The 56,057-nt window shown below is 71.1% G+C and carries 53 protein-coding genes and 2 pseudogenes (1 of these 55 running past the window's edge); 33 read left to right on the top strand and 22 right to left on the bottom strand.

Features of this window, described 5'->3' with window-relative positions; all coding sequences use genetic code 11:
* Positions 1-160 precede the first annotated feature (160 nt).
* From ADK65_RS06835 to ADK65_RS06845, 3 genes are all read left to right on the top strand, one after another.
* Complete coding sequence (locus tag ADK65_RS06835) at positions 161-682, top strand: roadblock/LC7 domain-containing protein (protein ID WP_053668897.1); 522 nt, start codon at positions 161-163, stop codon at positions 680-682.
* Positions 683-740: 58 nt separating this feature from the next.
* Positions 741-1,115 carry a hypothetical protein gene (locus tag ADK65_RS06840; protein ID WP_031136637.1) on the top strand — a complete coding sequence of 125 codons (375 nt, stop codon included), beginning with the start codon at positions 741-743 and terminating at the stop codon, positions 1,113-1,115.
* Positions 1,116-1,223: 108 nt separating this feature from the next.
* Complete coding sequence (locus ADK65_RS06845; RefSeq protein WP_053668898.1) at positions 1,224-2,738, top strand: FAD-dependent monooxygenase; 1,515 nt, start codon at positions 1,224-1,226, stop codon at positions 2,736-2,738.
* Positions 2,739-2,772: 34 nt separating this feature from the next.
* Here the strand turns inward: ADK65_RS06845 and ADK65_RS06850 are convergent, their stop codons facing one another.
* The 5 genes from ADK65_RS06850 to ADK65_RS06870 form a co-directional block, all read right to left on the bottom strand.
* On the bottom strand, positions 2,773-3,267 hold the full coding sequence (locus tag ADK65_RS06850; protein ID WP_053668899.1) for a lamin tail domain-containing protein: 495 nt from the start codon (positions 3,265-3,267) through the stop codon (positions 2,773-2,775).
* Positions 3,268-3,409: 142 nt separating this feature from the next.
* The gene (locus ADK65_RS06855; protein ID WP_053668900.1) at positions 3,410-4,774 is read right to left on the bottom strand and encodes an FAD-dependent oxidoreductase; all 1,365 of its coding nucleotides are present in this window, start codon (positions 4,772-4,774) and stop codon (positions 3,410-3,412) included.
* A 128-nt stretch (positions 4,775-4,902) separates the two neighbouring features.
* Positions 4,903-7,638 carry a SpoIIE family protein phosphatase/ATP-binding protein gene (locus tag ADK65_RS06860; RefSeq protein WP_199825577.1) on the bottom strand — a complete coding sequence of 912 codons (2,736 nt, stop codon included), beginning with the start codon at positions 7,636-7,638 and terminating at the stop codon, positions 4,903-4,905.
* 130 nt (positions 7,639-7,768) lie between these two features.
* Positions 7,769-8,314, bottom strand: a complete 546-nt coding sequence (locus tag ADK65_RS06865; protein ID WP_053668902.1) for a hypothetical protein — start codon at positions 8,312-8,314, stop codon at positions 7,769-7,771.
* Between the two features lie 28 nt (positions 8,315-8,342).
* Positions 8,343-8,945 (bottom strand): ATP-binding protein, encoded by a 603-nt coding sequence (locus tag ADK65_RS06870; protein WP_107092226.1) that lies wholly within the window; start codon positions 8,943-8,945, stop codon positions 8,343-8,345.
* Between the two features lie 231 nt (positions 8,946-9,176).
* On the opposite strand from ADK65_RS06870, the gene ADK65_RS06875 reads away from it, so the two are divergent.
* Complete coding sequence (locus tag ADK65_RS06875) at positions 9,177-9,407, top strand: DUF397 domain-containing protein (RefSeq protein WP_053668903.1); 231 nt, start codon at positions 9,177-9,179, stop codon at positions 9,405-9,407.
* A 151-nt stretch (positions 9,408-9,558) separates the two neighbouring features.
* Positions 9,559-10,473 (top strand): helix-turn-helix domain-containing protein, encoded by a 915-nt coding sequence (locus ADK65_RS06880; protein ID WP_053668904.1) that lies wholly within the window; start codon positions 9,559-9,561, stop codon positions 10,471-10,473.
* 51 nt (positions 10,474-10,524) lie between these two features.
* Here the strand turns inward: ADK65_RS06880 and ADK65_RS06885 are convergent, their stop codons facing one another.
* On the bottom strand, positions 10,525-11,352 hold the full coding sequence (locus tag ADK65_RS06885) for an SAM-dependent methyltransferase (RefSeq protein ID WP_053668905.1): 828 nt from the start codon (positions 11,350-11,352) through the stop codon (positions 10,525-10,527).
* Between the two features lie 246 nt (positions 11,353-11,598).
* Between ADK65_RS06885 and ADK65_RS06890 the strand changes: the two are divergent.
* Positions 11,599-12,093: pseudogene (locus ADK65_RS06890) on the top strand (molybdopterin-dependent oxidoreductase); the annotation flags it as partial.
* Between the two features lie 38 nt (positions 12,094-12,131).
* Here ADK65_RS06890 and ADK65_RS06895 read toward each other — a convergent pair.
* Positions 12,132-13,511: a GH1 family beta-glucosidase gene (locus ADK65_RS06895; protein ID WP_053669030.1), complete on the bottom strand. Its 1,380-nt coding sequence runs from the start codon at positions 13,509-13,511 to the stop codon at positions 12,132-12,134.
* Between the two features lie 140 nt (positions 13,512-13,651).
* On the opposite strand from ADK65_RS06895, the gene ADK65_RS06900 reads away from it, so the two are divergent.
* The 3 genes from ADK65_RS06900 to ADK65_RS06905 all read left to right on the top strand — a co-directional run bounded on the left by ADK65_RS06900 (position 13,652) and on the right by ADK65_RS06905 (position 19,034).
* Entirely contained in the window at positions 13,652-15,334 is a 1,683-nt protein-coding gene (locus ADK65_RS06900) for a hypothetical protein (RefSeq protein ID WP_053668907.1), read from the top strand.
* 110 nt (positions 15,335-15,444) lie between these two features.
* The gene (locus ADK65_RS36820) at positions 15,445-15,618 is read left to right on the top strand and encodes a CsbD family protein (protein WP_078955843.1); all 174 of its coding nucleotides are present in this window, start codon (positions 15,445-15,447) and stop codon (positions 15,616-15,618) included.
* A 236-nt stretch (positions 15,619-15,854) separates the two neighbouring features.
* Positions 15,855-19,034 (top strand): RICIN domain-containing protein, encoded by a 3,180-nt coding sequence (locus tag ADK65_RS06905; protein ID WP_053668908.1) that lies wholly within the window; start codon positions 15,855-15,857, stop codon positions 19,032-19,034.
* 47 nt (positions 19,035-19,081) lie between these two features.
* On the opposite strand, the gene ADK65_RS06910 is transcribed toward ADK65_RS06905, so the two are convergent.
* Complete coding sequence (locus ADK65_RS06910; protein WP_053668909.1) at positions 19,082-20,527, bottom strand: glyceraldehyde-3-phosphate dehydrogenase; 1,446 nt, start codon at positions 20,525-20,527, stop codon at positions 19,082-19,084.
* A 161-nt stretch (positions 20,528-20,688) separates the two neighbouring features.
* Between ADK65_RS06910 and ADK65_RS06915 the strand changes: the two genes are divergently transcribed.
* The 4 genes from ADK65_RS06915 (at position 20,689) to ADK65_RS06930 (ending at position 25,454) form a co-directional block, all read left to right on the top strand.
* A complete protein-coding gene (locus ADK65_RS06915; RefSeq protein WP_053668910.1) occupies positions 20,689-21,561 on the top strand; it encodes a hypothetical protein in 873 nt (290 codons plus the stop codon).
* A gap of 178 nt (positions 21,562-21,739) precedes the next feature.
* Complete coding sequence (locus tag ADK65_RS06920; protein WP_053668911.1) at positions 21,740-22,177, top strand: Fur family transcriptional regulator; 438 nt, start codon at positions 21,740-21,742, stop codon at positions 22,175-22,177.
* A gap of 86 nt (positions 22,178-22,263) precedes the next feature.
* A complete protein-coding gene (gene katG / locus ADK65_RS06925) occupies positions 22,264-24,489 on the top strand; it encodes a catalase/peroxidase HPI (RefSeq protein WP_053668912.1) in 2,226 nt (741 codons plus the stop codon).
* A 179-nt stretch (positions 24,490-24,668) separates the two neighbouring features.
* On the top strand, positions 24,669-25,454 hold the full coding sequence (locus ADK65_RS06930) for a carbonic anhydrase (protein WP_053668913.1): 786 nt from the start codon (positions 24,669-24,671) through the stop codon (positions 25,452-25,454).
* Between the two features lie 53 nt (positions 25,455-25,507).
* Here the strand turns inward: ADK65_RS06930 and ADK65_RS06935 are convergent, their stop codons facing one another.
* Together ADK65_RS06935 and ADK65_RS06940 are read right to left on the bottom strand one after the other, a co-directional pair.
* Complete coding sequence (locus tag ADK65_RS06935; protein ID WP_053668914.1) at positions 25,508-26,893, bottom strand: hypothetical protein; 1,386 nt, start codon at positions 26,891-26,893, stop codon at positions 25,508-25,510.
* A 116-nt stretch (positions 26,894-27,009) separates the two neighbouring features.
* Positions 27,010-28,728, bottom strand: coding sequence for a VanW family protein (locus ADK65_RS06940; protein ID WP_053668915.1), 1,719 nt, complete (start codon positions 28,726-28,728; stop codon positions 27,010-27,012).
* A gap of 217 nt (positions 28,729-28,945) precedes the next feature.
* Here ADK65_RS06940 and ADK65_RS06945 point away from each other — a divergent pair, with 217 nt between their 5' ends.
* The 3 genes from ADK65_RS06945 to ADK65_RS06955 all read left to right on the top strand — a co-directional run bounded on the left by ADK65_RS06945 (position 28,946) and on the right by ADK65_RS06955 (position 31,927).
* On the top strand, positions 28,946-30,211 hold the full coding sequence (locus tag ADK65_RS06945) for a glycosyltransferase family 4 protein (protein WP_053668916.1): 1,266 nt from the start codon (positions 28,946-28,948) through the stop codon (positions 30,209-30,211).
* The gene (locus ADK65_RS06950; RefSeq protein WP_234352810.1) at positions 30,208-31,077 is read left to right on the top strand and encodes a transferase; all 870 of its coding nucleotides are present in this window, start codon (positions 30,208-30,210) and stop codon (positions 31,075-31,077) included. Before ADK65_RS06945 ends, ADK65_RS06950 begins: the two co-directional genes overlap by 4 nt.
* A 190-nt stretch (positions 31,078-31,267) precedes the next feature.
* Positions 31,268-31,927 (top strand): YceI family protein, encoded by a 660-nt coding sequence (locus ADK65_RS06955; protein ID WP_053668917.1) that lies wholly within the window; start codon positions 31,268-31,270, stop codon positions 31,925-31,927.
* A gap of 15 nt (positions 31,928-31,942) precedes the next feature.
* Here the strand turns inward: ADK65_RS06955 and ADK65_RS06960 are convergent, their stop codons facing one another.
* From ADK65_RS06960 to ADK65_RS06980, 5 genes are all read right to left on the bottom strand, one after another.
* A complete protein-coding gene (locus tag ADK65_RS06960; protein ID WP_053668918.1) occupies positions 31,943-32,440 on the bottom strand; it encodes a molybdenum cofactor biosysynthesis protein in 498 nt (165 codons plus the stop codon).
* A 39-nt stretch (positions 32,441-32,479) separates the two neighbouring features.
* A complete protein-coding gene (locus ADK65_RS06965; protein WP_199825578.1) occupies positions 32,480-33,490 on the bottom strand; it encodes an MASE1 domain-containing protein in 1,011 nt (336 codons plus the stop codon).
* Positions 33,491-33,540: 50 nt separating this feature from the next.
* Positions 33,541-34,371 carry a PP2C family protein-serine/threonine phosphatase gene (locus ADK65_RS06970; RefSeq protein ID WP_053668920.1) on the bottom strand — a complete coding sequence of 277 codons (831 nt, stop codon included), beginning with the start codon at positions 34,369-34,371 and terminating at the stop codon, positions 33,541-33,543.
* Between the two features lie 247 nt (positions 34,372-34,618).
* Positions 34,619-35,233, bottom strand: coding sequence for a hypothetical protein (locus tag ADK65_RS06975; protein WP_053668921.1), 615 nt, complete (start codon positions 35,231-35,233; stop codon positions 34,619-34,621).
* Positions 35,234-35,252: 19 nt separating this feature from the next.
* On the bottom strand, positions 35,253-36,251 hold the full coding sequence (locus ADK65_RS06980; protein WP_053668922.1) for an inorganic phosphate transporter: 999 nt from the start codon (positions 36,249-36,251) through the stop codon (positions 35,253-35,255).
* A 138-nt stretch (positions 36,252-36,389) separates the two neighbouring features.
* Between ADK65_RS06980 and ADK65_RS06985 the strand changes: the two genes are divergently transcribed.
* The gene (locus ADK65_RS06985) at positions 36,390-36,989 is read left to right on the top strand and encodes a DUF998 domain-containing protein (protein ID WP_053668923.1); all 600 of its coding nucleotides are present in this window, start codon (positions 36,390-36,392) and stop codon (positions 36,987-36,989) included.
* 91 nt (positions 36,990-37,080) lie between these two features.
* Positions 37,081-38,286, top strand: coding sequence for a glycoside hydrolase family 64 protein (locus ADK65_RS06990; RefSeq protein ID WP_053668924.1), 1,206 nt, complete (start codon positions 37,081-37,083; stop codon positions 38,284-38,286).
* 106 nt (positions 38,287-38,392) lie between these two features.
* On the opposite strand, the gene ADK65_RS06995 is transcribed toward ADK65_RS06990, so the two are convergent.
* A complete protein-coding gene (locus tag ADK65_RS06995; RefSeq protein WP_053668925.1) occupies positions 38,393-38,818 on the bottom strand; it encodes a DUF6003 family protein in 426 nt (141 codons plus the stop codon).
* A 278-nt stretch (positions 38,819-39,096) separates the two neighbouring features.
* On the bottom strand, positions 39,097-39,891 hold the full coding sequence (locus tag ADK65_RS07000) for a restriction endonuclease (RefSeq protein WP_053668926.1): 795 nt from the start codon (positions 39,889-39,891) through the stop codon (positions 39,097-39,099).
* A 423-nt stretch (positions 39,892-40,314) separates the two neighbouring features.
* Here ADK65_RS07000 and ADK65_RS07005 point away from each other — a divergent pair, with 423 nt between their 5' ends.
* Entirely contained in the window at positions 40,315-40,530 is a 216-nt protein-coding gene (locus tag ADK65_RS07005; protein ID WP_234352811.1) for a hypothetical protein, read from the top strand.
* A gap of 36 nt (positions 40,531-40,566) precedes the next feature.
* Here ADK65_RS07005 and ADK65_RS07010 read toward each other — a convergent pair whose 3' ends face one another.
* Complete coding sequence (locus ADK65_RS07010; RefSeq protein WP_053668928.1) at positions 40,567-41,901, bottom strand: alpha/beta fold hydrolase; 1,335 nt, start codon at positions 41,899-41,901, stop codon at positions 40,567-40,569.
* A 68-nt stretch (positions 41,902-41,969) separates the two neighbouring features.
* On the opposite strand from ADK65_RS07010, the gene ADK65_RS07015 reads away from it, so the two are divergent.
* The 4 genes and pseudogenes from ADK65_RS07015 to ADK65_RS07030 all read left to right on the top strand — a co-directional run bounded on the left by ADK65_RS07015 (position 41,970) and on the right by ADK65_RS07030 (position 43,932).
* Complete coding sequence (locus ADK65_RS07015) at positions 41,970-42,587, top strand: TetR-like C-terminal domain-containing protein (RefSeq protein WP_053668929.1); 618 nt, start codon at positions 41,970-41,972, stop codon at positions 42,585-42,587.
* Between the two features lie 98 nt (positions 42,588-42,685).
* Positions 42,686-42,871: pseudogene (locus ADK65_RS07020) on the top strand (RidA family protein); the annotation flags it as partial.
* A 75-nt stretch (positions 42,872-42,946) separates the two neighbouring features.
* Positions 42,947-43,429 carry a DUF488 domain-containing protein gene (locus ADK65_RS07025; protein WP_053668930.1) on the top strand — a complete coding sequence of 161 codons (483 nt, stop codon included), beginning with the start codon at positions 42,947-42,949 and terminating at the stop codon, positions 43,427-43,429.
* Positions 43,430-43,584: 155 nt separating this feature from the next.
* Positions 43,585-43,932: an antibiotic biosynthesis monooxygenase family protein gene (locus ADK65_RS07030; RefSeq protein WP_053668931.1), complete on the top strand. Its 348-nt coding sequence runs from the start codon at positions 43,585-43,587 to the stop codon at positions 43,930-43,932.
* Between the two features lie 64 nt (positions 43,933-43,996).
* Here ADK65_RS07030 and ADK65_RS07035 read toward each other — a convergent pair whose 3' ends face one another.
* Positions 43,997-44,395 carry a nuclear transport factor 2 family protein gene (locus ADK65_RS07035; protein WP_053668932.1) on the bottom strand — a complete coding sequence of 133 codons (399 nt, stop codon included), beginning with the start codon at positions 44,393-44,395 and terminating at the stop codon, positions 43,997-43,999.
* Positions 44,396-44,498: 103 nt separating this feature from the next.
* Between ADK65_RS07035 and ADK65_RS07040 the strand changes: the two genes are divergently transcribed.
* From ADK65_RS07040 to ADK65_RS07060, 5 genes are all read left to right on the top strand, one after another.
* Positions 44,499-44,795: a hypothetical protein gene (locus ADK65_RS07040; protein ID WP_053668933.1), complete on the top strand. Its 297-nt coding sequence runs from the start codon at positions 44,499-44,501 to the stop codon at positions 44,793-44,795.
* Between the two features lie 165 nt (positions 44,796-44,960).
* On the top strand, positions 44,961-45,728 hold the full coding sequence (locus ADK65_RS07045) for a class I SAM-dependent methyltransferase (protein WP_053668934.1): 768 nt from the start codon (positions 44,961-44,963) through the stop codon (positions 45,726-45,728).
* A gap of 98 nt (positions 45,729-45,826) precedes the next feature.
* Positions 45,827-46,555, top strand: a complete 729-nt coding sequence (locus tag ADK65_RS07050; protein WP_053668935.1) for a hypothetical protein — start codon at positions 45,827-45,829, stop codon at positions 46,553-46,555.
* Between the two features lie 27 nt (positions 46,556-46,582).
* The gene (locus ADK65_RS07055; RefSeq protein WP_053668936.1) at positions 46,583-47,143 is read left to right on the top strand and encodes a hypothetical protein; all 561 of its coding nucleotides are present in this window, start codon (positions 46,583-46,585) and stop codon (positions 47,141-47,143) included.
* Positions 47,144-47,194: 51 nt separating this feature from the next.
* Positions 47,195-47,488: a hypothetical protein gene (locus tag ADK65_RS07060; RefSeq protein ID WP_053668937.1), complete on the top strand. Its 294-nt coding sequence runs from the start codon at positions 47,195-47,197 to the stop codon at positions 47,486-47,488.
* Between the two features lie 15 nt (positions 47,489-47,503).
* Here the strand turns inward: ADK65_RS07060 and ADK65_RS07065 are convergent, their stop codons facing one another.
* Positions 47,504-48,097, bottom strand: coding sequence for a dihydrofolate reductase family protein (locus ADK65_RS07065; protein WP_053668938.1), 594 nt, complete (start codon positions 48,095-48,097; stop codon positions 47,504-47,506).
* A 173-nt stretch (positions 48,098-48,270) separates the two neighbouring features.
* On the opposite strand from ADK65_RS07065, the gene ADK65_RS07070 reads away from it, so the two are divergent.
* The gene (locus ADK65_RS07070; protein ID WP_053668939.1) at positions 48,271-49,032 is read left to right on the top strand and encodes a ZIP family metal transporter; all 762 of its coding nucleotides are present in this window, start codon (positions 48,271-48,273) and stop codon (positions 49,030-49,032) included.
* Positions 49,033-49,134: 102 nt separating this feature from the next.
* Positions 49,135-50,343, top strand: a complete 1,209-nt coding sequence (locus ADK65_RS07075) for an acyltransferase family protein (RefSeq protein WP_053668940.1) — start codon at positions 49,135-49,137, stop codon at positions 50,341-50,343.
* A 12-nt stretch (positions 50,344-50,355) separates the two neighbouring features.
* On the opposite strand, the gene ADK65_RS07080 is transcribed toward ADK65_RS07075, so the two are convergent.
* Positions 50,356-51,240, bottom strand: coding sequence for an NAD(P)-dependent oxidoreductase (locus ADK65_RS07080; protein ID WP_053668941.1), 885 nt, complete (start codon positions 51,238-51,240; stop codon positions 50,356-50,358).
* A gap of 147 nt (positions 51,241-51,387) precedes the next feature.
* On the opposite strand from ADK65_RS07080, the gene ADK65_RS07085 reads away from it, so the two are divergent.
* Positions 51,388-51,981 carry a TetR/AcrR family transcriptional regulator gene (locus ADK65_RS07085; protein WP_053668942.1) on the top strand — a complete coding sequence of 198 codons (594 nt, stop codon included), beginning with the start codon at positions 51,388-51,390 and terminating at the stop codon, positions 51,979-51,981.
* A gap of 29 nt (positions 51,982-52,010) precedes the next feature.
* Here ADK65_RS07085 and ADK65_RS07090 read toward each other — a convergent pair whose 3' ends face one another.
* Complete coding sequence (locus tag ADK65_RS07090) at positions 52,011-52,535, bottom strand: GNAT family N-acetyltransferase (protein ID WP_053668943.1); 525 nt, start codon at positions 52,533-52,535, stop codon at positions 52,011-52,013.
* A gap of 368 nt (positions 52,536-52,903) precedes the next feature.
* Between ADK65_RS07090 and ADK65_RS07095 the strand changes: the two genes are divergently transcribed.
* Both ADK65_RS07095 and ADK65_RS07100 read left to right on the top strand, forming a co-directional pair.
* Positions 52,904-54,985, top strand: coding sequence for a SpoIIE family protein phosphatase (locus tag ADK65_RS07095; RefSeq protein ID WP_053668944.1), 2,082 nt, complete (start codon positions 52,904-52,906; stop codon positions 54,983-54,985).
* 172 nt (positions 54,986-55,157) lie between these two features.
* A protein-coding gene (locus ADK65_RS07100; RefSeq protein WP_053668945.1) for a SpoIIE family protein phosphatase crosses the window boundary here: on the top strand, positions 55,158-56,057 show its 5' end (the start). It continues 1,251 nt past the right edge of the window; the window shows 900 of its 2,151 coding nt (coding positions 1-900); its start codon is at positions 55,158-55,160; its stop codon lies beyond the right edge, outside the window.

Below are 56,057 nucleotides of genomic sequence, written 5' to 3' on the forward strand. Positions count from 1 at the left end.
CCCCAGTCCCAGCCCCCGCCCCCGTGTCCGCCGAGCCGGGCCCCTCTCCTCGTCCCGCCGCACCGGACGAGCCCGACACCGCACTGCTGCGACGGCTCCTGCACGCCTTGGAGGCACTGTGATCCGCGCGCGAAGACAGCGTGCCGAAAGGAGACTGCTCATGGCCGTCGAGACCGACGTCCTGGACGAACTGCGTCGGCTCCGCACCCGCGTACCCCGGCTGACGGGCTCCCTCGCGGCCACCGTCGACGGACTCGTCCTCGCCCACGACGTGCCCGACACCGAACCGGAGGGACTCGCGGCGCTCACCGCCGCCGCCCTCGGCGTGGCCTACCGCATGACCGACGCCGCCGCCCGCGGCGAATTCCGCGAACTGCTGGTGCGGGGCTCCAAAGGCTACGTCTCCACCTATGCCGCCGGAACCACCGCCGTACTCACCCTCCTCGCCGAGGACCGCGTCAACGTCGGCCGCCTCCACCTCGAAGGCCGGCGCAGCGGCGCCCGGATCGCCGACCTGCTGGCCACACGCGTCGGTCCCGGCACCGGCCGCCACGCGGACCGCCCGGCGCCCGAAGAGCACCTCGCCACGGTGCCCCCGGCCACGGAACGCGCCATCGGCACCCTCCCGGTCCGCACTCCGCAGCGGCCCACGCACCTGCCACGCCCGCAGACCGGCATCTGAGCCCTCCCGAACTTCCCGACCCACCGAAGCAGAAGACCGAAGGAAAGGAACCGAGCGCATGGCCAACACGGAGACCGCGCTGAAGGAATGCCTGAGCTCCATCGACGGAGCGACGGCCGTCGCCCTCGTCGACTACACCAGCGGCATGGCCCTCGGCACCCTCGGCGGCGGCAAGGACTTCAACCTGGAGGTCGCCGCCGCGGGCAACACCGACGTCGTGCGGTCCAAGCTGCGCACCATGGAGCATCTGGGCCTGAAGGAGGAGATCGAGGACATCCTCATCACCCTGAACACCCAGTACCACCTCATCCGCCTCCTGAAGGGCCGTGGTGGCAGCGGGCTCTTCCTCTACCTCGTGCTCGACGGGAGCAGGGCCAACCTCGCGATGGCCCGCCACCAGCTGCGCCGCATCGAAGCCGACCTGGAGGTCTGAGACCAGCACACCGGACGGGAGCCCTCCGCCACGCATGCGTCGCGGAGGGCCCCGGCATGCCGCAGGGCGGCGGCCCGTGTCCGGTCGGCCGCGTCTACGGTGTGTGTCATGACGGCACCCCTGGACGTGCTCGTGGTGGGCGCGGGCCCCACCGGACTCGCGCTCGCGACCCAACTGCGCTCCTGCGAAACCCCGTTCCGGGTCGTGGACCGCTCACTGGACCGCGCCCGGGAGTCTCGCGCCCCGGCGATCCAGCCCCGGACCCTGGAGATGCTGTCCGCCTTCGGTGTGGCGGACGCTCTCGTCGACCGGGGCAACGCGGCGGTGGGGCTGCACCTGCACCTGTCCCGGCGGGTGCTGCGCGTCCCGGTGTTCGACGTGGGCTGCGACGACTCGCCGTACCCGTTCCTGCTCTTCCTCCCGCAGTCGGAGACGGAAGCCACCCTGACGGCTCACCTGGCCGCACGGGACGTGACCATCGAGCGCGGCACGGAGTTGCTCAGCGCCGAACCCGAGGGGGAGTACGTCACCTGCCGCCTGCGGCACCGGGACGGGACCGAGGAGACCGTACGGGCCCGCTACGTGGCCGGCTGCGACGGCGCACACAGCACCGTGCGCTCCGAGGCGGGCATCGGCTTCGAGGGGTACGCCTATCCGCAGACGTTCCTGCTCGCGGATCTGGAGGCCGACGGACTCGAGCCGGGTGCCGCGCACACGTTCATGACCGCGGCCGGACTGCTGTTCTTCTTCCCGCTGGGTACTCCGGCCACGTGGCGGATGATCGCGATGCATCCGTCGGGCGCCCCCGGCGACAAGGTGAGTCTGGACCTCCTCCAGCGGATCGCGGACGACTGGGCGCCCGACAGGCTGTCGTTGCGCGATCCGGTCTGGATGACGAGCTTCCGCATCCACAACCGCGGCGCCACCCACTACCGCAGGGGCCCCTTCTTCCTCGCGGGCGACGCGGCGCACATCCACAGCCCGGCCGGGGGACAGGGCATGAACACCGGCATCCAGGACGCGCTCAACCTGGGCTGGAAGCTCGCCCAGGTCTGCCGCGGCGCGGCGCCCGAGGAACTGCTGGAGACGTACGAGGCGGAGCGAGCCCCGGTCGGCCACGGCGTACGCCGCGTCACCGACCGTGCCTTCACCGTCGGTACGAGCAGCCACCCGGCCCTAAGGCTGGCTCGCAGGCATCTCGCCCCCTACGCGGCGCCGTTGCTCCTGCGTGCGACCGGCGCCCGAGCACGTCTGTTCCGCACGGTGTCCGAACTCGACGTCCACTACCGCCGAGGACCCGCGTCCGTCACCGGGCGGCACCGCCCGCGGCAGGGCCCACGCGCAGGAGACCGCCTGCCCGACGCTCCGGCCGGACTCCAGCGGCGCGTCGCCGGGCCGGGCTACCACCTGCTGCTCTCCAGTCCCGCCCACCTCTGGCCCGAGGGCCTGGCCCCGGCCGACCGGCCCGGCCTGCTGACCGTGCACCACCTTGGCCCGCGAAGCCCGTGGCCGGGCCTCACCCACGCCCTCGTGCGGCCCGACGGATACGTGGCGTACCTGGCCCGGGGCACCGACCTCGCGGGCCTGCGCGCCTACCTGGACCGCTGGCTGCCGGCCCCCTGAGGCCGGCGGGCCGGGCGCCGGCCCGGCGAAGGGGTCAGCCGTGGTACGTGATGTACCCGTTGCGGTCCGGGTCGGAGCCGCTCCTGGTGTACGAGTGCACGTCGGCACGGGCGCCGGACGGCTTGTACACGTAGATGGTGTCCTTGTCGTTGTTCCACATGAAGTTGCAGTTGTCGCGGTAGACGACGTTCCTGGTGTCGGAGTCGGTCCCGTTGCCGCCGCGCAGCTTCACGTAGTCACCCGGCTGAAGGGTGTGGCTCGCGGTGAACGTGAACTTGTTGCCGGCGGCGTCCTTCACGACGTACCCCTTGAGGTTCACCGTCGTGGAGCGCGAGTAGTTCTTGATGGTCAGGTACTCCTCGGCGGTGTTCCCGCCCGAGCACCGGTTCGAGTCGCTGCCGGGAGCGTCGTACTGGATGCCCCGGATCTTCAGCGCGGAGTCGTACTCGGCGGCCTGGGCCGGAACCGCCGAAAGGGCGGTGAGGGCCCCGGCGGCGACGGCCGTGGTGGCGACAAGGCGTATACGCATGGACGTTCGTCCCCCCTGCATGGCCTTCAGGTGAAGGCGATGTGATGGTTCGGTGAAGCATCCGGATCGTACACGCTTCAAGTACACAGAAGGGCGGGTTCGGTGACATGGCCACCGAACCCGCCCCGTGGGGTCGGACGTGTCAGGCGCCGCTCGCCCGCAGCATGTCCTCGCGCTCGACGATCTTCACGCGCTCGCGGCCCTCGGGCTCGCCCAGAGCCTTCTCCGCGGCGTCCAGCTTGTACCAGCCGTCCCAGGTGGTGAAGCGGATGTCGCGCTCGGCGAGGAACGCGTCCACGGTCTCGGGGTCCGGGGCGGCGGGCGTGTGCAGCCTGCCGCCCGCGTAGTCCTCCAGCAGGTTCTTCACCGTCTCGTTCGCGTCGCCCTTGGTGTGCCCGATGAGCCCGATGGGGCCGCGCCGGATCCAGCCGGTGACGTAGGTGGACTGCAGGTGCTCGCCCGTCTCCTGCATGACCCGGCCGCCCTCGTCCGGGACGGTGCCCGAGTCGATGTCCCAGGGCAGCTTGGGGAGTTTGTCGGACAGGTAGCCGACCGCGCGGTAGACCGCGCCGACGTCCCAGGTGTGGAAGGTGCCGGTGCCCTTGACGTTGCCGGTGCCGTCGAGCTCCGTGCGCTCGGTGCGCAGACCCACGACCTTGCCGTCCTCGCCGAGGACCTCGACCGGCGACTCGAAGAAGTGCAGGAAGAGCTTGTGGGGCCGGTCGCCGACGTCGCGGATCGCCCAGTTCTCCAGGGTCTTGGCCACCATGTCGGCCTGCTTGTTGCCGCGCCGCGTGGTGATCGAGCCCTCGTCGTAGTCGATGTCCTCGGGGTCGACGATGACCTCGATGTTGGGGGAGTGGTCCAGCTCCCGCAGCTCCATCGGGCTGAACTTCGCCTGCGCCGGGCCGCGTCGGCCGAACACGTGGATCTCCTTGGCCCGGTTGGCCTTCAGACCCTCGTAGACGTTCGCCGGGATCTCGGTCGGCAGCAGCTCGTCCGCCGTCTTGGCCAGGACGCGCGCGACGTCGAGGGCGACGTTGCCGACGCCGAGCACGGCGACCTTCTCCGCCTCCAGCGGCCAGGTGCGCGGAACGTCCGGGTGGCCGTCGTACCAGGACACGAAGTCGGCGGCGCCGTAGGAGCCGTCGAGGTCGATGCCCGGCAGCGGGAGTGCCCGGTCGGCCGTCGCCCCGGTAGCGAAGATCACGCCGTCGTAGAACGCGCGCAGGTCGTCCAGGCCGATGTCGGTGCCGTAGTCCACGTTGCCGAAGAGCCGGATCTGCGGCTTGTCGAGCACCTGGTGCAGGGCGGTGATGATGCCCTTGATCCGCGGGTGGTCGGGGGCGACGCCGTAACGGATCAGTCCGAACGGTGCCGGCATGCGCTCGAAGATGTCTATGGACACACCGGGTTCGGCGGCCACCTCGGACTTGAGCAGGGCGTCGGCGGCGTAGATCCCGGCGGGGCCGGATCCGACGATGGCGACCCGCAGGGGGCGGGGCATGGTCAGGTTCCCTTCGAGCGGCGACAAGCGATCTCAACGGGAAGCTTAAACTAAGGCATGCCTAACCCGGTATGAGGGTCCGGTCTATGAGCCCATAAGGCTACTTTATGGGTAGCTCTTGGCCGCGCTTATGGCAGGGGCTGCTCCGCCCAGATCACCTTCCCCGCCGGCAGATAGCGCGTCCCCCAGCGCTCCGCGAGCTGCGCCACCAGGAACAGGCCCCGCCCGCCCTCGTCCGTCATGGTCGCGTACCGCAGATGCGGCGAGGTGCTGCTGCTGTCGAACACCTCGCAGATCAGGTTGCGGTCCCGCAGCACCCGCACCCGTATCGGGCCGCCGCCGTACCGCAGCGCGTTGGTGACCAGCTCGCTCAGGATCAGCTCCGTGCTGAACGTCAGCTCCTGAAGGCCCCACTCGGCCAGCTGCCGGCTGACCGCCGCCCGCACCTCGCCCACGGCGGCCGGGTCGGCCGGCACCGGCCACTCCGCGACGTGGTCGGCGGTCAGCGCCCGGGTACGGGCCACGATCAGTGCGACGTCGTCGCCGGAGTGGGCCGTGAGCTGCGAGTCGAGTACGACCCGGCAGGTGTCCTCGGAGGACTGCCCCGCCCGGCCCAGTGCCTGGCGCAGCATCTCCAGCCCGACGTCGATGTCCCGCTCACGGTCCTCCACCAGCCCGTCGGTGTAGAGGACGAGCCGGCTGCCCTCCGCCAGCTCCAGCTCCGCCGTCTCGAACGGCAGGCCACCGAGCCCCAGCGGGGGGCCGGCGGGTACGTCGGGGAACTCCACGCTGCCGTCGGGGTGGATCAGCGCCGGCGGCGGGTGTCCCGCCCGCGCGACGGTGCAGCGCCGCGAGACCGGATCGTAGACGGCGTACAGACAGGTCGCGCCGGTGACCGGGGCGCTGCCGTCCTCCTGCGTCTCGTCCTGGTCGATCCGGCCGACCAACTCGTCCAGCAGGGCGATGAGTTCCTCGGGCGGCAGATCGAGGGCGGAGAAGTTGTGCACCGCGGTGCGCAGCCGCCCCATCGTGGCCGCGGCGTGCAGCCCGTGGCCGACCACGTCGCCGACCACGAGCGCGACCCTGGCCCCCGACAGGGGCAGCACGTCGAACCAGTCGCCGCCCACGCCGGCCTGCGCCGGCAGATAGCGGTACGCGATCTCCAGGGCGTCCTGCTCGGGCAGATTGCGGGGGAGCAGGCTGCGCTGGAGTGTCACCGCCATGCTGTGCTCACGGGTGTAGCGGCGGGCGTTGTCGATGGACACGGCGGCCCGCGCGACCAGCTCCTCCGCCAGGGCCAGCTCGTCCGTGTCGAAAGGCTCCTGCTTCTCGGAGCGCCAGAAGCTCACCACGCCGAGGATCAGGGCGCCGGCCCGCAGCGGCACGGTGATCAGCGAATGGATGCCGTACGCGACGATCTGCGCGGAGCGCTCCAGGTCCTGCGCCCGCCAGCCCGGGGCCTCGCCCAGCCGGGGCTCCAGGAACGCACTGCCCGTGGCGAGGCTGCGGCCCTGTGGAGAGGACTCGACGAACCTGATCCGCTCCCCGGCCGGGTAGAGCGGCGCGTCCTTGCGGATCCCGCTCACCGCCGTCCGGCTGAGTCTCGCCGCCGCGTTCGGCTGCCCGCCGCCCAGTACGGCGTCGAACAGATCCACGGTCGCGAAGTCCGCGAACCGGGGCACGGCCAGCTCGGTCAGCTCTTCGGCGGTGCGGGTCACGTCCAGGCTGGTCCCGATGCCCACTCCGGCGTCATACAGCATGTTGAGCCGCTCGCGCGCGGTCTCGGCCCGCCCGGACAGGGCCCGCAGCTCCGTGGAGTCGCGCAGGGTGGCGACGCTGCCGGGCGGGACACCCGCACGGTCCGTCGTCCGCTGGTTGACGGCGAGGAGCCGGTCGCCGACCAGGTGCACCTCGTCGGTGGCGACCCGGCCCGAGGCCAGCAGATCGGCGATGCCCGGGTCGAGACCCAGACCGAGGACGTGCCGGCCCTCGGCGTCGGCGGGCAGCCCGAGCAGGCGCTGCGCCTCGTCGTTGGCGAGCAGCAGCGTGCCCCCGTCGTCGACGATGAGCACGCCCTCGCGCACCGCGTGCAGCACGGCGTCGTGGTGTTCGTACATCCGGGTCATCTCGTGCGGCCCGAGCCCATGGGTCTGGCGCAGCAGCCGACGGCTCACCAGCGCGGCACCCGCCGTCGCGAGGGCGAGAGCCGCTGCCGCGGCCGCGAGCACGAGCGGCAGCTGGCGGTCGGCGGTACCGCCCACCTTCTTGGTCGTGATACCCGCCGAGACCAGACCCACGACCCGGCCGCTCCGGTCCTTCACCGGCACGACGGCCTGGACGAGCGGGCCGAGGGTGCCGTCGATCTCCTCGGTGAACGACTTCCCGGCCAGCGCCGGCGCGATCGTCCCGACGAACTTCTTCCCGATCCGGTCCGGCTTGGGGTGGGTGTAGCGGATGCCGTCGGTGTTCATGACGACGACGAAGTCGACCTTCGACCGCTCACGGGCGGCTTCGGCACGTGGCTGGAGCACGACGGTGGGATCAGGGCCCTGCAGAGCTTCGACGGTGCCCGGTGCGTTGGCGAAGGTCTCCGCGACGGCGAGCGAACGGTTGCGCGCCTCCCGCGTCGTGTCGTGCCGCACCTGCAGCACCAGCGCCACGACGGCCGCCACGACCAGCAGCAGCACGATCACCACGACGAGCAGGAACACCTGCCCCGCGACGCTGCGTCCGCTCAGCACCGACCGCAGCCCCGCCGCCGGTTGCCACCGAGACGGGCCCGCCTCCCGCCGCTGCCGTGCCGACGGCGCAGCGCCGGGCCGCAGGGGCGATCGGGTCCCGGATCGACCCAAGAGTCGGACCATGTGCCATGTCTACACTGCCGGGCTCCGGGAGGCGAGGGGCATCACCCATGGTGACAGGGGGTTCTCACCGTTTCATCACGTCTGAGGACCTGCACGGGGCTCTCTGCCCACGGCACAACGTACGACGGTTTCAGGCGCCCAGCGAGCGGGCCAGCTCGTTCGTGGCCCGGGCGATCTCACGGTCCTCGTCCGCCAGCAGCCGGCCGAGCTCCCCACGCCGGGCCCGCACGGCCTGCCGGGCCGCACGTTCCCACACCACCGGGTTCTCGCGATGGTTCAGGAGTTTCGGATAGACGGCGGCGGTGCTCTCCCACTGCCGGGCCTCGGCGATGCTCTGCAGCAGCCGGATGATCTGGGCACGGCAGGTCACCTGCGGCAGCTTGGCCAGCTCCCACAGGAACGGAACGGTGGCCGCGGTCGCCTGCTCCACGACGAAACCGAACTGGCAGATCCGTTTCCGCAGGTCGTCGAGGGCGGAGCGGGCCGTGTCGGCGTCACCTCCGGCGATGCCGTTGAGCAGGAGGGGAATGGCGGCCGCCGAGCCGGTGGAGTCCTGGATGTCGCCCCACGGCACGCGGTCCAGTGCCGTGAGCGGTGTGCTGCAGGCCGTCCCGGTGGGGGCGTCGGGGCGCTGGGGGCGCTCGCTGCTCGGGTGTTCCGTCGAAGCGCTGCGCATGGCGAGGGGCCTTTCCGCGGCAGTCGTGTCAGATGGGGGGACAGGGCGTGGCCGGCCGGGTCGACAACCGGGCCCAGACCGTTTTGCCCGCCGGGGCACCGTTGTCCGCCGGGGCACCGGGGGACCAGCCCCACTCCTCGGACAGGGCGTCGACGATGCACAAGCCCCGGCCGTGCTCCTCCAGGGCGGCACCGGTCGGCGCGAACACGGGCGGGTGGTCGTCGAGGTCGGAGACGGTGACCAGCAGGTGGCCGGGATCCAGGACGAATCCGAGCCGGATCTCGGGCACCCCGGGGGCTCTCGGCGCCGCGTGCGTCGCGGCGTTGGCGGCGAGCTCGGTGATGACGAGGGTCGCGTCGTCGCAGCGGTGGTCGAGCGACCAGCCGTGCAGGGTGTCGCGCGTGAAGGAGCGCACCCGAGCGAACCCCTCCCGGCTGCACTCGACCCGCAGGGCGGCCGAGGCGGACAGGTCGCCCGAGAACTGCGGCAGCGTCTTCGGGACCGAGGGCGGAACCCCGCACGGCAGGACCGGGAGCGGGTCGGCCGGCACGGTGTGAGCCGCACCGGGTGCGCCTGCGTGTGCCGCAGCCCCACTCGGCGGCCGGAGCACGTGCTGCGCAGGTGATGACACGGCATCTCCCCGATGCGACGTCAGGACGCGGCGTCAGCCCGGGGGTTGACGCCGCAGCTATTATCCACGCTGAAGGCGCCCGCGTGCAATTGCACGAGAAATTGCGTGACTATCGCGCCGTCGTGGGTACGCAAGCCGGAGCGAGAGCGGCCGAAGGGACGCGGCCGCCCTCGGGTGAACAGCCGGGCACACCGTGCGCGGGCGGGGTACGAGAACAGCAAGGAGACTGCGGTGCCACCAGTGCAGAACGGAGTGCAGGCCAGCTCGTTGGACGCCTGCTGGATCAAGAGCCGGCACAGCAACGCCGAGGGCAACTGCGTCGAGGTCGCCCCCCTCGTGGACGGCGGGATCGCCGTACGCAACTCCCGTGACCCCGACGGCCCCGCCCTGGTCTACACGTCGGCGGAGGTGGCGGCCTTCCTGGCCGGAGCGAAGGACGGCGAGTTCGACCACCTGCTCTGAGGGCGGTCTCGCCTCGCGCGCCGTGTCACGCCTCTGAGGAGGAAGCGGAGCCCAACTCCCTGCTTTTGTCGGGCTGCTTGGGTTGATGCGTGAAGACCTGGTGAAGTGGCATAGTGTAAGTCGCCCTTGTGCCGGTCTGCTGGGAGTCAGGATGTCCGCCGCGTCGCATCGCATCTCCCGTCTGGAACCTTACCTGGACAGGTCCGAGCCGGCGCCGACTCTGCTGAAGATGCTGGTCGGTGTACAGCTCGCCGGCTTCCGGGAGGACGCCGGTCTCGCCCAGGACCAGGCGGCGCGTGCTGCCGGTTTCAGTGCCGCGAAGTTGTCACGCATCGAGTCGGGCAAGGGCCGCCGCCCGCCGACGGAGAGCGATGTCCGCACGCTGCTCGAGCTGTACGGCACCGACGACTACGAGGTCTCGGTGCTGCTCAAGCTGCTGCAGCGAGCCGGTGAGCCGGGCTGGTGGCAGCGGTACGACAAGCGGCTGATGCCCGAGTGGTTCGACCGGCTGGTCGGACTGCAGGAGGCCGCCGCCACCATCCGTACCTTCGAGATCCAGTACGTGCCCGGTCTGTTGCAGACTCCCGCCTACACCAGGGCCGTGGTGGAACGCGGCCTGCCGAACGCGCCTGCCGGTGAAGTGGAGCGACGCGTCGAACTGCGCACGCACCGGGCCCGGTTGGTGTCGCGAGCCGACGCCCCGCAGCTGTGGGCGATCATCGACGAGTCCGTGCTGCTGCGCGTCCTCGGCAGCACCGAGGTGATGCGGGAGCAGCTCGCGCACCTCGTGGACATGGCCGAACGCCCCAACGTGACACTGCAGATCGTGCCGCTCAGCGTCACCAACGCCTCGGCACCGGCCATCCCGATCACGTATCTGCGCTTCGGCGGCCTCGATCTTCCCGACGTGGTGTATCTGGAGCACATCAAGAGCGCGAACTTCCTCGAGGACCGCGACGAGACCGAGGAGTACCGCATCGCGCTGGACCGGCTCGCGGACGAGGCACTCAAGCCCCGTGACTCGCTGGAGCTGCTGCGGCGGACGATGGAGCAGCGCTACCCCTGACGCGAGGATGCCCGACGCGGCACGACGACCGTCCCGCGCCGGGCACCACGGTCAGTTCTTCAGCGGGACCCGCCCGACTCCGCCGAACTCGATCCACTCGTGTGTGAGCTGACGGGGCGCCACTTCGGTGTCCGGACGCCAGGTCGACACTTCCACGAGCCCGGGCCGGAGAATCTCCAGGCCCTCGAAGTACGTCTCCACGTCCTTCGGTTCCCGCACGCGGCCCCAGTGGCCCTGGGTCGCCTGGTCCATGAAGTTCGTGACGAAGGCGCGGACTTCGGGATCCTCGCTGACCAGCTGGCACATCACCATGAAGCTGCCCGGCGCGAGCCGCTCCCGTACGCGACGCGCGACCGCGAGCGGCCCGTCGGTGTCGCTGTCCGGGATGCAGTGGAACACGGAGTTGAAGAGCACGCACACCGGCTCGTCGAAATCGATGAGCCGCTTGGTGTCCGCGTGGCCGAAGATCAGGTCGGTCTCGCGCATGTCGGCGTGGATGACGGTCGTGCGCTCGTCCTGCTCCAGCAGCGCACGGCCGTGGACCAGCACCATCGGGTCGTTGTCGACGTAGACCACATGGGTCGTGGGGTCGATGCGCTGGGCGACCTGGTGCACGTTGTCCTGCGTCGGCAGACCTGACCCGTGGTCCAGGTACTGCCGGATGCCGTACTCCTCGGAGAGGGTCTTCACGACCCGCTGAAGGAAGCGCCGGTTGTTCAGGGCCAGACGGCGCGTGCTGGGGACGACCTTGTCGAGTTCCTCGCACGCCGCGCGGTCGGCCGCGTAGTTGTCCTTGCCGCCCAGGTAGTGGTCGTACATGCGCGCTGCCGTCGGCACGTTCGCGTCGATCTCGGTGGACAGCTGCTTCTCGGAGTGCATCGTTCCCCCTGCAAGGTGCCGCGCCAACGGACTGGCTGGACAGGAAGTACATCCTAGGGAGCGGGAGTTGGGCGGGCCAGCCCACTGGCCGAGGTGCCCACCGATCGAACGACAAGATGATGGACGCCCGCGCTGCCGGCTGTGCGCTGTGTGGTGATCCGTGCGTTTTGTGTCACACGTGCTCGGGCGGGTACTCGCGGGCCACGGTGTCGTCATCCGTGGGAGTCCTCCGTGGGAGGTGGAACCGTGGACAGCTCGGCCGACCGGATCACCGACGTCTGGGGCGAACGCACGCCCTACGCCCCCGGCACCCGCTGGCCGTCCCGGACCGACACGCATCTCGCGGCGGGGCTCGGTGAGCGGGACGTGGAGCGGTGGGTGCAGGCCGCCTCGCTGCTGCACTCCAACGGCGACGCGATGGACGTCGCGGTGCGCGAGGGCCGCATCGTGGGCGTCCGGGGCCGGGCCGCGGACCGGGTGAACCGCGGGCGCCTGGGGCCCAAGGACCTCTACGGCCGGCAGGCCAACGCCTCCCCGGACCGGCTCACCAGGCCCCTCGTCCGCGAGGACGGCCTGCTGGTGGAGAGCGACTGGGACACGGCCATGAACCGGATCACGGCCCACATCCTGCACCTGCTGGACGAGCGGGGCCCGGGCTCGATCGGCTTCTACACGACCGGCCGGCTGTTCCTCGAGGAGTACTACACCCTGGCGGTCCTCGCCCGTGCCGGCATCGGCACCTGGCGCCGCAGCTCCTGACCGGCGTCTGACCGGGCCGGTCACCGCCGCTGTGCGGCGATCATGGACCGGTACCAGTGGTAGCTGTCCTTCGGTGTCCGCCGCTGGGTGGCGTAGTCCACGCGGACGATCCCGAAGCGCTTGTCGTAACCGAAAGCCCATTCGAAGTTGTCCAGGAGTGACCACACGTAGTAGCCGCGCACCTCCACCCCGGCGTCCATCGCGGCCCGCAGCGCGGTCAGGTGGTCACGCAGGTAGGCGACCCGGTCGGAGTCGTGGACGGCCCCGTCCGGGCTCATTTCGTCCTCCTCCGCGGAGCCGTTCTCGGTGATGAGGACGGGTGGCAGGGCCTGGCCGTACCGCTCCCGGAGCCCCACGAGCAGGTCGGTGAACGTGTGGGGCGCGACGGCCCAGCCCATGGCGGTACGGCGCACGCCGGGCATGGGCACCTCCGCGTACCGGTTGTCGGTCGCGACGCGCCGGGCCGGGTCGCTCTCGCGGAAAGGGGCGTCGGTCACGACGATCGGCCGGTAGTAGTTGACGCCGAGGAAGTCCAGGGGCTGGGAGACCAGTTCGAGGTCGCCGTCCCGCCGGAAGTCCTGACCGCTGATCAGCTCACCCCACGTCTGCTCCTCGGCCGCCGGGTAGCGGCCCGCGAGCAGCGGCTCGGTCCACACCAGGTTGTGCAGGGTGTCCGCACGGGTGACGGCGGCACGGTCGGCCGGGGTGCCGGTCGCGGGCAGGTGGTGGTCGAGGTTGAGGGTGATACCCACCTCGCGCACCCCGGCCGCCCGGAGCGCCTGTACCGCCAGGCCGTGCCCGACCAGCAGGTGGTGGGCCGCGGCCAGCGCGCCGCGGCCCTCGCGGGCGCCCGGGGCGTGCCGCCCGACGGAGTACCCGAGGAAGGCACTGCACCACGGCTCGTTGAGGGTGATCCAGCGCGGCACACGGTCGCCCAGGTGCTCCGCGACGACGGCCGCGTACTCACCGAGCCGCTCGGCGGTCTCGCGCACCCGCCAGCCGCCGCGGTCCTCCAGCGCCTGCGGAAGGTCCCAGTGGTAGAGGGTGGCGGCCGGCTCGATCCCCGCGTCGAGGAGCTCGTCGGCCAGCCGTGAGTAGAAGTCCAGCCCCTTGCGGTTCACCGGGCCGGACCCGTCCGGCACGATCCGCGGCCAGGCGATCGAGAACCGGTACGAGCCCACGCCCAGCTCACGCAGCAGCGCCACGTCCTCGGGGTACCGGTGGTAGTGATCACAAGCGACATCACCGGTGTCCCCGTTGGCCACCAGCCCCGGCGTGTGGCTGTAGGTGTCCCAGATGGAAGGCCCGCGTCCGTCCTCCTGCACCGCCCCCTCGATCTGATACGAGGCGGTCGCGGCCCCGAACACGAAGCCGGGCGGAAAACTCGGAAAGTCGGTCATGCCCTCCACCATGCCCGGGGCCGCGGGCCATCGTGCGGGGAACCGCTAATCTGGACATACGAGAATTCATCGAAAGTCTGAGGGCGTGCCCCGCAACCGCTGTTCTCACTGGCCCCGGCCGCTTCACCCAGGAGAAACTCATGGGCGACTATTACGACCTCGGCACGTACCGCCGTCCCGTCACCACGTCCTCTCCCGATGCCCAACTCTGGTTCGACCGGGGCCTGATGTGGACATACGCCTTTCACCACGAGGAAGCCGTCGCCTGTTTCGAAAAGGCGGTCGAGGCCGACCCGGACTGTGCCATGGCCTATTGGGGTATCGCCTACGCGCTCGGCCCGAACTACAACAAGCCCTGGGAATTCTTCGACGGTGAGGAACTGGCGTACACCGTCGACCGCACTCACACCGCCGTGGAAAGGGCCCATGAGAAGGCCGCCCGCGCCACCCCGGTCGAGCGGGCCCTCATCGGCGCACTGCGGGCGCGCTATCCGCAGTCGCAGGCCGTCGAGGACTGCTCGGTGTGGAACGAGCCGTACGCGGACGCCATGCGCGTCGTCTACGAACTGGCCCCCGGCGACCCGGACATCGCCACCTTGCACGCCGACGCCGCGATGAACCTCACCCCGTGGCAGCTGTGGGACCTCAGGACGGGCCGGCCGGCCGAGGGTGCCCGGACCACCGAGGCCAGGGCGGTGCTGGAAGGAGCCCTCGCCACCGAGGCCGGCTTCCGGCATCCCGGCGTCCTGCACCTGTACATCCACCTGATGGAGATGTCCCCGGCACCGGAGCAGGCCCTCACCGTCGCCGACCGCCTGCGCACACTCGTGCCCGACGCCGGGCACCTGCTCCACATGCCCTCACACCTGGACGTCCTGTGCGGCGACTATCGCCAGGTGGTCTCGGCCAACAGCGACGCGATCGCCGCCGACGAGAAGTACCACCGGCAGGCCGGCGCGATGAACTTCTACACCCTCTACCGTGCGCACAACCACCACTTCAAGATCTACGGCGCGATGTTCCTCGGCCAGGCGCGGGTGGCCCTCGACAGCGCCGCACAGCTGGAAGCCGCCATTCCCGAAGAGCTGCTCCGTGTCCCGAGCCCGCCGATGGCCGACTGGCTGGAGGGGTTCCTGGCCATGCGTGTCCACGTCCTGATCCGCTTCGGCCGCTGGACCGAGATCCTGGAGCTGCCCGCCCCCGCCGACCCGGAGCTCTACGCGACGACCGTGGCCATGCGGCACTACGCCCGGGGCGTCGCCCTCTCCGCCACCGGTGAGACCGACCGGGCGGAGAACGAACGCGAACTCTTCCGCGAGGCGGTGAACCGGGTGCCCGAGACCCGGATGCTGTTCAACAACACCTGCCACGACATCCTCGCCATCGCCTCCGCCATGCTGGACGGTGAACTCGCCTACCGCAGGGGCGAGTACGACCTCGCCTTCGCCGCCCTGGAGCGCTCCATCCACCTGGACGACAACCTGCCCTACGACGAGCCCTGGGGCTGGATGCAGCCCACCCGCCACGCCTACGGCGCACTGTTGCTGGAACAGGGCCGCGTGGCGGAGGCGGAGGCGGTCTACCGTGCCGACCTCGGACTCGACGACACCCTGCCCCGCCCCCTGCAGCACCCGGGCAACGTCTGGGCCCTGCACGGTTTCCACGAGTGTCTGCTGCGCCGTGGCAAGACCGGCGAGGCGGCCCTGGTGGCCCACCAGCTCAAGCTCGCGAGCGCGCTGGCGGACGTCCCCATCCAGGCGTCCTGCTTCTGCCGCCTCGACACCGCCCCCGGTCCCCAGGAGGCCGACGGGTGCTGCCACTGATCCGGGGAGCGGCTCTCACGGCCTACGACCCCGTCGCACGTTTGAGCTGCCGCTTCGCGGTCACTCGGTGCGGTGACCCCGTAGTCGGACACGACGTGGAGTGAACGAACGTGGCTGGAGACCAGAAGGGCAAGGCGAAGGCCGAGCAGGCCAAGGGCAAGGCCAAGGAGACGGTCGGCCGTGCGGTGGGCAACGAGCGGCTGACCGCCGAGGGCAAGGCCGAGCAGTCGAAGGGCGACGCCCGGCAGGCCAAGGAGAAGACCAAGGACGTCTTCAAGCACTGAGGTCACACGGCGGTGCCGCGTCCCCGAGGCGGGACGCGGCGCCCGAGCATGCCGGTCCGCCCCGTGGCGGACCGGCTGCGTGGCCGGCCGTCGGCCCCTCCCGCGCGCACACGTCGCGCGGCGGCACACCACGGGTCCCCAACTCGCCCCATCTCTTGACGTGTTGATTGCCGTCCTAAAACATTCGGGAAGCTCGATCGACTCTGCGCGGTTGTGTTCGCTCCCGAAGGGAATCCATGTCCAGCAGACATCGCCTCGCCCGGACGGCACTGGCGATCACCGTCCCCTCAGCCCTCGGCGCGAGCCTCGTCGCCGTGCCTCCCGCCACCGCTGCCGCCGCCGATCCGCCAACGAGCGCGGTCACCGTACGGATCGACCCGTCCTACCGGCAGCAGGAGTTCGAAGGGTGGGGGACGAGCCTCGTCTGGTTCGCCAACATCACCGGCCGCTACCCGGAACCCATCCGGCAGAAGCTCGCCGGCATGCTGTTCGGCGAGGACGGACTCCGCCTCAACATCGCGCGCTACAACATAGGTGGCGGCAACGCCCCCGACGTCCGCAAGGACTACATGAAGACCGGCGCGACGATGGACGGCTTCTGGAAGGCTCCCGAGGGCACCACCAGGGAGGACACCGACTGGTGGAACCCGGACGACCCCGGGCACTGGGACTGGTCCGCCGACGCGGGCCAGCGCTGGTGGGTGGACCGTGTCAAGAGCAAGGTGACCCGCTGGGAGGCGTTCAGCAACTCACCGCCCTGGTTCCAGACCGTGAGCGGCTACGTCTCGGGCGGCTTCGACGCGGGCACCGACCAGATACGGGCGGACCGCGTCGACGACTTCGCCACCTACCTGGTCAAGGTGACCGACCGACTGGAGAAGAAGCACCGCATCTCCTTCGACACCATCGCCCCGCTCAACGAGCCCAACACCACCTACTGGGGCACCCGGATCGGCGCCGACGGACAGCCCACCGGCGGACGTCAGGAAGGCGCGCACGCCGGTCCGGAACTCCAGCAGAAAGTCGTCCTGGCCGTGCAACGCGCCCTGGCCAAGGCGAGAACCCGCGCCACGGTCTCCGCGATGGACGAGACCAACCCCAGCACCTTCGTCCGCAACTGGAACGCCTACGGCAGCTCCGCCCGGGCCGCCGTCGACCAACTCAACGTGCACACCTACGGCACCGGCATGCGCACCAGCGCCCGCGACAGCGCCAAGGCCGCCGGCAAGCCGTTCTGGATGAGCGAGGTCGAGGGCACCTGGGGAACCGGCACCGACTTCACCGGCATGGAACCCGGACTCGGCATCGCCACCCGGGTCGTCGAGGACATCCGTGAACTGGAGCCGTCCGCCTGGGTGTTGTGGCAGCCGGTCGAGGACTCCATCCCGCAGGCGCAGGCCGGCAAGAACTGGGGCAGCATCCACATCCCGTTCAACTGCACCTCCGAGGACACCTTGGAGACCTGCCCGGTCAAGGCCAACACGAAGTTCCACACCCTGCGCAACTTCACCCACCACATCCGCCCCGGCGACCACTTCGTCAAGGTCGACGACCCCTCCAGCGTCGCCGCCGTAGGCAAGTCCGGCCGCTCGGCGACGGTGGTGCACGTCAACAACGGCACGACCCCGCGTGCGGTGACCCTCGATCTGACGAAGTTCCGGCGGGTCGCCCGCGGTGCCACCGTGACGCCCGTGGTGACCAGCGACGACGGCGCCCTCGTGCGGGGAAGACCCGTGCAGGCCGAGGACGCCTCCGCCACCGTGACGGTCCCCGCCAAGTCGGTGACCACCCTCCTCGTCGACGGCGTGTCCGGCACCGCGAAGGACGCCGCGCTCGTCCAGCCCGGTCACGTCTACCGCCTCCAGGGCACCCAGAGCGGCAAGTCCCTGGCCCCGTCCGCCGAGGGCGACGGCGTCGTCGTGCGCACGGCCGACCCGGCCGCCACGTCCCAACTCTGGTCGGTGAAGCGGCTGACGGGAGGCGGCGGCAACCGGGACCGCTACGCCCTCGTCAACGCCGCCGACGGCAGGCACCTCGCCGTGCGCGACGACGAGGCCGTACTCGAAGACGGGGACACACCGGCCGCACACTGGATCATGTCGACCACCGGGGACGGCAGTTGGACCTTCGTCAACGCCGCGACAGGTCGTCTCCTCGATGTCGTCGGCCAGTCGACCGCCGACGGCGCGCGGGTCTCCGCCCACCTCCCGACCTCCAACGCCAACCAGCGCTGGGGCGTGAGGGATGAGACGGTGCTCCGCACCGAGACGGCCAAGGCCTTCACCGTCCCCGGGCGGGCCCCCGAACTGCCCCGGACCGTGACACCCGTGTTCCGTGACGGGGCCCGCGGCGCGCTCCCGGTCGAGTGGACGCAGCCCTCCGAATCACGCTGGCGCGAGCCCGGGACGGTACGTGTGAAGGGCCGGGCGACCGATGCCCTCGGCCGGGCCGTCCGGGCCGAGGCGGTCGTCACCGTGGACACCATCGCCGCCACCCGGCCGGCCCGCGCCAAGACCTACACCGGCGGGCGGCCCGACCTGCCCGCCACGGTCACCGGCGTGGGACGGCACGGCGGAACCGCCGACCTCCCGGTCACCTGGGACCCCGTGCCCGAGGGCGCGTTCGACGACACCGGAGTGGTGAACCTGCGCGGCACCGCCCGGATCCCCGGCGGGGACACGGCGGCGGCGGGCGTACGCGTCCAGGTGACCAGCCCCGAGGAGACCGACGCCGCGCGCGACGAACGCGTGACGGTCGCCGCCACCTACACCGAGAGCGGCTACTCGGCCGAGGGCCTGCGCAACGGCACCACGTCCGAGAAGGCCTGGTCGAACTGGAGGTCCGGCACGAAGAACCCGTCCGACACCATCACCTTCACCCTGCCCGAGGCACGCGACCTGACCAGGGTCGTAACCCACTTCCACCGCGACGGCACCAACGTGAGCTTCGCGGAGTCCCTCAAGGTGCAGGTGCGCGGCGCCGACGGCAGCTGGTCCGACGCCGGCGACCGGGTCGCCGTCGGCACCGAGGGGACGCCCGTGGCCGACGTCCCGGTACGGGCCGCCGGCCCGGTGACGGGCGTGCGCGTGGTGATGACGGCCCGGCCGGGCGGTTACATCACGCTCGGGGAGATCGAGGTATTCGCCAAGGCGCCGGGCGTCTCCGCCGACGCAGCTGCCACGTCGATCGCCGTCGACGGCACGTCCGTGAGCGGCTTCGAGCCGGACCGGACGAGCTACCGGGTGGCGGTCGACCGCCCGGGCCGCGCCGAGATCACCGCAACACCGCGTGACCCGTACGCGAAGGTGACGGTCCGCCGGGACGGGGCCGGAGCCGAGGAGGCCCGGATCGTCTCCGTGACCAGCGAGGACGGTTCACAGGCACGGGTGTACCGGATCGAGCTGACCCGCGGGTGACACACCAGAGCGCGGGGCCCGCACGCCCCGCGCTCTGTCCCCCGGGATCAGACCGCCGGAGCCGGGTACGTCGGGTACTCCACGCCGGACACGTGCTGCACGACACGGATGACCTGGCACGAGTAGCCGAACTCGTTGTCGTACCACAGGTAGAGGATCGCGTTGTCGCCGTCGACCTTGGTGGCGCCGGCGTCGACGATCGAGGCGTGGCGCGAGCCGATGAAGTCGCTGGAGACCGCGTCGGGAGCCGTGGTGAAGTCGATCTGGCGCTTGAGCGGCGAGGTCAGGGAGACGTCGCGGAGGTGGTCGAGGACCTCCTCGCGGGTGGTCTCACGGCCGAGCCGCAGGCTGAGGATCGCGATCGAGACGTCGGGGACCGGGACACGGATCGAGCTGCCGGTGATCGGCGCCTTGAGGTCGGGCAGCGCCTTGGCGACGGCGGAGGCGGCCCCGGTCTCGGTGATGACCATGTTGAGCGGCGCGGACCGGCCGCGGCGGTCGGCCTTGTGGTAATTGTCCAGCAGGTTCTGGTCGTTGGTGAACGAGTGCACGGTCTCGACGTGGCCGCGCAGGACCCCGAACTCGTCGTCCATCGCCTTCAGCGGCGGCACGATCGCGTTCGTGGTGCAGGACGCGCAGGACAGGATCTGCTCGTCCGGCTTGATCGTGTCGTGGTTGACGCCGTGCACGATGTTGGGGACGTCGCCCTTGCCGGGAGCGGTCAGCACGACCTTGTCGATACCGGGGCGCAGGTGCTCGGACAGGCCCTTGCGGTCACGCCACTTGCCGGTGTTGTCGATGAGGATGGCGTCCTTGATGCCGTACGCCGTGTAGTCGACCTCGGACGGGTCGTTCGCGTAGATCACCTTGATCGCGTTGCCGTTGGCGACGATCGTGCTGTTCGCCTCGTCGACGGTGATCGTGCCCTGGAACTGGCCGTGGATCGAGTCGCGGCGCAGCAGCGAGGCGCGCTTGACGATGTCCTGCTCGCCGCCCCCGCGCACGACGATGGCCCGCAGCCGCAGACCGTTGCCCGAGCCGGACTTCTCGATGAGCAGCCGGGCCACGAGCCGGCCGATACGGCCGAAGCCGTAGAGGACGACGTCCCGGCCCTCGCGGCGCTCGATCTTGTCGGCGCCCGTGGCACCGGCGACGGCCTCGGCGGTGAACTCCGCGATCGACAGGCCCCGGTCGTCGGCCTGGTAGGCCTCGGCGAGCAGGCCGATGTCGATCTGGGAGGGGCCGAGGTCGAGCGTGGTGAGGGTCTGCAGGAACGGCAGGGTGTCGGTGACCGACAGCTCCACACCGGCGATCTGCCGGGCGAACCGGTGGGTCTTGAGGATGCTCACCACCGACTTGTTCACCAGGGAGCGGCTGTGCAGCAGGACCGTCACGTCCTGCTCACGGTGCAGCTTCCCGATGATCGGGATCATCGACTCCGCGATCTCCTCGCGGATCTTCCAGTTGGTGAACGAGTCGTCGTTGACAGTCACGAGTCCATCTTTCGAGCTAGGCGGCGCTCATATGTTAAACCGTCGATTTTCCGGGGCGTGAACGGGGTGCCTCCGATGCGTTCAGCCACCCGCTCCGCGCGCCTCGACGGGCAGCGCCTGAGACGATCGAAACAGGATCTTCTGTGCGAAAAGGGGTGCCCATGGACTACGACTCCGTGGCCGACGAGCTGTACGCCCTGCGCCCGGAGGAGTTCACCGCCGCCCGCGCCTCCGCCATGGCCGCGGCCCGCACCGCCGGCGACCGGGAACTCGCCGAGCGGATCCGCGCGTTGCGCAAGCCCAGCCTCGCCGCCTGGGTCAGTAATCTCCTGGTTCGCAGCAGTCCCGACGAGGTCGCGCCCCTGCTGCGCCTGGGGGAGGGGTTGAGGCGGGCCCACCAGGACCTGGACGGCGCGCAACTGCGCGAGCTGAGCCGCCGGCAGCACGCGCTCATCCGGGCCCTGTCCCTGCAGGCGCGGCAGCTCGCGAAGGAGGCCGGGCATCCGATCGGCGAGAGCGTGCAGCGTGAGGTCGAGAACACCCTGCACGCCGTGCTGGCCGACCCCGAGGCCGCCCGGGCCTGGGCCGGAGGCCGCCTGGCCAAGCCGCTGAGCGCGGCCGTCGGCTTCCCCGCCGTCGCCGAGGGTGCCCGGCCGCAGCGCCCCGCAAGGGCGCCCGGGCCCGCGCCCTCCCGCCCGGAGGGAAAGGCGGGCGAGCAGCGTCGGCGCAGGCTGGACCGGGCCCGCGAGGAGGCCGAAGCCGCCGAGCGTGCGCTGCGGGAGCTGCGGGGTGAGGCGGAAGCGGCGGGCCGGGCGGCGGCGGAGGCGAGAGGGCGGGTCGACGGCCTGCAGCAGCGCGTGGAGGAACTCACCGGGGAACTGGAGCGCGCCAGGAAGGAGCACCAGCAGGCCCGCTTCGCCGAACGGGCCGCCCGGGAGGAGGCGCGCGCCGCGGACCGCCGGGCCCGGGAGGCGGGTCGCAAAGCCGCGACGGCGGCCGCCCATCTCGAACGCCTGGCCTCACCGGACGCGTGACGCGCGCGACCGCGACGGCGGTGCGCGGCACCCGATGCCCGCGAGGGCGCGATCATGCACCTGTGGCGGAGCTCACAGGTCTCAAGTGGCCCGTCCCGCAAAGGCTCACACTCCCGACACCAAAATTGAACCGTTCGTTTTCTTGAATCAATCGTGTTTGTGTGGCTAGGTTGATCCCATGACCGCAACCGGGAACCCGACCACCGCCGAGGAGCTGCGAGGTGCCGGCCTGAGGGTGACGGCCGCCCGTGTCGCGCTGCTCGAAGCCGTGCGGGACGGTGACCACCTCGGCGCCGAGGCGATCGCCTCCGAGGTGCGCGGCCGCGTGGGCCACATCTCCGTCCAGGCCGTCTACGAGGGGCTGCACGCCCTCACCGCGGCCGGGCTCATACGCCGTCTCGACCCACCCGGCAGCCCGGCGCTCTACGAGGGGCGGGTCGGCGACAACCACCACCACCTCGTGTGCCGCTCGTGCGGAGCCGTCGCCGACGTCGACTGCGCGGTCGGCCACGCCCCCTGCCTGACCGCGTCCGACGACCGCGGCTTCGCCGTCGACGAGGCCGAGGTCATCTACTGGGGCCTGTGCCCCGCCTGCTCCACCGCCCGCAGTACCTGAGCACCCGATCCACCCGAGCACCGCGATCCACCCGAGCACCGCGATCCACCCGAGCACTGTGATCCAACCCGTCCGGAAGGATTTCCATGACTGAGAACCACGACGCGATCGTCACCGACTCGAAGTCGGAGGAGACGGGAGGCGGCTGCCCCGTGGCGCATGGCCGCGCCCTGCACCCGACCCAGGGCGGTGGCAACCGCCAGTGGTGGCCCGAGCGGCTCAACCTGAAGATCCTCGCCAAGAACCCCGAGGTCGCCAACCCCCTCGGCGGGGACTTCGACTACGCCGAGGCCTTCAAGAACCTCGACCTCGACGCCGTCAAGCAGGACATCGCCGAGGTGCTGACCAACTCCCAGGACTGGTGGCCCGCCGACTTCGGCAACTACGGCCCGCTGATGATCCGTATGGCCTGGCACAGCGCCGGTACGTACCGCATCAGCGACGGCCGCGGCGGCGCCGGCGCCGGACAGCAGCGCTTCGCCCCGCTCAACAGCTGGCCGGACAACGGCAACCTCGACAAGGCCCGCCGTCTGCTGTGGCCCGTGAAGAAGAAGTACGGCCAGTCCATCTCCTGGGCCGACCTCCTGATCCTCACCGGCAACGTCGCCCTGGAGCAGATGGGCTTCGAGACCTTCGGCTTCGCCGGTGGCCGCGCCGACGTCTGGGAGGCCGAGGAGGACGTCTACTGGGGCCCGGAGACCACCTGGCTCGACGACAAGCGCTACACCGGCGACCGCGAGCTGGAGAACCCGCTCGGCGCCGTCCAGATGGGCCTCATCTACGTCAACCCCGAGGGCCCGAACGGCAACCCGGACCCGATCGCCGCGGCCCGCGACATCCGTGAGACGTTCCGCCGCATGGCGATGAACGACGAGGAGACGGTCGCCCTGATCGCCGGCGGCCACACCTTCGGCAAGACCCACGGCGCCGGTCCCGCCGACAACGTCGGCGCCGACCCCGAGGCCGCCTCCATGGAGGAGCAGGGCCTGGGCTGGCGCAGCACCTACGGCACCGGCAAGGGCGGCGACGCCATCACCTCCGGCCTGGAGGTCACCTGGACCACCACGCCGACCCAGTGGAGCAACGGCTTCTTCAAGAACCTCTTCGAGTTCGAGTACGAGCTCGAGCAGAGCCCCGCCGGCGCCAACCAGTGGGTGGCCAAGGACGCCCCGGAGATCGTCCCGGACGCGCACGACTCCTCCAAGAAGCACCGTCCGAAGATGCTCACCACGGACCTCTCGCTGCGCTTCGACCCGATCTACGAGCCCATCTCCCGCCGCTTCTACGAGAACCCGCAGGAGTTCGCGGACGCCTTCGCCCGCGCGTGGTTCAAGCTGACCCACCGTGACATGGGCCCGAAGTCGCTGTACCTCGGCCCCGAGGTCCCCGAGGAGACCCTGCTGTGGCAGGACCCGCTGCCGGAGGCCCAGGGCGAGACCATCGACGACGGTGACATCGCCACCCTCAAGACCAAGCTCCTCGAGTCGGGCCTGTCGGTCTCGCAGCTGGTGTCCACCGCCTGGGCCTCGGCGTCCACCTTCCGCGGCAGCGACAAGCGCGGCGGTGCCAACGGCGCCCGCATCCGCCTGGAGCCGCAGCGCGGCTGGGAGGTCAACGAGCCCGACGAGCTGGCGCAGGTCCTGCGGGTCCTGGAGGGCATCCAGCAGGAGTTCAACGCCGGTGCCGGCGCCAAGAAGGTCTCCCTGGCCGACCTGATCGTCCTCGGCGGCACCGCCGCCGTCGAGAAGGCCGCCAAGGAAGCCGGCTTCCAGGTGGAGGTCCCCTTCGCCGCCGGCCGTGTGGACGCGACGGAGGAGCACACCGACGCCGAGTCGTTCGAGGCGCTCGAGCCGACCGCCGACGGGTTCCGCAACTATCACGGCAAGGGCAACCGCCTGCCGGCCGAGTTCCTGCTGCTCGACCGCGCCAACCTGCTCACCCTCAGCGCCCCCGAGATGACCGTCCTGGTCGGTGGCCTGCGGGTGCTGGGCGCCAACTACCAGCAGTCCCAGCTCGGCGCCTTCACCAAGACGCCCGGCTCGCTGACCAACGACTTCTTCGTGAACCTGCTCGACCTGGGCGTCGAGTGGAAGTCGACGACCGAGGACCAGACCACGTTCGAGGGCCGCGACGCCGCCACGGGCGAGGTCAAGTGGGCCGGCTCCCGTGCCGACCTGGTCTTCGGCTCGAACTCCGAGCTGCGCGCGCTGGCCGAGGTCTACGCGAGCGACGACGCGAAGGAGAAGTTCGTCAACGACTTCGTCGCGGCGTGGGTCAAGGTCATGAACCTGGACCGGTTCGACCTGGTCTGATCACCCCCGTACGACAGGACGCCCGGGCCGGCAGGCCCGGGCGTCCTGTCGGTTGCCTGAGGGACCGTTGCCTGAGGGACCGTCAAAAGGCGTTCAAGGTAAGAACATCACTTACCCAACTCTCACCATGAAATGGCAAGGACCGCGGCCCGCCGCGCTTTCGGGCATACGTTCTGGCCGTGAACTCACTTGCCACCTCCCACAGAGGCACCGGCCCTGAACCGCACCCCGTCGCCGGTTCACGGCCCTCCACCGGCGGTACCCTCCGCCGGACCCTGCTGCGCACCGCGCTGACCGGGGCCGCGGCCCTGGGCGCGGGTCTCGGGGCCGCGCGCCCGGCCACCGCCGCGCCGGCCGGCTCCGGGCCCGCGGAGCCACGCCCCGGCACCCCTGGCGAAGCCCTGCGGGAACTGACCGCCGGCAACCGCCGCTGGCAGGCCTTCCGGGAACGCCACCCGCACGAGGACCCGGCCATCCGGCGGACGCTGGCCACCGCCCAGCACCCCTTCGCGGTCGTGCTCGGCTGCATCGACTCGCGTGTCCCGCCGGAGCTGGTCTTCGACCAGGGTCTGGGCGACCTGATGACCGTCCGCACCGCCGGCGAGGTCCTCGACGAGGCCGTGCTCGGCAGCGTCGCCTACGGCGTCCTGGAGCTCGGGATACCGCTGGTCGTCGTCCTCGGCCACCAGTCGTGCGGCGCGGTGCGTGCCGCCGTGACGGCGGAGCAGACGGGAGAGCACCTGCCCGCCCACATGCAGTACCTGGTCGACCAGATACGCCCCGCCATAGACCACGGCCAGGAAGGGGACGCCCGGATCGACGCGACCGTGAGCGCCAACGTCCGTCTCGTGCGCTCCCGGCTGGCCGCGGAACCCGATCTCGCCGCCCGGATCGGCACCGGCAAGCTGGCGATCGTCGGCGCCCGATACGAACTCACGACCCAGGCGGTCCGCCGCCTCGCCTGAGGGGAAGGAGCCGGCCCGGCCCGCCGCGCACGACGGCGGGCCGGGCCGTTCCGTCACACTTGGAGCGGATTGAACCGGGCCGCGGCCATCAGGTACCAGGCCGTCGCCCCGGTGTGCCGGTAGGGGTAGTAACCGAATCCGAAGCCCGTGTCCAGCGGACTGCTGGCTGACACGACCCCGCTGCGCTCGGGCAGGGCCTTGCCCCCGACGGTCTGGCCGTCGCCGAGGAGATCCTGCGCCCGCCCGATCGAGGCGAGCAGACGCCGGGCTTCAGCCCCGTCGCCACGGGCCCCGCGGCAGCGCAGGGCGAGCGCCAGATGCGCCGTCCCCTCGAACCACACACCGTTGCGATCGGGTCTGGGTTGGCCGTCGGCGATCGGGGCGTCCTCGTTCGCGACGAGACTCGCCGAACTGAAGGTGACCCCCTCGTACGACTGCCCCGCGGGCACCGTGCTGTTCGTGCGCCCGGAGTGGTCCAGGACGGCCAGCTCGGACACGGCCCAGTCCAGGGAACGGGAGTGGCGGCGGGAGTCCAGCGCGAGGTGCGTCCAGGTCTGCGTGTCCTCCGGAACCGGGGACTTGTTGACCGTCACACCGTCGTTCGTGCCGGTGTAGAAGAAGCCCCCGGACGGCTCCCACATCCGGCGCACGAACGCCTCGGCCCGCCCGCGTCGCTGCAGCCACAACCGGTTGCCGGTCAGCCGGGCGAGCCTGCCGAACAGGCAGACCAGGTCGGTATTGTGCTCGGTCGAGGTGAACGGCAGCTTCTGATTCGCCCCGTCCACCCCGAACTTGTAGCCGCCGAGGGGCTCGTCGGTGCGGCCGGTCCGCTCGATCCACTCGCCGATCCGCACGGCACCGTCGAGGAAGCGTCGCCCCCCGGTGCGGTGGGCGAGGGCGCCGAGCGCGATGCCCGCCCAGGCCATGTCGCCCACGGCCGTTCCGGTGAAGCCGAACTGCGTCCCGACGTTGGCCGTTCCGTCGGCCCGTACGAAGCCGTCGGGCTGGAGCGAGCCGTCGTAGAAGGTGTACGGCCCGACGTTGTAGGCCTGCCGGAGCCTGCCGTCGTCGTACGCCGGGTCGTGGCTCTGGGCGTGCAGCAGGGCGTCGCCGAGCGCCTTGGCCCTGGCCAGTCCGGCCGGGGTGCGGGCCGCGAGGTGGGCCAGGAGCGCGAGGGCGTTGTCGTAGGTGAACGCGGTGCTGAACAGTCCGGCCTGGTCGGTGTAGCTCTGCGTCAGGCGGAGCTCGCCGTGGCCGGGGTAGGCGTCCATGGCGGCGGCGAGAAAGGCGTACCCCCGGACCGATGACGGGCGGGACCCGGTGGAGCCGGCCGCGAAGGCCTGCCCCGGGGCGGCGGCGGTGAGCCCTGCGGCACTGATGCCGAGTCCGGCACCGATGAGTGAACGCCGGCTGAGCGCCGGGCCTTGTCTGCCAGTCATGGATCTCCCTTGAGAGCGCTCTCACCCAGTGGGCGCTTATTGTGCTGGCCCACCTGGGCCGGGTCAACGCCTCGTTGGACAGGGAGAGTTGCAGAGCGGGAAGACCGGGGAGCGGGTCACTCGCAGACGATCTCGTCCCGCGGCGTGTAGTGCGTGCGGTACGACTCCCGCTTCACTTCCCGGCCGTCGTCGTAGAACACCCGCTCCACGGTGACGTCGAACCCTTCGAGCGGCGTCTGCGGCACGCACTCCTTGTCGTGGCTCACCTTCTTCTCCGGCTGCTTCACATGGGTGCGCGGGCCCGTGACGGACTTGACCTCGTCGTACTTGCGGGTGCCGAGGAAGGAGACGGTGACGGAGGTGTCGGTGGACTCGGCCTGGATGTAGACGGCCTTGCCGGAGTCGTTGGTGAACCGCAGATCCAGGCTGCCCCAGGCGACCGTCGCCTCGCGGCCCTCCGGGTAGCGCTCGATGTAGAACGAGTGCGCTCCGTGCTCCACTGGTTTCACCCCGGCGAAGAACAGCGCGTTGTACACGGTCGTCGCCACGGACGAGACCCCGCCGCCTGACGCCTTGGTGAACTTGTCGTCGAGGATGATGATGCCGTCCATGAAGCCGTTGGCCTTGGTGCGCTCACCGACGGTCCGGTTGAAGCTCCAGGTCTCGCCCGGCTCGACGACGGAGCCGTTGATGAGCTCCACGGCCCGGCCTATGTTCTTCGTGCGGTACTCGGCCGGCTCGAAGTGGACGGTGAAGGAGGACATCTTCTCCGTCAGTCCCAGCCGCGCGGCGTTCTCGCGGGTCACCTCCGGCTGGGTCCGGCGTACCTCCACCTCGCCGCTGCGGTCGGCGCCCGATCCGGTGAGCAGCGGCAGTACTGCCTTGCCCAGTGCCTTGTCGTCGACCGACCGGCCCACCGTGGCGTCCTGGACCACCACGGCCCTGTCGCCCTCCGGCCGCAGCTTCGCGTTCCGCGCGGTGGTGGTGATGGCGTCCAGCGGCCCGGCCACGGCGGGCTCGGCACGCAGGCCCTTCGCGTCCAGCTCCGGTACGAGCCTGCCCTCGGCGTCCGGACGCATGGTCAGGTGCTCGCCCAGCGCGTCCGGGCCGACGGTGAACCGCTTGCCCGCCGCCGTGAGCGTGACGGGGCCCGAAACGGCCGGCTCCGCGAAGGTGCGCACCGCCCGCCGCACCTCGTCGGCGGTGACCCTCGGCCGCGTCTCGCGGGTGGGCAGGGGAGTGGCCGTACCGGTGCCGCCCCGCAGGAAGGCGGCACGCAGAGGCCCGAGGGCGGCGTTCACGTCCAGCGCGTACCCCGTGCGCGGCGCGACCGTCGTGACGCGCCCGCTGTCGAAGGCGACCGCGCCGTCCCTGACCTGCTGGTCGAGTCCCTTCGCCAATCGCCCGAGGGCCGTGTGGGCCTTGCCCTCGTCCAGGCGCACGACCGGTTCGATGTCTCCGCCCGAGCGGAAGAACCCACCGAACACGCTGACCGGATCGGCGCCGGTGCGCGCTGCCCGGTCGACGGTCTCCCGGACGTCGTAGGACAAGCCCGCACGCCTCGGATCGACCCTGCCCGTGCGCTCGCCGACCTTGACGGGCAGCTCCCGGGCGCCGGCCGGCCCCAGCTCCCGTTCCAGCTTCGCCACCGCCTCCGGCCGGCTCAGCCCCCCGATGTCCACCCCGCGCACGGTCGTGCCGGAGTCGATATGACCGCCCGTGAGGAGCAGTCCGGCGAGATACAGGCCGCCGACCCCCACGGCCAGCGCGCCGCCGGCCAAGGCGACGGGCGGGAGGGAGGTGACGCGCGGGACGAAGGCTGTGCGGGGGCGCATGGGTCTCCTGAAGAATCGATACGAGGGTGCACCCGAGAACGCGACGATGCGCGGGCAAACACATCAAGCTATCCACACATCAGGGGCAAACCGATATGGCCCAGACCACTTATGTCCGAGATCGTTCCGGAAACTGCGAATACGGCTCGGCGACGGGCACGGGCACAGAGTGGTAACGACGAACAACGAACGGGGCGTTGACACGGTCTAGGCCACCATGAAGATCTCTTTCCTGATCCACAACGCCTACGGAATCGGAGGCACGATCACCACCACGTTCAACCTGGCCGGGGCCCTGGCCGAGCGGCACGACGTGGAGATCGTCTCCGCCTTACGGCACCGGGAACGCCCCAACCTCGTTCTGGACCCACGGGTGCGGCTGCGGGCGCTGGTGGATCTGCGCAAGGAGGCGGACGACCCGCTGCACCAGAGACCGGCGAAGGTGTTCCCGTCCGCCGAGTACCGCCACCACCAGTACAGCGAGCTGACCGACCGGCGCATCGGCGAGTGCCTCGAAGGGCTCGACACCGATGTCGTCATCGGCACCCGCCCGGGTCTGAACGTGCACATCGCCCGCCAGGCCCCGCAGCACGTCCTGCGCGTCGGTCAGGAGCACCTCACGCTCGACAACCACTCGCCGCGACTGCGCACCGCCCTGCGCCGTGCCTACCGCCGGCTCGATGTGATCACCACCGTCACGGAAGCGGACGCCGCCGCCTACCGGCGCAAGATGTGGCTGCCCGGCGTCCACATCGAGGCCCTTCCCAACAGCGTCCCCGATCCGGGTCTGCCTCCCGCGGACAGCACCGCCAAGGTGGTGATCGCCGCGGGCCGTCTGGTGCCGGTCAAGCGCTACGACCTCCTCATCGAGGCGTTCGCCCAGGTCGCCGCGGCGCACCCGGACTGGCAGCTGCGCATCTACGGCAAGGGCGAGGAGCAGGCCGGCCTGCGGCGGCTCATCGAGAGGCTCGGGCTGTGGAACAACGTGTTCCTGATGGGGGCCGCCACCCCCATGGAGGCCGAGTGGGCCAAGGGATCGATCGGCGCGGCCGCGTCCAACTTCGAGCCGTTCGGCATGACCATCGTCGAGGCGATGCGCTGCGGGCTGCCCGTCGTCAGCACCGACTGCCCCTACGGCCCCGGCGAGATCATCGAGGACGGCACCGATGGCCGGCTCGTACCGGTCGGGGACCGTGACGCGCTCGCCGCGGCCCTGCTGGAACTCGTCGGCGACGACGAGCGGCGCCGTCGTATGAGCCGAGCCGCCCTGGACAACGCGCGCCGCTTCGCCCCCGGCCCTGTCGTCGCCCAGGCCGAACGCCTCCTGGAGACCGCCGCCAAGGCCAAGGGCACGGGCCGCACGGCCACTCCGCACGACCAGCGCACCCACAGCCCCCTGGCCGGCCGGGGCCACGCGGCCCGCGACGCCGCCCACGCCGCAGCCGCCGCTGTACTGCGCTCGATACGGAAGGGACACCGATGAGCACCCCCGAAGACCAGCACGGCACCCCGCACGAGGGCACGCCGGAGAGCGCGACGGCGCGTCCGCGGCTGGAGACCGACCCGCGGGCGGGCTGCACGATCGACACCGAGGGCCGCATCACCTTCCGGCTGCCGCCCACCGCCTCCGCCCGCCCCCGGCTGCTGCTGCGGCTGCGGCCCAAGAAGGGCCTGCCCGAGACGACCGTCCACGTCCTCGACCTGGAGACCGACAGCACCGACGGCCACCGGCACGCCGTGCTGGAATCCCGCCCGGTCCTCGACGAGGGCCGCTGGGACGTGTACCTGGTGCCGGAGCCCGGTGCAGAGCGCCGGCGGCTCCGCCCCGGCCTGCGGGACCTGCGCACCCTCGTCGACGGCCACCTGCGCGACCGGCCCTCGCCGGTCGCGGTCCGGATCCCGTACGCCACGAAGGACGGCTTCCTCGCCCTCAGGGCCTGGCGGCGCACCGCCCACGCGGAGACCCGCGGCATCGACCTCACGGACCGGACCATCACGATCGCGGCCCGCCTGCATGGTGCGGAGCTCCACGAGGACGCCACCGTACGCCTGCGCCTGCGGGGCACCGACACCGTGCGCATCCTCACCCCCCGGCTCGACGGTGACGGCAGGGGCTTCTCCTTCACCGCCGGCCCGGGGGACCTGACCGGTGACGGTGCGGGAGCGACCCGGATCTGGGACGTCTTCATCCGGCCCGCCGCCGAGGCACGGCCCGTCAGGGTCGGCCGGCTGCTCGACGACGTGGCGGACCGCAAGCACGTGTACGTCTACCCGCCGGTCGAGGCGGACGGCCGCACTCTTCGCCCTTATTACACCGTCGACAACGACCTCGCGATAGAAGCGACGTAAGAACGATTCACCGAAATGCCCGAAATGAAAATTCCTGGAGTTTCGGATGGTGTTTCCGGTGGTGCGCCGCGACAGCCGTGTGTGGATTTTGTGCAAAGCGGCGGCAAAAGGGGGCAGGGGCTCGTTGTCAACAGCCTCAAAACGGAAGGGGACTTGCGGCTATAACCAAACTCAAGTACCTAGATGAATCATGAACCTGTTCAGCCGCGTCGTGCCGTCCCGCCGGCAGGCACCGCTTCCCCCACAGCGCCCCACCGGCGCACCGGCATCCTCCACTGCCGTGCTGCCGGACCCTCACCTGGCGAATCTGTCCGGTGAATGGGTCGTCGACCCCGCCCACAGCAGGATCGGCTTCTCCGTCCGGCACGCGATGGTGACCACCGTGCGCGGTTGTTTCCTCGAGTACGAAAGTCGCCTGTACTTCGACGCGCACGACCCCGCACGGTCACGGGCCGACATCACTCTGTTCACCTCCAGTGTCGATACCGGTGTGGAGCAGCGGGACGCGCATCTGGTCGGCCGTGACTTCCTCGACGCCGCGACCTATCCGCGTATGCGCTTCACCAGCACGGCGGTGGAGCAGACGGGCGCCGACCTGTTCAGCATGTCGGGCGAGCTGACCATCAAAGGCGTTTCCCGCCCGGTGGTGCTCGACATGACGTACATCGGAAATGTCACCGACCCCTTCGGCTACGACCGGGTCGGCTTCGACGGCACCACCACGATCAACCGCTCGGACTGGGGCCTGACCTACAACAGCAGGCTGGCCGAGGGCGGTGCGATGGTGAGCGAGAAGGTGCGCCTGCAGCTCGACATCGCTGCCATCCGTACGCCACCGTCGGGCGGCTGACCGCCTCGAGGAGTTTCAGGGCCCCGCGTCGGCCCCGGCCACGACCTGGAACGTGGCCGGGCCGAGTGTCAGCACCCCGTCGCTCAGCGGCGTGCATCGCACGCCGCCACGGCCCCGCAGGGCGCGCTGCGCGCCCGGGCCGATGGTGACGTCCATCCAGGCGCAGGGCCGCGCGGGCCGCTTCACAGCGAACAGGACCGGCCCGGTGCCGGAGTCGAGTGAGATCGTCGCACCGACGCAGGAGTCGATGTCGACGCCGCTGAGCAGGATGTTCCGCCGGGTGTGCCGCAGATCGGCACCGGCCGGGAGGCTCTCGGAGGCCATCATGGTCACCGCCGCGTTCCGGTGCGCGGGCCGGGCGTAGTAGCGGTCGCCGACCAGCCCCAGCTCACGCCGTACCTCCACCCGGGTGACGCGTTCGTCGGCCGGGCCGGGGGAGGGCCCGTCAGCCGGACGCCCGGCCAGCCGGTGGGCGGACGAGACCAGCAGCTGCAGCACCTCGACCTGGGTCATGGCTCCCAGCCTAGGTGCTCGAGGCCGGCTGGTCGGCGGTCACTCCTCCGGCCGCCGCCCGAGCCCGCCGTCCTCCACGGGTGCCCGGCCGTCCGCCGTCTCGCCCGCGGTGAGGTGCTCCAGTACCTCGACCAGCTCCTGGCAGGCGCGCTCGACGGAACGCCGGGTGTAGATCTGCTCGGTGATCACCGCCGACAGGATCAGGGCTGTGAGAGCCATCGCCCCGTTGAAGGCCTGCAGTTTCATCATCACCTCGACCCGGCTGAGCCGTTCGAACGGGCCCACCCGGTCGGTCGCCGCCACCGTGGTCATGACCGAGGCGAAGAGGGCGCACAGCAGGCTGCCCGCCAGCTGGAACCGCAGGGCGGCCCAGATCAGCAGGGGATAGACGAGAAACAGCAGACTGATCGAGCTGTGGGCGGCCACCGGCACGAGACAACACGCGATGACGGCCAGCCCCACGGCCTCCTTCCAGCGCGACAGGGGCAGGGGGAAGCGCACGCGGGACAACAGGAGCAGCACCGGCGTGACGATGAGGACGCCCATCGCGTCACCGACCCACCAGGCCAGCCACACCGCCCAGAAGCCGGGCCACTCGATCCGGCCGGTGGCGATCAGGATGCCGGCGCCGGTGGTCGAGCTGATCAGCATGGCGGCGAAGGCACCCAGGAAGACCAGGGCGAGGCCGTCCCGCAGCCGAGCGAGATCGGTGCGGAAACCGGCCCGCCTCAGCAGCAGGTACCCGGCCACGGGGGCGGCCGTGTTGCCCGCCAGGACGCAGAGAGCCGAGGGGGTCAGGGAGGTGAGGGACAGGATGACGAGGAAGGCGCCCAGGGCGATCCCGGGCCAGCATCGCAGTCCGAGGATCAGCAGGCAGGCGACCGCGACACCGGTGGGAGGCCAGATGGGCGTGACGACCGCGCCCTCGACGACCAGTTCCCGCAGCAGTCCCAACTGCGCGGACACGTAGTAGCAGGCGGCGACGGCCAGCGTCCGCAGAGCGACGACGGCCGGCGTACGCAGATCCTGGCTACCCACCACAGCAGCCATGAGACACCGGGGCCGACGCCTCGGCGAGGCGGGGCGGGCGTCGTGCCGCCCTATGGCTGAGCGTCCGGCCCGTCGAGACCGACCACCAGGACGGCGGCGTCGTCGTCGTGTCCCACACGCTCGGCGCCCTTGATCACCGCGGCCGCGAGCGCGTCCACGTCCATGCCCGCCACGGCCGCGATGCCCGCGAGTCGCGTCACCTGGTCGAGGCCTTCGTCCAGCCGCATGGACGGCCCCTCCACGACGCCGTCCGTGAGCAGGACGAACACGCCGCCCGTGGTGAGCCGGTACCGGGTCACCGGGTAGCGCGTCCCGGCCTGCACCCCGAGGGGCGGCCCGCCCTCGTCCTCGGTGAGGCCGGACTTGCCGTCCGCCGTGGCCCACACGCAGGGCAGATGTCCGGCCCGGGCGCTCTCCAGCACCCCGGCACACGGGTCGAGCCGCATGAACGTGCAGGTGGCGAAGAGGTCGGAGCCCAGGGACAGCAGCAGATCATTGGTCCGGGCCAGCACCTCCCCCGGATCGCCGGTGACCGAGGCCAGTGCCCGCAGCCCGGCCCGCACCTGCCCCATGAATGCCGCGGCCTCGATGTTGTGGCCCTGTACGTCCCCGATGGACAGACCGATCCGGCCGTCGCCCAGGGTGAAGGCGTCGTACCAGTCGCCGCCCACGTTGAGCCCCCGGTATGCGGGCGCGTACCGCACGGCCAGGTGCAGCCGGCGGGCCAGGGGCAGGTCCCGCGGCAGCATGCCGCGCTGCAAGGCGATCGCCAGCTCGACGCGGGACCTCTGCATCTCCGCCTGCGCACGCGCCTGGGCCGTCAGGGCCCCGAGCCTGGTCAGCAGCTCGTCGCCGTCGTCCGTCGTGCCGGTGCGGGACATGGTTCACTCCGGCGAGGATGGCCACGGTAGGTGATGACCCGCTAAGGCAAATCACCCGAATTACGTCCATAGGATGATACTCAGGCGAACGCCTCCACGACGACTTCACGGGGGCAGGCGCACCCCCGCGTACCCTGCATCGCACCGACGTCCCCGGCGTCAAGGCCGCGAGCAGTCCGGCCGGCAGCCGGCGCACGTCGGGCAGCCGGTCAGCAGCGCGGAGACGGCGCAGGGCGGCCCCTCGTGCCTAACGGTTGCAGGAAAGCTCCCTGCCCGGGGACCCGCCGTCCGTGTACTCCCGCGCCTGCGCCACGGCCCGCCGCAACAGCCCGGACAGCCGCTGCTCGGCGTCCGGGGCGGCGCACAGCACCCGGAGCGCGTGTTCCAGATGCCGCCGCCCCGGCCCGCGCCACCACAGCAGATCCGCGGTCCGGGCCGCCGCACCTGCCGCCGACGCGTGGGCGGTCGCCTCCGCCCTCCGGCGGCACGCGCGGCCGTACCGCGCCAGAGGCCGCGACGAGGGGCGCACCAGGTGCGCCGCGTCCACGACCGTGCCGACCAGCAGCGGTGCGTAGTCGCGGCCCGGGGGGTGGGCGTCCGCGAGGTCGGCGGCCAGCGGCCACAAGGCCTGCCGGGCGCCGTCACCGACGCTGTCGTTGACCACCCGGGCCAGCGCCGCGAGCGCCGGATGCGTTCCTGACGGGCTGTCGGTGAAACGGCCGGAGGCCAGCAGCGCCGCGGCCTCCATCAGACAGGCACCGTCGTCCGGGTGCAGATGGGCGAAACGCCCGGGCAGCGGAAGGCCGTCCGGGGCCCCGGCGGGGGACTCCACGGACCACCGACGGCCGGGAAGAGCGGTCATGGACGGCCTCCGACTGTGGTCACAGACCGGTGACGGCGTGCAGGAGCAGGTAGAGCGCCGCTGCCGGGATCCCCGCGCCGGGAAAGGTGAGGATCCAGGCGGTACCGATCGAACGGGCCACCTGCCAGCGTACGGCCGAGAAGCGCCGGGTGGCACCGGCACCGAGGATGGCGGCGGTGATCGTCTGGGTGGTGGAGATCGGCGCCTTCACCAGGAAAGCGGTCGTGTAGAGGACGGCTGCGGCAGCGGTCTCGGCGGCGAACCCGCGGGGCGGATCGAGGTGCACGATGCGCCGCCCGAGGGTGGTGATGATGCGCCGCCCTCCGGTGTACGTGCCGGCCGCCATGGCGAGCGCCACGGCGGCGATCACCCACACCGGCACCGAGAAGTCGTCCTGCCAGCCGGCCGTGACCAGTGCGAGCACGATGACCCCCATGGTCTTCTGCGCGTCCTGCAACCCGTGTCCGAGACCCATGGCGGCGGCGGAGACGGTCTGCGCGGCACGGAAGCGCCGCATGGTGCGCCGGGGGGCCGAACGCCGGAACACCCACAGGATGCCCGTGTGCAGGAGGTACCCCAGCACCACGCCGACCAGCGGGGACAGCAGCATCGGCAGGACGACCTTGTCCAGGATGCCCGACCAGTGCACCGTGGCCGACGCGGCGAGCGCGGCACCGACCAGCCCGCCGATCAGGGCGTGCGAGGACGAGGTGGGCAGTCCGCGCCACCAGGTGAAGACGTTCCACCCGATGGCGCCCAGAAGCGCGCACAGGACGAGCAGCAGCCCGGACGTCGCCTCGGGCGCCCCGATGATGCCGCTGCCGACGGTCTGTGCGACACCCGTGCCCAGGAAGGCGCCGCAGAAGTTCATCACCGCGGCCATGGCGAGCGCCACGCGGGGCGTCAGCGCCCGGGTGGAGATCGAGGTGGCGATCGCGTTCGCGGCGTCGTGGAAGCCGTTGGTGAAGTCGAAGGTCAGACCCACGATGATGATCAGCACCACGAGGGTGAGCTCCATACGCGATCACCTCCCGACGTCGGCCGCACGGTTCCATCGTGCGCTTCGGGGGCGGAGCGGGCCGTGCGACTACGCCACGTGAGGCGGCCGTGGGGACGGAACCCGGAGGACATCGATGCCCGGCTTTACGGTGTGTTGATGCGATCTGTACCTACATGGGCGCTGGTGACGTCGGGGTGTGCTCCGGTCTTCCTCATCATGGGCTGGCTGACGGCGGCGTCTCTGCAAGGTCCCCCCTACGACCCGGCCGCCCAGACGATCAGCGTCCTGGCGGCTCCCGGGAACTCGGGGTCCTGGGTGATGACGGCGGCGTTCGTCGCCCTCGGGTTCTGCCATCTGCTGACGGCCTGGGGTCTGCGCCCGGCCGCGGCGGCGGGGCGGGTCGCGTTGGCGGCCGGAGGCGTGTCGGCGCTGGCCGTGGCCGTGTTCCCGGCGCCGAGCAGCGGCGGTTCACTGGGTCACGGTTCGGTCGCCGCCGTGGGCTTCGCGGTCCTGGCGGCATGGCCCGTGCTGGCCGCCCGGGCGGGAACCGCCGTGCCGTGGGCCCTGCGCCCCTTTCCCTCCCTGGGGGCGACCGCCGTCATGGCGGTCGGCGCGGCCTGGTTCCTGATCGAGCTGCACCTCCATGGCGTGGCCGGCGTGGCCGAGCGTGCCGTGACGACCCTTCAGTCGGTCTGGCCCTTCGTAGTCGTCGTCTCCTGCCTGCGCGGACCCCTGCGCCACAGATGTCCGAGCTGACCGGGCGCTCCGGATGTGTTGACAGGTACGGACCAAAGCGCAACTCTGAGAGCGCTCTCAGAAACGGTTGACCGTCGAACGGAGGCAGAGCGTGTTGCGAACTCTCAGGCGCCGGGCCACGGCTGCGGGGCTGTCCCTGGCCACGGTCCTCGCCGGCTCCCTGCTGGTGACCGGAACGGGTGCGCCGGCCCATGCCGCCGTCCCGGCGACGATCCCCCTCAAGATCACCAACAACTCGGCCCGCGGCGAACAGCTCTACATCTACAACCTCGGCACGGAACTCTCGACCGGACGCCAGGGCTGGGCCGACGCCGGCGGCGCCTTCCACCCCTGGCCGGCCGGCGGCAACCCGCCCACTCCCGCCCCCGACGCCTCGATCCCGGGACCGGCGGCAGGGCAGTCGGCCACGATCCGCATGCCCAGGTTCTCCGGCCGCGTGTACTTCTCCTACGGCCGGAAACTGGTCTTCAAGCTCACCACCGGAGGCCTGGTCCAGCCCGCCGTGCAGAATCCGGCCGACCCCAACCGGAACATTCTGTTCAACTGGTCGGAGTACACGCTCAACGACTCGGGGCTGTGGATCAACAGCACCCAGGTCGACATGTTCTCCGCCCCCTACGCGGTGGGCGTGCAGCGAGCCGACGGCAGCACCGCGAGCACCGGGCGGCTCAAGGCCGGTGGCTACAACGGCTTCTTCAACGCCCTCAGGGGGCAGCCAGGGGGCTGGGCCGACCTGATCCAGACCCGCCCGGACGGCACCGTACTGCGCGCTCTGTCACCGCTGTACGGCCTGGAGACCGGCGCGCTGCCGGCCACCGTCATGGACGACTACATCAACCGCGTCTGGCGGAAGTACTCCACCTCGACCCTGACGGTCACCCCGTTCGCCGACCGGCCCGGCACCACGTACTACGGCCGGGTCTCCGGCGGAGTCATGAACTTCACCGACAGCGCCGGCGGGGTCGTCACCAGCTTCCAGAAGCCGGACGCCTCCTCCGTCTTCGGATGTCACGGACGGCTCGACGCCCCGAACGACCAGGTGCGCGGCCCGATCTCACGCACACTGTGTGCCGGGTTCAACCGCTCCACCCTGCTGGTCAATCCCCACCAGCCCGATGCCGGCGCCACCGACTTCTACAAGGACGGCGTCACCAACCACTACGCGCGCAAGATCCACGCCCAGATGGCGGACGGAAAGGCCTATGCCTTCGCCTTCGACGACGTCGGCCACCACGAATCGCTCGTCCATGACGGAAACCCCCGTCAGGCCTATCTCACGCTCGAACCCCTCGACTGACCTGACCGCGGGTGATGCTGGTGCCGCGAAGGGAACGCGGCACCAGCGGTTGCTCAGGGGGAACCCGCCGTGGGCTCCCCCCCCCACTCGGTCACCCGCGGGGGCGTCACCGGCTCGCGGCGGCCGTCACGGTCGCGGGGTCCACCCCGGTCAACTCGACGATGCGGTGCGGTGCCACACCGGCTGCGAGTGCCTTTCCGATCAGGCCGTCCCGCCCGTCGGCGCAGTCACGGTAGTCGAGCAGCTCCTGCTCGACCCTGGCCAACGGCTCCGGGACCATCCGGTGGCGCAGGAGGGTCAGCTCCTCCTCGCTCAGCGGGACGGGCAGCCGTTCCGCTCCTTCGGGCACGGCCGCCCTCTCCTCCGGCGGCAGCAGGCGCAGGTGGGGCGAGGTGGGCGTGGTTCCCTGGGCATCGAGCCAGGCGCGGACGGCGGGCGTTTCCATGCACGCGAGTTCACCGACGGCGGCCGGCGATACACCGAGCTGCGCGGACGCGTCGTCAAGCAGGAACAAGTAGGCGTCGTCGGTCATCCTCGGCTCCTTTTCCACACGGTGTTGAACGACATCCCATTACCCCGCCGCGCCCGGATTACCGCCGGCTGGCCAGGCACTCGATCGAGTGAGGCGGCACTGCTCCGGTCCCGGTGAGGCGGAGGTCCATGGACGGGGCGAGGGCCACCGCTCCCTGCTCGCCACCGTCCGGGCCTGCTGCCGTGGCATGCCCTCCCGCGCAGTCGGCCGGCGCCCGAGGTGGTCCGGCAGCGGGTCGGGGGACGGCGCGCGGTCGGCCGGCCGCCGGCCGGCCCGCGTCAGATCCCGGCTCCGGCGGCCTCCCGGCCCGCCTCCCCGCCTGCCACGGTGGCGTCCCAGGGGCGCGGACCGGTGCCGTCCGTCCAGGCCTCCAGCGCGTCCCGGTTCACACACACGATCCCGCACTGCTCGGCGTACTCCATCGCCGGCGCCGTGAAGTCGCTCGTGCAGACCAGTACGGCGAGGTCGGCCTCGTGCACGGTGAAGCAGGTACCGCCGAAGCGCTGCAGGTCCTGCGACCCGACTCGATGCGACTCGCCGTACTGCTTGCACTGGATGACGAGGCGGCGCCCGTCGGGCGTGACGGCCAGGACGTCGGCGCCCAAGTCACCGGCGCCTCCGACGACTTCGGCCTCGGCGCAGCCGTCGCGTTCGCACAGTCCGGCGATCGCCTCCTCGAACCCTTCCGGCGTCAGGGCGTCGTAGTCGACGGCCAGGGTGTCGGCTTCGGCGTCGGCGGGAGCGGGGGCGGGCGCCCGCGGTGCGGGGACGGCCGGAGCTTCCATCACCTCGGCCGCTTCCCTGGCCGCCTCGTCGAGCGCTGCCGCGGCCCGGCGTGCCACGCCGGCCAGGCGCCAGCGGCGCCGCAGGCCGAGGCAGCACGCGACAGCTATCGCGAGCAGCACGAACATCCAGGCGGGACGCCGCTCGACGGCGCTGGCCGCCACCCGGACGGCGAGTCCGAGGACGCTCACGAGCACTGCGAGGAATACGAAGAACAGGGCCGTCGACCGAAGATCGAACCCATAGCGGCGCCGTTTCACAAACGGCGTACGGCGCACAGGTGTTGTCATGACATCCCCCTCATCAGAGCCCCCCTCATGGGACCGACAGCAAGATCACCTCCACCGTCTTCCCAAGATCACCACCTTCATGAGGGCATGGCCGGAGCAGCAAGTCGTCGGACACGGCACGAACCGGTCCCGGGGGCCGGGAGATAGGGTGGTGCGCATGGGCAACGCACGTTCGACCGGTCCGACGGGCTTCAGGTAGCCCGCCAGGAGACACCTGGCGGTCGCTGCGATCGGAGCCCCGTGACACGAACCGCCCACCATCTGCCCCCTTCACTCGGCGCGAGTGCGCGCAGTGCACCCGACCGCCCGCCAGGAGCCCCTTGGCGTTCAGTGGTTCTCTACGGTTTGAGATACAGCTCGCGCTGCCTCACCGACGCGGCGCGAGAGTCCCGAAGGCCTCAACCCCGCCTGATCCGCCGCACGGTGAAGGTCTACTCGTTCGCTCGGAGCCGGCGGGACCGGTCCATAGCCGAGTGGTCCACACTGGAGGAACGCCGGGCCCGGCAGCGGATGCGAGCCCAAGCAGCGACCCTGAAGGGGCTGCTGCACGCAGGCGTCGACGAACGCGCCCTCGAAGCCGCGGACGCGGTGGACATCCCGCCGACGCGTCATCGGCGCAGCTCGCTCTGGCACGCGTAGCCGCAGCCACACCGCGACCACGGCAGCAACCGCCGCCTACCTGCCACTGCGGAGGAAGGCGGCGATCCCGTCGCGCGTGGGACTGTTCGGCAAGGGCGCCGGTTTGTCCTGAAGGAAGGCGGTGACAACGGCTGCGGCACGGTCGTCGTTGTCGTCGAGGCCGTTCCACATGTGGTGTCCGACGCCGGGCATGTACTGCGTCCGCTGAATGGCTGGGTCGTGGGCGAGGATCTCGGTCGCCCACCGGCGGACCTGCGAGGAACACTCGGCGATCATCAGCATCGCGGGAGTACGGGACCGCTCCAGCCGCCGTGCGAGGGAGGGTGAGTCCTTGACCGTCTGCTGGACGCGGAGGCTGGCGGCCGGGCTGAAGGAGAAGTTCCGTGCGGTGTCCTCGGCGGGGATGCGGTGCGCGTCTCGCGCACAGTAGGCGGACGCGGTGTCACTGCCGAGGTCTGCCGCGGTGAAGGCGTTGTCGCCTTCGGCCTGGCCGATCAACCCGGTGTCAGGCGTGAGGAGTCCGAGCCGCATGAGGCCGAAGGCCACGCCGTAGCGGGGGAGACGGGTCGAGCGCGGTCCGGTCATGGCCGGCGCGATGCCCCGTGCGGACGCACGGCCCTTGGGCCCGGTGAGCCGCGCGGTGGGGCCGTCCATGGGGCCGGGTTCGGCGATGGTCACCCGGTGCAGGCGAGGGGCGACGCTCGGGTCGGCCAGTGCCCGGGTCAGCACTACCCCGCCCGAGGAGAATCCGAGAACATCGGCTTCGCCCTTGCCCAGACGGTCGATGAAGGCGGTGAGATCACGGACCGAGCGCTCGATCGAGTAATGGCTCATGGGGAGGAGGTCGCTTCGTCCGCCGCCTGCCTGTTCATAGGCGTAGACGTCGTGGCCCCGGCGTGCCAGGAGTTGCAGGAACCGGTGGTCGAGTACCGAGATGCCGCGGACCGGCCCGCCGTTGAGGTACACCAAGGGGACGGAATGCCGGGAAGCGGCGTTCGAGGGCGGGTAGTGGTACACCGCGACCCGGCTGCCGGTCTCCAGTTTCCAGTGCTGCGTCGCCACGAACGGCAGGGCGGGCGGATGCTGCCGTGCCGTCGGCACCGTCGGGATGCAGACCGTCGCCGTCAACGCCGCCGCGACAGCAACCGGCAGGAACGGCACGAGCCGCGCGGCCCGGCTGCGGCGTCGAGCCCGCCACACCGCGAGCGCGGTGCCGATCCCGGTAGTCGTCGACCAAGCGGCGAGCCCCCAGCCGGCGCCGTTCGTCAAGGCGATCAGGGCGACGAAGACGACGGTCAGTGCGATGACCGCGGCCAAGGCCATGGATAAGCGTCCGGTGATACGCGCGAGACGCATGACGAGCGTGGGCATGGTGGACCTCCGACAGTTCCGTAACGCCGTTTCAAAACGACGTTATCAGGCGGGGTAGGCTGTCGGTCGTGGGTAGGCCGAAAACAAACGACGAGGCAGTCGGAGAACGGCTGGTGGTGTGCGCGACCGAGATGCTGGCCACGCAGCCGCGGGAATCGGTCACGGTCCGCGCCGTGGCCGCCGCCGCCGAGACGTCGACGACGGCGGTCTACTCCCTCTTCGGCGGCAAGAGCGGCCTGATCGCCGCTGTGCGCGACCGAGCCGTCGCCGGTCTCTTCCGAGAGGTGTCGGCGGTGCCGGCCTCCGCGGACCCGCTGGCCGACATCTACGCGCTTGCCGTCGCCTACCGCCGCTGGGGGTGTGGCCACAGCCACCTCTACACGGTGCTGTTCGGCGGTGTGCAGTCCTTCGACCCGTCAGGGGAGGTCGGCGCCGGTGACCCGATCCGTCCGCTCCTCGCAGCGATCGACCGCGCCGTGACGGAATCCGTCCTCGCCGGCGACCCGACGTCGATCGCCCTGTCGGTCTGGGCGGCCATGCACGGGATCGTGACGCTCGAACTGGCCGGAGCCCTCGACGCCGTCACAGCCGGCAGCGCCTTCCGGTCCACGGTTCACGCCACGCTGCGCGGATGGAGCACGCCCGCGGTGTTCGGCCGCCTTCGCCGAGAGGAACAGGATTCCTGACCCTGTGGTCGCGAGCGGGCTTGCGGTCGGGTCGCGACGACGCCGGTTCAGAACGTGCCCGCACAGGTGGTGCTCGAGTGGTCTCCTCGTGTCGTCTGTCCCTCGCGAACCTCGTCCGGCTCAACGTCCACACCACCGACGTCGATCTGCTGCTCCCGCACTACGGCGTACTGGCGTCGCGGCTGGGCGCCGCCGGAGTGGCACCGACCATGACGCTCCTCGGAGTGACACGGTTGGCCGTACCCGGCCAGATGGTCGAACTCGAGGGGACCGCCGTCGCGTGACGCGACCTCGCCGCCTGCTGCTCGTGCCGCGCGGCCGGCACGAGCAGCAGGCAGATGGGTGATGGGTGATGGGTGATGCTCGCGATGGTGACCATCGGCGTCTACGGCTTCGACGGCGCGTCCTTCCTGCAACGGCTGCGGCTCGCCGACGTCCGCCTTCTGCTCGACGTCCGTCAGCGCCGGGGCGTGCGCGGACCCGAGTACGCGTGGGCGAACTCACTCCGGCTTCAGGCGGCCCTCGCCCAGGCCCGGATCATCTACGAGCACCACCCCGAGCTCGCCCCGACCACCGAACTCCGCCGGCTCCAGTACGCCGAGGACGACCGCCGAGGGGTCGGCAAGCGCTCGCGCCACGAACTCGCCGCCGAGTACACCCGCCGCTACACCACCGAGATCCTCGACCGCGCCGACCTCACACGGATCGTGTCGGCGCTGCCGGTCAGCGGAACAGCGGCGCTGTTCTGTGTCGAGCGCGACCCGGAGGCGTGTCACCGCTCGTTGATCGCCCGGCGCCTGGCCGAGAGGCACGGCGTCACGATCGAGCACCTGCGCCCGTGACGGGGCCTCATCCCCGTACGCCCGCTCCTCGCCCCGGCCCACGGGCCGGTGATCCGCCTGAACAGGGTGAGCGCTTCCGCGAGTACTTGCGGGTTCAGGCGCTTGCGCGAGACCTTTGAGGCGTTGCTGGTGGTGCCGTCTGCTGGAGGACTTCCGTGACCGATCCCGCGCCCGCCTCCCAGCCCGCCCCGCCCTATTACGCGGTGGTGTTCACCGCGCTGCGGACCCAGGGTGACAACGGCTACGCCGAGGCGGACGAGCGGTTGATGAAGCTGGCCTCCGACCAGCCCGGATTCCTCGGCGTCGACTCCGCTCGCGGCACGAACGGTCTGGGGATCACGGTCTCGTACTGGAGGGACGAGGCCTCGATCGCCGCCTGGCGGGAGGACGCGGAGCACACACTGGCCCGTGCGCGCGGTCGCGCGCAGTGGTACGCCTCGTTCTCCCTCCATGTGGCGAAGGTCGAGCGCGCCTACGGTTTCACCCACGCGGCGGACGCGTGAGAGGCGCCGCACCGCCCGGCTCGCCGCCGGGCGGCGCGGTGTCTGGAAGGCTCCGCGAGCACGCTCAGCTGGCCACCGTGTCAGCATGACGGTGGGCCACCCTCCACTCGCCGTCCTCACGGCGGTACACCTGGGTGGCCCGCAGCGTGTAGGTGCGTGGCTCTCCGTCCACGGACGCGGAGGTGTGCTCGAGGCCGGCCGTGTAGGCCATGTCTCCTGAGACGTCGTAGGCCTGTACCTCGAACACGTACGACGTGCAGTCGGAAAAGCTTCTCCCCAGGGTCGTGAAGAGCCCGTCCAGCTCCTCCTGCCCGTGGGCGTTGCGCCATGCCCCCAGGACACTCACGGGCTCGTGGCGCGACCAGAGCGCGCGGCGGGGAGCCGGATCGCCGTTGTGCAGCGCAAGCTCCGCCTCGTACAGGGCGGTATCGACCCACTCAAGGAACGCGTCACGATCGGTCATACGTTCATCATGGGCCCGGCGGACGAGATGCCCGCGCATTCGGCCGGTGGAACGTGGTGGCCGCACCGTCCGCGTTGTCAGTGGCGGCTGAGAGGCTGAACGGATGAACGGCGACGAGCAACTGCTGCGCGGCCGGGTCTACGGCCACGACCACGACGACCCCGATCCGGGCCCGCGCCCCGGGCGGGCCTATGCCCAGCTCATCGGAGGACCGCTGGACGGGCTTCTGCTGGACGTCACGGGTTGGACGCAGGAGGAGATCGGTACGGGAGCAGCCCTGCCCACCGAACTCGGGCAGTTCCCCGGCGGCCGCGCGCTGTACGACCCCGGCCCGGGCACATCGTGCGCACCGGGCCCCGGAGTGACGTGCCGCTTCCATCACCGGGGAGACGCTCCCTGACCGCTCCCGCCCACGGCCGGCCGGCGAGGCGGGACGTCAGCTCCTGGCCGGCTTGCGGCCGGGGAGGGGGAGCAGGCGGTCCCAACTCCGCGCACGGCCGCCGCCACCTGTGACGGCTCGACGAAAGCCACCACCGGCGGTGCGGCTCGTGTCAGGATGCCCGGCATGCCTGATCGCGCGATGAGCTTCGGAGCAGTGGCGGCGGCATACGAACGGTTCAGGCCGGAGTATCCCGTGGAGCTGTCCGACCTGGTGACGGCGTATGCGGGCCGTCCGGTCCGGACCGCCCTCGAGATCGGCGCCGGGACCGGCAAGGCGACCCGGCTCTTCGCTCGGCGGGGGGTCATGGTCACCGCGACGGAGCCCGACGGGTCGATGCTCGCCCAGCTGCGCAAGAACGTGCCGGCTACCGTCGGGACGATGCAGGCCGCCTTCGAGGAACTTCGCCCTGGTGAGCGGTACGGGCTGGTCTACGCGGCCGCCGCGCTGCACTGGACGAACCCGGAGGGCCGGTGGTCCCGCATCGCCGCACTCCTGGAGCCGGGTGGTGTGTTCGCCTCGTTCGGCGGCCCGTTCCGGCCGGCCGACCCGGCGGTGCAGGAAGCCGTTCGCGCGGCCAGAGCACCGTTTTTGGAGAGCGACGAGATACCGTCGCCCGACGGGACCCCTCCGGACCACACGATGCAGTGGCCGGGTACCGAGCTGCAGCAGTCCCGGTGGTTCACCGACACTCAGCAGTCCACGATCGAACGGCGCTTCATGATGAGCGCGCGCGACTACATCGGGCACCTCTCCACCGTCTCGGCCTATCTCGTCCTGCCGGCCTCGGAGCGAGAGCAGATCTTCAGCCGGATCATGCGGGTTCTTCCGGACCGGATCGAGATCTTCGCCGACCTCACCGTCCACCTCGCGCGTCGGCACCACGAGGACTGATCACCGACCGCACGTCGTCGGGAACAACCGGGGCACTCCCGGACTGCTACTCTGCGATCTTCGCCGGTCGCCCGGTCGGAGTCCCTCAGCAGGTAGCCATGTCTCGCCACCAGCAGCAGCTCATGACAGCGCTCGACGCCCTGGACGGCGCCTTCGCCTGTGAAGAGCCCTTCCCCGTCTCCGGGTGCACGCACTGCTACGGCGAGGAGGATCTGGCCGAACTCTCCGGACCGCTCGGCCTGATATCCGACGACCTGGTGTCCGCCGTCGCAGCAGAAGTCCCGAGTCACTGGGACGACTTCCCCCGTCTCTACCGCCGTCTGACGCCACGCATCATCCGTGCCGCCGTCACCGGCCGGCTCCACGTCGATGAGAACCTCATCGCCTCACGCCTGTGCGAAGCGGGCTGGACCACCTGGGACGCGTCCTTGACGCAGGCACTTCACGAGGTCTGGTCCGCCTGGTGGCGAGCCGCCCTGCACACCGGCCCGGGCCTCGTCTCCGTCAGGGAGACCCTCAGCCTCATCACCGTGGCCACCGGCGCCCTGCGCCCCTGGCTGGACACATGGACCGCCACCCGCACCCCGGCCGCCGACGCTCAACTGGCCGACCTCGTCGACGACGTGTTGACCGAGTACGAGATCACCGGCCTGCGCATGGGCTTCTACGACGAGTACGACGCCTCCACGGAGCTGCTGGGCTGGCTCCTGAAGGACGTGCGCGACCGCGTCGACGACGCTCGTCTCGATGAGCCGTACCTCCTCGGCCATCACGGGGCGAGCACTCATCCCCGGCCGGGCAGAATCACCTCAGCGCATGCGCAGTGAACTCGGATGAGCGAAGGAGGCACACCGGTGTGCAAGCTGGATCACGAGGCCGCGGCGGTAAGCGCGACAGCGGCTCTGACGGCGGCCTATCCGCATCTGACGCGAGAGGCCGCACCGCACCCGGCACTGGAGGGGTGCGAGGACGTGGCGTGGTCGTCCATTCCCGGCTGCCCGGTCGACGTCCCGGTCGTTCTGCGCGGGCTGCTCGATCCGGATGCGGCCGAGATGGCCGAACGAGCGCTGGACTGGCTCGTGATGTCAGGACCGATGTCCATCAGTGCCACGATGCCGGCGGTCGTCCCGTACCTGCTGCGCCTCACCGCTGATCCTTCGACTCCGCGCCGCGACGAGCTGTTCGGGTTGCTTCTCGTGGCCGCCGTCCTGTCCGCACCGACCGAGCCGGACAACCCGAGGGACCTGGCGGTCAACGGTCCCGAGGCGGACCACCCTGAACGGGCCCTGTGCCGTGCGGCATTCGTAGCCGACGCGGCATGGGTACGGCGTCTTCTGGCCGACGACGAGCTGCTGGACGGCCTCCACCTGGGAGATGACGAGCGGGTCTTGCTGATCCAGGCTGCTGGACTGTGATGCGCGGGGCTTTGGCTGATAGCCCGCGCGGATCGGGGTACCTGCGTCGGCATGGCTTCGGAAAACGATCACGCTGAGTCCGTACGAGCGCTGCGGCAGCTGCGCCGAATGCGTACCTTCTACGCCGGGGGAGCCGTCCTGTGGGCCGCTTCGGCCGCATCGGTGGGGTGGGCCGACCCGGGAAGCAGGCAGATGTGGGTGTCGGTGGCACTCCTGGTGGTCTTCGCCTCATTGCTGACGATGACGTCCCTGTGGCTGAGGCGTCAGCAGGACGGCCGGACCGACGAGCCCGTACACCACGCCGCTCCGCGCAGGACGGCCTGGCGCCGCCACGCCAGCGCCTGAGGGAGGCAGCCGGGGCTACCGCCGCACGAGGGGCCGATGCAGCGTGGGGCGGTAGACGAGCTCCTGGATGTGACCGTCGAGCGTGCGATGCTCGATCAGCTCCAGGTCGAAGTCCGCCGCATCCCGGAAGACCGGGTCCAGCCCCGTCTGGCCGGTGATGACGGGGAAGAGCGTCACCTGCAAGCGGTCGACCAGGCCGGCGGCCATCAGCGCCCGGTTCATCGCCAGGCTGCCGTGCGAACGCAGCGGCACATCGGACTCCTCCTTCAGCCGGGCGACGACGTCGACGGCGTCACCGTTCGCGACGGTCGCGTCCGGCCAGTCGAGGGGGCCTTCGAGTGTCCTGGACACCACGGTCGTCGGCAGGTTCCTCATCCTCGTCACCCAGGGATCTCGCACGTCGGACTCCTCCGTGCTCGTGGCCAGCATCTGCACGAAGGCCCGATAGGTGTTGGCTCCGTAGACCATCCGCTGGTCCTCGCTGTACTGGCCGAGGCGGTGGTCGAGCAGCTCGGGCCCTTGCTTGCCCCAGTAGCCGGTCCAGTCGCCGCCGGCGGCGCCGTAACCGTCGAGGCTGGAGAAGACGTCGAAGGTGTAGGTGGCGGCCATGTCGATCTCCTTGCGAGCGGTGGACCGGTGTGAAGCGGAAACCGGTGATCTCTGCGACGGGGTGTTGCGGCGACCGTTGCACGCACCGGCCCGGCGCACTCGCAGAACTCATCGCTGTGACCGACGGCAGCGGTTCCGAACCACTCGAACGGCGGAAAGGGCGCACGCGCGGCATGTCCGAGGTGATCCAGGCAGGCGGTTGGGGGTTGCTGGCAGGAAGTGCTCTCCTGCTGGGAGCGGTGATCGGCTACGGGATGCGCGTCTCGCAGAAGGTCATCGCGCTGGTGATGGCCTTCGGCGCCGGCGTGCTCCTCTCGGCCGTCTCCTTCGAACTGGTCGGTGAGGCCTACGATCAGGGCGGGCTGGGCCCGGCGGCCGTGGGGACACTGGCCGGAGCGGCGGCCTACACGGGAGGCAATCTCTGGCTGGCCCACCGAGGCGCCTGCCATCGCAAACGGTCGGGCCATCACACGGACCAGACGCAGCCGTCCGAGGGACAACAGAGCGGCTCCGGCCTGGCGTTGGCGCTGGGCGCGCTGCTGGACGGAGTGCCCGAGTCGGCGGTGATCGGCGTCAGTCTGCTCGACGGCGGGGCAGTCAGCCTCGTGACCGTCGCGGCCGTGTTCATCAGCAACATCCCGGAAGGCCTGTCCAGCTCGGCCGGAATGAAGAAGGCCGGACGCGGCAAGGGATACGTCTTCGCCGTGTGGGGCGCCATCGCCGTCGCGAGCACCGTGTCCGCCGTCCTCGGGTACGCCGTCCTGGGCGGCTTCTCGTCCACGGTGATCGCGGGGGTGACGGCCGTGGCCGCCGGTGCGATCCTGGCCATGATCGCCGACACCATGATCCCCGAGGCGTTCCAGGAGGCGCAGCTGGCGATCGGGCTGGTCACGGTCAGCGGCTTCCTCGTCTCCTTCGCGTTGTCCCACGCCTGACGTCACACCCTCGAACGACGCGCGTGTGCGGGTCTGGTCCTCCACGGCCCGCCCCGCCACCATGGGTGGCACGCGTGCGTGCGAGTCGGGGGAGGACGCGGCATGGCGACGCCTGGGGAGTCACCGTCCGGATCGCCGGAGCGGCGGCCGGAGCTGGACGCGATACGCATGCTGGTGGTGATCGGACTCGTCTTCTTCCACTCGGCCCTGGTGTTCGCGACCGAGGGCGACTTCTACGTCCGGAACTCCGACACCACGGAAGTCGTCACCGTCATCGCCGGGTTCGCAGTGGTCTGGGCGATGCCGCTGCTGTTCCTGATCTCCGGCCTCGGCGCCTGGCACTCGCTTCAGCGCCGCGGCGAAGGCGCCTTCATCGCAGAGCGCCTGCTGCGTCTGGGTGTTCCCCTGCTCCTGGCAACCGTCCTTCTGAACCCGCTGCCGCAGTGGCTGCGGCAACGCTCCTCCGACCCCGGCTACGAGGAGTCGTACCCGGCCTTCCTGCCCCACTTCTTCGACGTGCACGTGGAACTCGACGAGTTCCCCTTCCTGATACAAGGGCAGTACTTCGAGACCGGCCACCTGTGGTTCGTCGTGCTCCTGCTGACGTTCTCCCTCCTGCTGGCACCCCTCCCTCGCCGGCTGCCACGTGAGCCCACCCGCCGCGCGCTGGACCGCGTGGCGGCCGCGACGCTGCGCCGGCGAGGCACCCTGCTGTCACCGGCCCTCCTCTTCGCCGCCCTCTGCGCCTTCGTCGGCATGGAGGAGGACTATGCGGGCTGGCACCGCTGGTCGTACCTGCTCTTCTTCGCCGCCGGTTTCCTGCTGGCCGCCGACACCCGCCTGCGCACCGCCATGCGGCGTGAGGCACGCGCGGCGGCCTGCCTCGGCGTGCTGCTGTTCATCTCGGCGGCCCCCGGCTTCATCACAGCGGACGACCCCTTCACGCAGGCCACCCCACTGGCCGTCGCTTCGCGCGCTCTGTTCGGGGCGGCCGGGTGGTGCCTGGTCGTCGCCATCCCCGGCCTCCTCGACCGTCCCGGACGACAGCCGTCCCCGAGGCCGGTGACACCAGCGGACATGACGTCGCGTCAGCGCGTCTACGGCTACCTCGCCGCCGCCGTACTGCCCCTGTACGTTCTCCACCAGCCGATCGTCGTCGCCGTCGCCTACGTCGTCGTGCGGTGGTCCGCGCCGATCCCGGTCGAGTACGCGGTGGTGGTGGTGACATCCCTCGCCCTCACCCTGGCCGCCTACGAACTGCTGGTGCGCCGGACGCGTGTGACGCGCTTCCTGTTCGGGATGCGGACCTGAGCCGAGGCCGGCTCAACAGCGCCGCCCTTGCGCGGTCCGGGCCTCCAAGGCGCGCAGGACGGCCACCATGTCCTCGCCACCGTGGCCCTGCCGGACGGTCTCGGCGAAGAGGGCGTGACACGCGTCGAGAAGCGGGGACGTCACCTCCGCCGTGCGGGCGGCCTCGGCGATCAGGCGGTTGTTCTTGAGGACGTCCGCGGCGGCCGCCTGGACGGAGAAGTCACGCTCCAGCAGCTTCGGCGCCTTGCCCCGGGAGACGGCGCTGGCCATGGGACCGGCGTCCAGCACGTCGCGGAGGAGATGGCGGTCCAGCCCGTGCCGCTCGGCGAAATGGAACGCCTCGGCGAGGCCCGTGACCAGGGTGATCAGAAAAAGGTTCACCGAGAATTTCAACAGCAGCGCGCCTGGGACGGGTCCGCAGGCGAACGTCTCGCGGCACACCGGAGCGAGCAGAGGCCGTACGGCCGCCACGGTGTCGTCGTCGCCCGCCAGCATCCCCACCAGTTCGCCCCGCTCGGCGGGGACACGGCTGCCGGAGACCGGGGCCTCGACGTAACGCCCTCCCGCGCCCTGGATGTCTTGCTGGAGGTCGTGGGAGTACGCGGCCGAGGTCGTGCCCATGTGGACGACGGCACGGCCGGCGACGCGCCGGGCGAAGTCCGGTGTGCCACGCCCCAGCACCGCGTCCACGGCCTCCTCGTCGGCCAGCATGAGGAACACGGTCCCCGCCCGGTCGAAGACCTCGGCCGTGCCCGCCGCCACCTCGGCGCCGGCGGCCCGCAGCACCTCGCATCGCTCGGGAGTGCGGTTCCAGACCACAAGGCGGGTCCCGGCGCGGGCGAGGTTCAGGGCCATGGGCTGCCCCATGACTCCCAGACCGATGAAACCGACGTACATGACGTACCGCCTTCCCGGGCCCGCGCGGGTCGGGCCGCCACCCTCACCCTCGGCTATGACGGCGGTCATGGTAGCGGCGGTTATGACCGCCGTCATAGACTGGCCGATGGGAGAGAGGCGCGAGCGAACGGACGGGGGAGGCCGGCGATGGCGGAGGCCGAAAGAGGACCGCGCGAGCGGATGGTCTTCAGCGCGGCCCAGCTCATCCGTCGCGACGGAGTCCACTCCACCGGTATGCGCGAGGTGGCCGTGGACGCCGCAGCACCACGCGGATCCCTCCAGCACTACTTCCCCGGCGGCAAGACGCAACTGGTCGACGAGGCGGTGGCGTGGGCCGGGCGATACGCGGCAGGCCGTGTCGCCCGTTTTCTCGCCGCTCTGCCCGAGCCGACGCCGAGCGGGCTCTTCGCCGAGATGGTGCGTCAGTGGACCGACGAGTACCGGACGGCCGGCTTCGCCGGCGGATGCCCGGTGGTGGCCGCCACAGTCGACTGCGCCGAGTCGGTCCCCTCCACCCGGACGGCCGCGTCCGCGGCGTTCGCGACCTGGACCGGTGCGGTAGCCGCGGCCCTCACCGAGATGGGCGTGCCCGCGGAACGGTCCGGCGCGCTGGCCACGCTCATGATCAGCAGCCTCGAGGGGGCGATCCTGCTTGCCCGCGCCGAGCGGGACGTCCGGGCCCTGACGACCGTCGCCCGGGAGCTGGGCCCTCTGCTCGACGCCGCCGCGCGCCCCCGCTGACGGCCCTGCGGTCGGCCGCAGCCGGACGACTACTGGTACTGCGTCAGGTCGATGCCGTGCACCGCGAGGTCGTGGTCCGGATGCCCGGTGGCCCCCTCCCTCTGCATGCCGAGCTTGTCCAGTACGTTCGCGGAAGCCCTGTCGCCCGTGCGGCAGACGGCCACCACCCGGTCGAGGCCGCGGTCCTGCACGGCGAACTCCAGGGTGGCCTGCGCCGCTTCGGAGGCGTATCCCTGCCCCCAGAACACCCGCCCGAGCCGCCAGCTGATCGCGACCTGGCCGGCGATCTCGGCCGGTGCGTCAGCCACGGACAGGCCGACGGCGCCCGCCAGCTCGCCGGATCCCAGAAGCTCGACGGCGAACACCCCGAAGCCTTCCTCGTCCCACTCCTCCTCCCACGCCTCGATGTCCTCGGCGGTCTGCTCCAGGGAGCGCGGGGAGCCGTCGCCGACGCGTCGCATCACCACCGGATCGGCATGGATCTCGGACAGGGGGACGAGGTCGTCGTCGAGCCATCGACGCAGCAGGAGACGGGGTGTGCGGATCTCGGTCATGGCCCACATCCTGCCGACGCGGCACGGGGAGCGCGAATCACGGTCCGCCCTCGAACCGTCCGTCCTCGAGGACCGAGCACACCGCCGGTCGAGATCCCGCCCACCCCGACGCCCCCGGGGACAGCACGGCGCCCGCGCCGGGCCGAGGCATCCGACCTCGCCCGTCGCGCCGACCTGAGGAGAGTGACCCTGGCGGACCACGATCTCCTCGGCCGAAGCCGAGACCTGTGGAAGGCTGGATGGGTGAGGACCGACCTGCGAGCCGGACCGGGATCGCGAACGGCCGTCGACCTGCGACCGGCCGCCGGGAGCGGCTGCTTTGGCACCGGGTGCGCCGGAGGGGTCTACAGGCCTGAGGGGCGAATGTGATGAGCGGAGCGAGCCAGCCCTCGGAGCAGGCGGGTGATCCGCGGGACCCGGCCTCCGACCCGAGCGGTCTGATCGACCTGCTGGGTGTCGCCGCGGTCCTGGTGGAGGCCGACGGCCGGATCGACATGTGGAGTCCGCAGGCCGAGGAGCTGTTCGGCTACACCGGTGAGGAAGCGGTCGGGCAGTACGCGGCAGCCCTGCTGCTCCACCCCGAGCACCGGGAAGCGGGGATGGGGCTGTTCGCCGACGTGATGGCGACCGGCCGGAGCTGGGCCGGACCGTTCCCCGTCCGGCTCAAGGACGGCAGTACCCGGACGGTCGAGTTCCGCAACATGCGGCTGACGGACAACGTCGGCGACCACTACGCACTCGGGCTGGCCACCGACCGGGCCACGGTGCGGCAGGTGGAGCGCAAGGTGGCCCTCTCCAGCCAACTGGTAACCCAGGCGCCGATCGGACTGTCCGTCCTGGACACCGAATTGCGGTACGTGGCGGTCAACGGCGCCCTCGCCGCGATGCACGGCGTCTCCGAGGCGGACCACATCGGCCGCCACTTCCGGGAGATCCTGCCCGGCGCGCCCTTCACGACCGCCGAGAACCAGATGCGGGAGGTCCTGGAGACCGGCCTGCCGGTGGTGGACGAGCAGGTGGTGGGCCGGACCCGGGCCGACCCGGACCACGACCACGCCTGGGCCGTGTCGCTCTACCGGCTGGAGGACCAGAGCGGGCACGTTCTGGGGATCGCCAACGTGGTCGTGGACGTCACCGACCGGTACGAGGCGGCCAGGCAGGCCGACCGGGCCCAGCAGCGCCTGCGCCTGATGGCCGACGGCTCGGCGCGCATCGGGACCACCCTGGAGGTGGAGCGGACCGCCCAGGAGCTGGCGGACGTCCTGGTGCCCGACCTGGCCGACATGATCGCGGTGGACATCCTGGACTCCGTCCTGCGGACGGGCCGCCCGGACCGCGGAGAGGGCCCGGCGCTGTTCCGGGCGCTGGCCGTGAAGACCGCCTACCCCACCGGGGCCTCCGAGGCGATCATCGCGCCCGGCCACCTCACCACCTACCACGCGGACCATCCGGCGGCCCACTGCCTGCGCACCCGCAAACCGCTGCTGATCACCCACCTCGACAGCGGCGAGCTCAGCCGTATCGCAGCCGACGACGCCGCGGCCGGACTGCTCGCCGAGGCCGGTGTCCACACCGACATGGCCGTCCCGCTCATCGCCCGCGGCGAGATCATCGGCGTGATGGGCCTGGCCCGTGCCCGCAACCCGCAGCCCTTCGACGAGGACGATCTCACCCTCGCCTGCGAGCTGGCCTCTTCCGCGGCGCTGAGCATCGACAACGCCGTCCTGCACCAGCACATCCGCAGCGCCGCCGAAACCCTGCAGCGCAGCCTGCTGCCCCGGCCCTCGCCACGCCGCCCCGGCCTGGAGATCGCTGCCCGGTACCGTCCCGCCCAGGCCTTCAGCGAGGTCGGCGGCGACTGGTACGACATCATCCCGCTCAGCGGCGACCGAACCGCCCTGGCGGTGGGCGACGTCATGGGCAGCGGGATCCCGGCGGCCACCGCCATGGGCCGGTTGCGCACCGCGACCTCCACCCTCGCCGACCTCGACCTCGCCCCGAGCCGCATCCTCACCCACCTCGACCGGATCACCCAGGGCCTGGATCCCTATATCGCCACGTGCGTGTACGCCGTCCACGATCCGCACGCCGGCCGCTTGCAGGTGGCCTGTGCGGGCCATCTGCCCCCGGTTCTGGTGCGGGCCGGCCGGCCGCCCGAACTGCTCGACCTGCCCACCGGCACCCCACTGGGAGTCGGCAGCGGTTCTTTCGAGACCTCCGCCGTCGTCATGAACCCCGGCGATCAACTCGTCCTGTACACCGACGGACTGGTCGAGACCCGGGACGACCCCATCGACAAGCGCCTGGACGAGCTCCTGCGCCTGCTGTCCCCGCCGTGCCGTTCCGCGGAGGAGACCTGTGACCGGCTGCTCCGGGAACTGCGCCATCCCGCCGACCATGACGATGTCGCGCTGCTCATCGCTCACGCGCGGCCGCTGACCTCGCTCTGAGCGCGGGACGGGTCCCCGTCGCCCCGAGACCGGGTGCTCGGCGCAATCGCTGATGTGTGCGAAGAGGCTCCCGGTGTTATTCAATGAGGTGTGCGGTCAGGGACTCGGGGCCCCACCGCACGGGTCCGAACAAAGCCCCGGCACCCATGCCGGGGAATGCTGAGAGAGCCGCATGGACTCCACACCCTCGCCCTCGTCCTCCTCGGCGTTCGAGCTGGTCAGCCGCGCTCTTGGCCGCTACATCCCGCAAGGCGGGGCGTCAGCGGCCGACGCGCGGGGCGACCGTGCCGCCCGCCGGCGGGTTCCCGACCCTCCGGCGCCCGGACAGCAGGAGCAGATCCTCGGCGCGGTCAACCTGGACACGGACCTGATCATCACCCGCTGCAACCTCGACGCCCCGGTGTTCGCGGGCCTGGACGCCGGTGCCGGGAGACCATTCGTCGATCTTCTTCCCCCGGGCGACGTACCGACGGTCACACGCAGGTTGCGGCAGGTCGCGGAGAGCGGTGAGGCGCACGTCGCCCGGATCCAGCGGCTGAGGCGGCGCGACGGATCCGAGCTGGTCGTGTCGATGAGCATCCTGCCCGCCGCGTCGCCGGAGGAGGGCCTGACCGTCTCCGTGATCGCCATGGCCAGGCGGCTGCACCTGTACGCCGCCGAGACCGCGATCGGCACCTCCCTGGACATCGGCGAGACCGCGCAGTCACTGGCGGAGTCCCTGCTGGCCTGGGGAGACGTCGCCGCCGTCGACCTCGACTTCGCCGTGTGGACGGGCGAGGGGGTGTCCGGCAAGGCCCAGGGGCGGATCCACCTCCGGCGGGCGGCCCTGGTCCCGGACCGGGTGTGGCCCGAGGGCTACATGACACCGGGCGACGATCTCCCCGGCGACGCGAGTCGGCTGCTGGCGCAGGCGGTCCTGCGCGACGACGCCCCGCAGACGATCGTCATCCCCGACCGCCAGGCGGTCGAGCGGGTCTTCGGCAGCCCCCGCGTGGTACGCGCCCTGGTGCCCGGCGGCCGGTCGGCGGGCGTGGCGTGCATCCCCCTGGTCCTGGACGGCGCGCCGCCCGTC

Source organism: Streptomyces sp. NRRL B-1140, from assembly GCF_001280065.1.
GTDB lineage: Bacteria > Actinomycetota > Actinomycetes > Streptomycetales > Streptomycetaceae > Streptomyces.

Coding starts and splice junctions, on each gene's coding strand:
- ADK65_RS07075 (WP_053668940.1), top strand. CDS start 49,135: ATGGCGACGCCTGGGGAGTCACCGTCCGGATCGCCGGAGCGGCGGCCG.
- ADK65_RS06985 (WP_053668923.1), top strand. CDS start 36,390: ATGCGATCTGTACCTACATGGGCGCTGGTGACGTCGGGGTGTGCTCCG.
- ADK65_RS07090 (WP_053668943.1), bottom strand. CDS start 52,535: ATGACCGAGATCCGCACACCCCGTCTCCTGCTGCGTCGATGGCTCGAC.
- ADK65_RS07080 (WP_053668941.1), bottom strand. CDS start 51,240: ATGTACGTCGGTTTCATCGGTCTGGGAGTCATGGGGCAGCCCATGGCC.
- ADK65_RS06920 (WP_053668911.1), top strand. CDS start 21,740: ATGACCGCAACCGGGAACCCGACCACCGCCGAGGAGCTGCGAGGTGCC.
- ADK65_RS06915 (WP_053668910.1), top strand. CDS start 20,689: ATGGACTACGACTCCGTGGCCGACGAGCTGTACGCCCTGCGCCCGGAG.
- ADK65_RS06865 (WP_053668902.1), bottom strand. CDS start 8,314: ATGCGCAGCGCTTCGACGGAACACCCGAGCAGCGAGCGCCCCCAGCGC.
- ADK65_RS06835 (WP_053668897.1), top strand. CDS start 161: ATGGCCGTCGAGACCGACGTCCTGGACGAACTGCGTCGGCTCCGCACC.
- ADK65_RS07060 (WP_053668937.1), top strand. CDS start 47,195: ATGGCTTCGGAAAACGATCACGCTGAGTCCGTACGAGCGCTGCGGCAG.
- ADK65_RS06995 (WP_053668925.1), bottom strand. CDS start 38,818: ATGACCGACGACGCCTACTTGTTCCTGCTTGACGACGCGTCCGCGCAG.
- ADK65_RS06885 (WP_053668905.1), bottom strand. CDS start 11,352: ATGCACTCCGAGAAGCAGCTGTCCACCGAGATCGACGCGAACGTGCCG.
- ADK65_RS06965 (WP_199825578.1), bottom strand. CDS start 33,490: ATGGCTGCTGTGGTGGGTAGCCAGGATCTGCGTACGCCGGCCGTCGTC.
- ADK65_RS06950 (WP_234352810.1), top strand. CDS start 30,208: ATGAGCACCCCCGAAGACCAGCACGGCACCCCGCACGAGGGCACGCCG.
- ADK65_RS07040 (WP_053668933.1), top strand. CDS start 44,499: ATGAACGGCGACGAGCAACTGCTGCGCGGCCGGGTCTACGGCCACGAC.
- ADK65_RS07045 (WP_053668934.1), top strand. CDS start 44,961: ATGCCTGATCGCGCGATGAGCTTCGGAGCAGTGGCGGCGGCATACGAA.
- ADK65_RS06845 (WP_053668898.1), top strand. CDS start 1,224: ATGACGGCACCCCTGGACGTGCTCGTGGTGGGCGCGGGCCCCACCGGA.
- ADK65_RS06850 (WP_053668899.1), bottom strand. CDS start 3,267: ATGCGTATACGCCTTGTCGCCACCACGGCCGTCGCCGCCGGGGCCCTC.
- ADK65_RS06980 (WP_053668922.1), bottom strand. CDS start 36,251: ATGGAGCTCACCCTCGTGGTGCTGATCATCATCGTGGGTCTGACCTTC.
- ADK65_RS06880 (WP_053668904.1), top strand. CDS start 9,559: ATGTCCGCCGCGTCGCATCGCATCTCCCGTCTGGAACCTTACCTGGAC.
- ADK65_RS07050 (WP_053668935.1), top strand. CDS start 45,827: ATGTCTCGCCACCAGCAGCAGCTCATGACAGCGCTCGACGCCCTGGAC.
- ADK65_RS06940 (WP_053668915.1), bottom strand. CDS start 28,728: ATGCGCCCCCGCACAGCCTTCGTCCCGCGCGTCACCTCCCTCCCGCCC.
- ADK65_RS07025 (WP_053668930.1), top strand. CDS start 42,947: ATGCTCGCGATGGTGACCATCGGCGTCTACGGCTTCGACGGCGCGTCC.
- ADK65_RS06970 (WP_053668920.1), bottom strand. CDS start 34,371: ATGTCCCGCACCGGCACGACGGACGACGGCGACGAGCTGCTGACCAGG.
- ADK65_RS06960 (WP_053668918.1), bottom strand. CDS start 32,440: ATGACCCAGGTCGAGGTGCTGCAGCTGCTGGTCTCGTCCGCCCACCGG.
- ADK65_RS07035 (WP_053668932.1), bottom strand. CDS start 44,395: ATGACCGATCGTGACGCGTTCCTTGAGTGGGTCGATACCGCCCTGTAC.
- ADK65_RS06905 (WP_053668908.1), top strand. CDS start 15,855: ATGTCCAGCAGACATCGCCTCGCCCGGACGGCACTGGCGATCACCGTC.
- ADK65_RS06900 (WP_053668907.1), top strand. CDS start 13,652: ATGGGCGACTATTACGACCTCGGCACGTACCGCCGTCCCGTCACCACG.
- katG (WP_053668912.1), top strand. CDS start 22,264: ATGACTGAGAACCACGACGCGATCGTCACCGACTCGAAGTCGGAGGAG.
- ADK65_RS06945 (WP_053668916.1), top strand. CDS start 28,946: ATGAAGATCTCTTTCCTGATCCACAACGCCTACGGAATCGGAGGCACG.
- ADK65_RS06975 (WP_053668921.1), bottom strand. CDS start 35,233: ATGACCGCTCTTCCCGGCCGTCGGTGGTCCGTGGAGTCCCCCGCCGGG.
- ADK65_RS06860 (WP_199825577.1), bottom strand. CDS start 7,638: ATGGTCCGACTCTTGGGTCGATCCGGGACCCGATCGCCCCTGCGGCCC.
- ADK65_RS07070 (WP_053668939.1), top strand. CDS start 48,271: ATGTCCGAGGTGATCCAGGCAGGCGGTTGGGGGTTGCTGGCAGGAAGT.
- ADK65_RS06855 (WP_053668900.1), bottom strand. CDS start 4,774: ATGCCCCGCCCCCTGCGGGTCGCCATCGTCGGATCCGGCCCCGCCGGG.
- ADK65_RS07095 (WP_053668944.1), top strand. CDS start 52,904: ATGAGCGGAGCGAGCCAGCCCTCGGAGCAGGCGGGTGATCCGCGGGAC.
- ADK65_RS07085 (WP_053668942.1), top strand. CDS start 51,388: ATGGCGGAGGCCGAAAGAGGACCGCGCGAGCGGATGGTCTTCAGCGCG.
- ADK65_RS06935 (WP_053668914.1), bottom strand. CDS start 26,893: ATGACTGGCAGACAAGGCCCGGCGCTCAGCCGGCGTTCACTCATCGGT.
- ADK65_RS07010 (WP_053668928.1), bottom strand. CDS start 41,901: ATGCCCACGCTCGTCATGCGTCTCGCGCGTATCACCGGACGCTTATCC.
- ADK65_RS07000 (WP_053668926.1), bottom strand. CDS start 39,891: ATGACAACACCTGTGCGCCGTACGCCGTTTGTGAAACGGCGCCGCTAT.
- ADK65_RS06955 (WP_053668917.1), top strand. CDS start 31,268: ATGAACCTGTTCAGCCGCGTCGTGCCGTCCCGCCGGCAGGCACCGCTT.
- ADK65_RS06895 (WP_053669030.1), bottom strand. CDS start 13,511: ATGACCGACTTTCCGAGTTTTCCGCCCGGCTTCGTGTTCGGGGCCGCG.
- ADK65_RS07065 (WP_053668938.1), bottom strand. CDS start 48,097: ATGGCCGCCACCTACACCTTCGACGTCTTCTCCAGCCTCGACGGTTAC.
- ADK65_RS06840 (WP_031136637.1), top strand. CDS start 741: ATGGCCAACACGGAGACCGCGCTGAAGGAATGCCTGAGCTCCATCGAC.